The organism is Pseudomonas haemolytica (assembly GCF_009659625.1).
In the GTDB taxonomy this organism is placed as follows: Bacteria; Pseudomonadota; Gammaproteobacteria; order Pseudomonadales; family Pseudomonadaceae; genus Aquipseudomonas; species Aquipseudomonas haemolytica.
In genome coordinates this window covers 113,134-170,804 of record NZ_VOIW01000001.1, presented here as the reverse complement: position 1 = coordinate 170,804, position 57,671 = coordinate 113,134, and the positions used below count along the sequence as shown (strand labels likewise).

Here is a 57,671-nt window from a genome sequence, read left to right as displayed (position 1 = left end):
GGCAAGCTGGATAACGTAGATATCAATGCAAAAAGGACCTTTACCATTCATCACACTAATGACGTGCACAACAGCTTCGTCATCGATAAAGACGCGCCGACTAAAATTGAAGTTTCACTCACAGCCCCCAGGACGGAAATACCCACGGGCGCCTGATCTGACGGCCCACATCGCAGCCTATTCCTGAGTCAAGAAAACCGCGTTAACCTCGTTGACGCCGTTTTCGTTCGGGCCGCTTTAAGAGCGGCCATTTCAGGGGTCTCCATGGAAAGAATTGCCGTCAAGCCACTGCTCCTCGCCGCAAGCCTCCTGGCCTTTATGCCAATGGCCCAGGCTGCCGCCACCCTGGTCTACTGCTCCGAAGCCAGCCCTGCCGGCTTCGACCCCAGTCAATACACCAGCGGCACCGACTTTGATGCCTCGGCCGAAACCGTGTTCAACCGCCTGACCCAGTTCAAGCGCGGCGGCACCGAAGTCGAACCAGGCTTGGCAACAAGCTGGGATGTGTCCAAAGACGGCCTGACCTACACCTTCCACCTGCGCGATGGCGTCAAGTTTCACACCACCGCCTACTTCACCCCGACCCGCGATTTCAACGCCGATGATGTGCTGTTCACCTTCAATCGCCTGCTCGATGCCGACAGCCCGTTTCGCAAGGCCTACCCTTCGGAATCGCCGTACTTCACCGACATGGGCTTGAACACCACGATCAAGAGCGTCGATAAAGTCGATGAGCACACCGTGCGTTTCAACCTGAACAATGTCGATGCCTCGTTCGTGCAGAACCTGTCCATGAGTTTCGCCTCGGTGCAATCAGCCGAATACGCCGCCCAGCTGTTGAAAGAAGGCAAGGCCGAGGACATTAATCAGAAACCCGTCGGCACTGGGCCGTTTGTGTTCAAGCGTTACCAGAAAGACTCGCAGATCCGCTACGAGGCGAATAAACAGTATTGGAAACCCGAGGATGTGAAACTCGACAACCTGGTGTTCGCCATCACCCCGGACGCCGCCGCGCGCCTGCAGAAACTCAAGGCCGGCGAATGCCAGGTCAGCGGCTACCCGCGCCCCGCCGACATCGAAGTCATGAAGCAAGACCCGAACCTGCGTGTGCTGCAACAAGCCGGTTTCAACCTGGGCTTCCTGGCCTACAACGTGACTCACCCGCCGCTGGACCAGCTCAAGGTGCGCCAGGCCCTGGACATGGCCATCGACAAGCCAGCAATCATCAAGGCCGTGTACCAGAGCGCCGGACAATTGGCGCAGAACGCATTGCCACCGGCGCAGTGGTCTTATGACGCAAGCATCCACGATGCGCCCTACGATCCGACCAAGGCGCGGTTGCTACTAAAAGAAGCAGGGGTTGCACCAGGTACCACCATCAACCTGTGGGCGATGACCGTGCAACGCGCCTCAAACCCGAATGCGCGCATGTCCGCTCAAATGATCCAGCAGGATTGGGCCAAAGTCGGCATCAAGGCCAATATCGTCAGCTATGAGTGGGGCGAATACATCAAGCGCGCCAAAAATGGCGAACACGATGCAATGATTTATGGCTGGACCGGCGACAACGGCGACCCGGATAACTGGCTTGGCGTGCTCTACAGTTGTGCCGCGGTCAAGGGCAGTAATTATGCCAAATGGTGTAACCCAGGCTACGACAAGCTGGTGCAGCAAGCCAAGGTCAGCAATGACCGCGAGCAGCGCATCAAGTGGTATCAACAGGCGCAGAAAATCCTTAAGGAACAGGTACCTATAACGCCTATCGCAAACTCGACGGTTTTTCAGCCGTTACGCAAGGAAGTGCACGACTTCAAAATCAGCCCCTTCGGGCTCACACCCTTTTACGGCGTGAGTCTAGATAAGTAACAACCGCGCCCCAACCGAGTGCGCTAGACGCCTCGGTTGAGCTTTTCTGGTGCGCTCGCCGCACCGAAAAAACCCTCCAAACAGGCACATTTGTGTCTAAACTTTCATAATTGCGACATTCCTGTACGTTCGTACCACAGTTTGTCGCTACCGACCGCTCAGCATCTTGCATTGGGTATGGCGCCTGCATAAGTATCCGCAGGCCGACTCACGAGGTCGCCCTCACCACCAAAAATGACAACAAATCATGAGGCCAACATGCTTAAACACGCAGTCCTTCCGTTATTAGTGAGCGCTGGCCTTATGGCCGCAGCCCCCGTAGCCCTTGCGGCAACTAACCTGGTGTTCTGCTCCGAAGGGAGCCCGGCCGGTTTCGACCCAGGCCAGTACACCACCGGAACAGACTTCGATGCCTCGGCCGAAACCATGTTCAACCGCCTGAGCCAGTTCGAACGTGGCGGCACCGCCGTTGTTCCTGGCCTGGCCACCAGCTGGGACGTGTCCCCGGACGGTCTGACGTATACCTTCCACCTTCGCGAAGGCGTCAAGTTCCATACCACCCCGTACTTCAAGCCTACTCGTGAATTCTCGGCTGACGACGTACTGTTCACCTTCAACCGGATGATCAATAAAGACGATCCATTCCGTAAGGCCTACCCCACCGAGTTCCCGTACTTCACGGACATGGGGATGGACACCAACATCAAGAACATCGAGAAAGTCGATGACCATACCGTCAAGTTCACCCTTGGCACCGTGGACGCGGCTTTCATCCAGAACCTGGCCATGAGCTTCGCGTCGATCCAGTCCGCTGAATATGCTGCGCAGTTGTTGAAGGAAGGCAAACCTGCCGACATCAACCAAAAACCAGTCGGCACTGGCCCGTTCGTGTTCAAGAGCTACCAGAAAGACTCGAACATTCGCTACACCGGCAACAAGGACTACTGGAAGCCTGAAGACGTGAAGATCGACAACCTGATCTTCGCTATCACCACCGACCCGTCGGTGCGTATCCAGAAGCTCAAGAAAAACGAATGCCAGATCACCCTGTTCCCACGTCCGGCCGACCTCAAGGCGCTAGGCGAAGACAAGGATCTGAAACTGCCGCACCAGGCCGGTTTCAACCTGGGCTACATCGCCTACAACGTCATGCCGGTACTCAAGGGCCAGACCGCCGCCAACCCGCTGTCCGACCTGCGCGTACGCGAAGCCCTGGACATGTCGGTGAACAAGCAGCAAATCATCGACTCCGTGTACCAGGGTGCCGGCCAGTTGGCGGTCAACGCCATGCCGCCGACCCAGTGGTCGTATGACACCACTATCAAGGATGCCAAGTACGATCCGGCCAAGGCCAAGGAACTGCTCAAGGCAGCCGGCGTCAAGGAAGGTACCGAAATCACCCTGTGGGCCATGCCGGTTCAACGTCCGTACAACCCGAATGCCAAGCTGATGGCCGAGATGCTGCAGAACGACTGGAAACAGATCGGCCTGAAGGTCAACATCGTCAGCTACGAGTGGGGCGAGTACATCAAGCGCTCCAAAGGCGGCGAGAACCAGGCCATGATCATTGGCTGGAGCGGCGACAATGGTGACCCGGACAACTGGCTGAACGTACTGTTCGGCTGCGACTCGCTGTCGGGTAACAACTTCTCCAAATGGTGCGACAAGAAATTCGACGGTATCGTCAAAGAAGCCAAGGCCACATCGGATGTCGCCAAACGCACCGAGCTGTACAAGCAGGCGCAACATATCCTCAAAGATGCAGTCCCGATGACACCTATCGCGCACTCGACGGTGTATCAACCCATGCGTAATACCGTACAGGACTTCAAGATCAGCCCGTTTGGCTTGAACTCCTTCTACGGCGTTAGCGTCAGCGGCAAGTAATGATCAATAACGGCGACGTTTCTTAACGTCGCCGTTATTCCATCTGCCTGGGCCATAGGAAACAGACCACGCTTGCAATCGTTGCCGTCCTACAGCAACGAACTGCGCCCCGTGCCTCCGTTACCTACAAGGTTAGTCAGATTTGACGCATTTACTGCAAGGTCAACGACCAATAACGTCGTAGGACAGCAGAGGCATCATTCTGGGAAGGGCACTTGCTGTGTGTGGGATCAGTGACATCTCCCTGGCCGGACGCCAGAGGGATGGCTCGCTGTTGATAACTACAAACAAGGATCGGGATTGTCATGCGCCATACCACCGTTCTATCCGCGATGTTTGCCACCAGCCTGCTGGCTGTGGCCACGATGGGCCAAGCGGCCGAGAAGAAGAGCCTGGTGTTCTGTTCCGAAGGCAGCCCGGCAGGGTTTGACACTGCGCAATACACCACCGCCACCGACAACGACGCAGCCGAGCCGCTGTACAACCGCCTGGTCGAGTTTGAAAAGGGCGAGACCAACGTCGTTCCTGGGCTAGCGACCAAGTGGGATATTTCCGAAGACGGCCTGACCTACACCTTCCACCTGCGTGAAGGGGTGAAATTCCACAGCAACAAGGAATTCAAGCCGACGCGGGACTTCAACGCCGACGACGTGCTGTTCACCTTCAACCGCATGCTTGACCCCGACCACCCGTTCCGCAAGGCCTACCCCACCGAGTTTCCGTACTTCAACGGGATGAGCCTGAACAAGAATATCGCCAAGGTCGAGAAAACAGGCCCCTATACCGTGGTGATGACCTTGAACACGGTCGACGCCGCGTTTGTACAGAATATCTCCATGAGCTTCGCCGCAATCCTCTCGGCCGAATACGCCGAGCAGTTGCTCAAGCAAGGCCGGCCCAGCGACATCAACCAGAAGCCGATCGGCACTGGCCCTTTCGTGTTCCAGCGCTACCAGAAAGACTCGCAGATCCGCTATGTGGGCAACAAACAGTACTGGGACCCGAGCCGGGTCAAGCTTGATCAACTGATCTTCGCCATCAACACCGACGCCTCGGTGCGGGTGCAGAAGCTCAAGGCCGGCGAATGCCAGGTGACCCTGCATCCGCGCCCGGCCGATGTCGAGGCCCTCAAGGCCGACCCGAACCTGCAACTGCTGACCAAGCCTGGCTTCAACCTCGGCTACATCGCCTACAACGTGCGCCACAAGCCGTTCGATCAGCTCGAAGTACGCCAGGCGCTGGACATGGCGGTGAACAAGCAGAGCATCCTCAACGCCGTGTACCAGGGCGCCGGGCAACTGGCGGTCAACGCCATGCCGCCGACGCAGTGGTCCTACGACGACAGCATCAAAGACGCCGCCTACAACCCGGAAAAAGCCAAGGAGTTGCTCAAGGCTGCCGGCGTCAAGGAAGGCACCGAGATCACCCTGTGGGCGATGCCGGTGCAACGTCCGTACAACCCCAACGCCAAGCTGATGGCCGAGATGCTGCAGAACGACTGGGCCAAAATCGGCCTCAAGGTCAAGATCGTCAGCTACGAATGGGGCGAGTACATCAAGCGCACCAAGAACGGTGAGCACGATGTCAGCCTGATCGGCTGGACCGGCGACAACGGTGACCCGGACAACTGGCTGGGCACGCTCTACAGCTGCGATGCCATCGGTGGCAACAACTACTCCATGTGGTGTGACCCGGCGTACGACAAGCTGATCAAGCAAGCCAAGGTCGTGACCGACCGTGAACAAAGGACTGTTCTGTACAAACAGGCGCAGCAACTGCTCAAGCAGCAGGTGCCGATCACGCCAGTCGCCCACTCGACGGTCAACCAACCGTTAAGCGCCAAAGTCGAAGGCTTCAAGGTGAGCCCCTTCGGCCGCAACGTGTTCTCGGGCGTTAGCATTACCCCATAAGAAAATAACCGGATTGCGGGGAGCGAAGTGGGCTCCCCGGCAAACGCGCAGCTTTTTATTAGGAAACCTCCTACGCCAAACGTTTGCAAAAGCTTGAACGAGTTCCACACCCAATAGCCGGTTCACCTAAAAAGACCGGCATTAAAAAAAGAACCAAAGGAGCTTCACCCATGAAACTGAGCAGCAAAGCGCTTCTGGCCCTGGCCATCAGCAGCATCACGGCAACCGCCTACGCGGAACCCGCCAGCCAGGACTTCGTTCCCACCACGTTGGCCGGAACCAGTGCCCAAAGCGAGGCCAAGGGCTTTATCGAAGATTTCAGCCTGGGCGGCACCACGCGTAACTGGTACTCCCATGAAAGCAAATACCGTGGGGGCACCTTCTCTTACAAGAAACATGGCCAGACCCTGACTGATCGCAACCGTACCAACTGGGTGCAGGGCACTATCCTCAACGCCAGCTCGGGTTTCACCCAGGGCACCGTAGGGGTCAAGACCGAAGTTGCGGTCTACAACGCCCTGGTACTGGATCGCAGCAAGCGTGACATCAAAGGTGGCTCCAACCGTACCCTGGCCGACTCCAATGGCGACGCCGTCGACCAGTGGAGCAAACTGGGCCTGGCCAACGTGCAGTTCCGCGTGTCCAACACCACGTTGACCGCCGGTCGCCAGAACTTCAGCAGCGGCATCATCGACACCATCGGCAACCGTGCCCTGCCGTCGAGCTTCCAGGGCGTGAGCTTCAACAGCGAAGAGTTCAGCAACCTGTCGTTCCAGGGCGGCGTGTTTGACCGCGTTTCGCCACGTAGCGAACAGAGCCTGTCGAAATTCCGTTCCGAGTACACCAGCAACGCCAAGGTCGAAACCGACAAGGTCTACACCCTGGGTGCCAACTACCAGCCGTTCAAGAGCCTGAAGACCAGCTTCTTCGGCGCCAACGTCAAGGACTTCTGGAACCAGTACTACTTCGGTGCAACCCATGAACTGGGTGACAGCCAGCAACTGGCCCTGACTACCGGCTTCAACTACTACAAGACCGTCGATGAAGGCAAAAAGCTGATGGGGGATATCGACAACGATACCTACTCCCTGTCCTTTGGACTGACTCACCAGGCCCACAGCCTGACCTTCGCCTACCAGGCCGTGAACGGTAACGAATACTTCGACTACCTGCACGAAACCAACGGCATCTACCTGGCCAACTCCCTGACGTCTGACTTCAACGGCCCGAACGAGAAATCGTTCCAGGTCGCCTACGCCATCAACATGGCCGAATACGGCGTGCCAGGCCTGAAGTTCAACGCATACTCCGCTCGCGGCTGGGGCATCGACGGCACCCACTACACCGGCAACCGCGGTGTAGTCGGCAAAGGCTACGACGGCATCCAGACCCAGGACGGCGAAAAACACCAGGAATACGGTGTAGGCGCTTCCTACGCAATCCAGAGTGGCCCACTCAAGGCCACCGCGATTCGTGCCACTTACGTCGAGCACCGCGGCAGTGAGTTCCAATCCGACGGCAGCATCAAAGAGTTCCGTCTGGTGACCACTGTTCCATTCAACATCCTTTAATTAGTGCCAGGCAGGCGGTGGGCTCAGGACGAGCTCGCCGTCTACGCTTTTCTGGCTCCAACGATTGCAGAGGGCTCTGAATGAAAATGCTCCCGCTACAAGCCACCATGGCCGCTGCGCTGTTGAGCGTGGCGATCGGCGTTTCGGCCAAACCGCTGGTAGTCTGCACCGAAGCCAGCCCGGAAGGTTTCGACCCGGTCCTGTACACCACCGCCGTGACTGCTGACGCCGCCGCTGAAACCATGTTCAACCGCCTGGTGGATTTCAAGCCCGGCACCACCGAAGTGGTTCCAGCGCTCGCCAAGTCCTGGGACATCAGTGATGACGGCCTGACGTATACGTTCCACCTGCGCGACGACGTCAAGTTCCACACCACCGATTACTTCAAACCTACGCGCAACTTGAATGCCGATGATGTGCTCTGGAGCTTCCAGCGCCAGTTGGACCCGAAACACCCTTGGCATAACAAATCCGCCACGGGCTTCCCCTATTTCGAAAGCATGGGCTTCAAGGAACTGCTCAAGAGTGTCGAGAAGACCGACGACCACACCGTCGTCTTCACGCTGACGCGCCCTGAAGCACCGTTCCTGGCCGATGTCGCGATGCCGTTTACCGCCATCCACTCCGCTGAGTACGCCGACAAGTTGCTCGCCGCCGGCAAGACCGATGAGCTTAATAGCAAGCCGATCGGCACCGGCCCGTTCATCTTCATCCGCTACCAGAAAGATGCTCAGGTACGCTTCAAGGCCAACCCGGAGTACTTCCGTGGCAAGCCGCCGGCCGATCCGTTGATCCTGGCCATTGCGGTCGACAACAACGTGCGCCTGCAAAAACTCAAGGCCAACGAATGTCAGGTCGCGCTGTACCCCAAGCCCGATGACCTTCCCAGCATCAGGAAAGACCCGAACCTGAAGGTCGATGAACTGGCCGCCATGACCACCAGCTACACCGCGCTCAACACCACGCACAAATACATGAGCGACGCGCGGGTGCGTCATGCGATCAACATCGCGTTCGACAAGAAAGGCTACAACGAGTCCCTGTACGGTAAAGGCAACGCACTCGATGCAACCGGCCCGTATCCGCCGACCCTGCTGGGGTTCAGCGACAAACTGAAAAACCCGACCCGCGACCTGGAGAAGGCCCGCGCCCTGCTCAAGGAAGCCGGCGTGCCGGAAGGTACCGAGTTCACCCTGTTTACCCGTAACGGCGGTGGCCCGACCAACCCTAACCCGATGCTCGGCGCCCAGCGTATGCAGGCGGACTTGGCCCAGATTGGCCTGAAGGTCAATATCAAGGTCATGGAATGGGGCGAAATGCTCAAGCGCGCCAAAGCCGGCGAGCACGACATGGTTTCCTCCGGCTGGGCCGGGGATAACGGGGACCCGGATAACTTCCTCACCCCCAACCTGAGTTGCGATGCAGCGAAAAACGGCGAAAACTACGCGCGCTGGTGTAACAAGGAGTTTCAAGACTTGATCGACAAGGCGCGCGCTATCGCTGAACCCGGCCAACGCGCTGCACTCTATGAACAAGCAATGGACGTTTTCGACAAGGACCAACCGTGGATTCCCATGGCCTACCCGAAAATGTTCACCGCCATGCGCAAGAACGTCGAGGGTTATACCCAAAGCCCTCTGACGAACAATAACTTCGCCACCACCCAGGTGAAGTAATAAGAAAAACGCTCGGCACCGTCGATATTGACGGTGCCGAACCTGCCTAACCGGCTGATTGAGGTACACACCAAGATGTTTAGTTTTATTGCCCGCCGATTGGGGTTATTGATCCCCACGTTTTTCGGCATCACGTTGCTGACCTTTGCGTTGATTCGCATGATTCCAGGCGACCCCGTAGAAGTCATGATGGGCGAGCGCCGGGTTGACCCCGAAATGCATGCCCAGGCAATGGAGCGCCTTGGCCTTAACAAGCCGCTGTATGCGCAATACCTGGATTACGTCGGCAAGCTCGCCCAGGGCGATCTTGGCGAATCGCTGCGTACCCGCACCAGCGTGTGGACCGAGTTCACCGCCCTCTTCCCGGCGACCCTGGAACTGTCCATGGCTGCCCTGTTGTTCGCCGGCATCCTGGGCCTGTTGGCTGGGGTAATCGCGGCCTTGAAACGAGGATCCCTGTTCGACCATGGGGTGATGGGCATCTCCCTGGCGGGATATTCGATGCCAATTTTCTGGTGGGGCCTGATCCTGATCATGTTCTTCTCGGTGAGCCTGGGCTGGACCCCGGTTTCCGGGCGTATCGACCTGCTCTACGACATCGAGCCACGCACCGGCTTCATGCTGATCGACACCCTGCTGGCCGACGAACCGGACGCCTTCTGGGACGCCCTGCACCACCTGATCCTGCCGGCCATCGTGCTGGGCACCATCCCGCTGGCGGTGATTGCGCGGATGACCCGTTCGTCGATGCTCGAAGTGCTGCGCGAGGACTACATCCGTACTGCCAAGGCCAAGGGCCTGTCGCCGGCCCGCGTGGTATTTGTGCACGGCCTGCGCAACGCGCTGATCCCGGTATTGACCGTAGTCGGCCTGCAAGTCGGCACCCTGCTGGCCGGCGCCGTACTGACCGAAACCATCTTTTCGTGGCCCGGCATCGGCAAATGGCTGATCGAAGCCATTGGTGCACGGGATTACCCGGTGGTGCAAAACGGCATCCTGCTGATCGCCTGCCTGGTGATCCTGGTGAACTTCGTGGTGGATATCCTCTACGGCTTCGCCAACCCACGCATCCGTCACCAGCGCTGAGATCATGACCATGACTACCTCTACTCCAGTGTCAGCAGTCGATCAGAGCCTGCTGTACCCGTCCCCGTACAAAGAATTCTGGCAAGCCTTCTCCAAGAACAAAGGCGCGGTTGCCGGCCTGCTGTTCATGTTGCTGATTGTGTTCTGCGCGATCTTCGCCCCGTGGGTTGCACCGCATAACCCGAGTGAGCAATACCGCGACTTCCTGCTGACCCCGCCGGCCTGGCTGGAAGGTGGGCAGATGCAGTTCCTGCTCGGGACCGACGAACTGGGCCGTGACTTGCTCTCGCGCCTGATCCAGGGTTCGCGCCTGTCCTTGCTGATCGGCTTGTCGTCGGTGGTGATGTCGCTGATCCCGGGCATCCTGCTGGGGCTGTTCGCCGGGTTCTTCCCGCGCCTGCTCGGCCCGACCATCATGCGCTTGATGGACATCATGCTGGCCCTGCCGTCGCTGCTGCTGGCTGTGGCCATTGTCGCGATCCTCGGCCCTGGCCTGATCAACACCGTGATCGCCATCGCTATCGTGTCGCTGCCGTCCTACGTACGTCTGACCCGCGCCGCAGTAATGGGCGAACTGAACCGCGACTACGTGACTGCCGCCCGCCTCGCCGGCGCCGGCCTGCCACGCCTGATGTTCATCACCGTGCTGCCTAACTGCATGGCACCGCTGATCGTCCAGGCCACCTTGAGCTTCTCTTCGGCGATCCTCGATGCCGCCGCGCTGGGCTTCCTGGGGCTTGGCGTACAACCGCCAACCCCGGAGTGGGGCACCATGCTGGCTTCGGCCCGTGACTACATCGAACGCGCCTGGTGGGTCGTGAGCCTGCCTGGTTTGACTATTTTGCTCAGCGTGCTGGCAATCAACTTGATGGGTGACGGCCTGCGCGATGCGCTGGACCCGAAACTCAAGAACGCCGCCTGAGGAGATTCCCATGTCACTGTTAGAAATCAAGAATCTCAACGTGCGCTTCGGCGACAAGACCGCCGTACCGGTGGTCGATGGCCTCGACATTTCTGTCGACAAAGGCGAAGTACTGGCGATTGTTGGCGAGTCTGGCTCGGGTAAATCCGTGACCATGATGGCGCTGATGGGCCTGATCGAGCATCCCGGTATCGTCACCGCTGACGCCCTGAACTTCGACGGCAAGGACATGCTCAAGCTGAGCAACCGCCAGCGCCGCCAGATCGTCGGCAAAGACCTGGCGATGGTGTTCCAGGATCCGATGACCGCGCTGAACCCCAGCTACACCGTAGGTTTCCAGATTGAAGAAGTGCTGCGCCTGCATTTGAAAATGTCCGGCAAGCAAGCGCGCAAACGGGCTATCGAGCTGCTGGAAAAAGTCGAAATCCCGGGCGCCGCCAGCCGGATGGATGCCTACCCGCACCAACTGTCCGGCGGTATGAGCCAACGTGTTGCGATCGCCATGGCGATTGCCGGCGAGCCGAAACTGCTGATCGCCGATGAACCGACCACGGCGCTGGACGTGACCATCCAGGCGCAGATCATGGAACTGCTGCTGGCCCTGCAGAAAGAGCAGAACATGGGCCTGGTGCTGATCACCCACGACCTCGCGGTGGTGGCTGAAACCGCCCAGCGCGTGTGTGTGATGTACGCCGGCCAGGCCGTGGAAGTCGGCCAGGTGCCGCAATTGTTCGACATTCCCGCTCACCCGTACAGCGAAGCGCTGCTCAAGGCGATCCCGGAACACAGCCTCGGCGCCACGCGCCTGGCCACACTGCCGGGCATCGTACCCGGCCGTTATGACCGCCCGCAGGGTTGCCTGCTATCGCCGCGCTGCCCGTATGTGCAGGACTCCTGCCGTGCCCAGCGCCCGGGCCTTGATCCGAAAAGCAACAGCCTCGCCCGCTGCTTCTACCCGCTGAACCAGGAGGTGGCGTAATGGCCGTCGTTCTTACCGCCCGCGACCTCACCCGTCACTATGAAGTGTCCCGTGGCCTGTTCAAGGGCCACGCCACCGTGCGTGCCCTCAATGGTGTGTCCTTCGAGCTGGAAGCCGGCAAGACCCTCGCCGTTGTGGGCGAGTCGGGTTGCGGCAAATCCACCCTGGCCCGTGCTCTGACGTTGATTGAAGAGCCATCGTCCGGCTCGTTGAAAATCGCCGGGCAAGAAGTAGCCGGCGCCGACAAGGCCCAGCGCAAGCAATTGCGCAAAGACGTGCAGATGGTGTTCCAGAGCCCGTATGCCTCATTGAACCCACGCCAGAAAGTCGGTGATCAACTCGGTGAACCGCTGCTGATCAACACTAACCTCTCCGCTGCCGAACGCCGCGAAAAGGTCCAGGCGATGATGAAGCAGGTGGGTTTGCGCCCTGAGCATTACCAGCGCTACCCGCATATGTTCTCCGGTGGCCAGCGCCAGCGCATCGCATTGGCCCGGGCCATGATGCTGCAACCCAAAGTGCTGGTGGCAGATGAACCGACCTCGGCGCTGGACGTGTCGATCCAGGCCCAGGTGCTCAACCTGTTCATGGATTTGCAGCAGGAATTCAACACGGCCTACGTGTTCATTTCCCACAACCTGGCGGTGGTGCAACACGTTGCCGACGATGTGATGGTGATGTACCTCGGCCGCCCGGTGGAAGTAGGCCCCAAGGAAGACATCTACGCTCGCCCTTTACACCCCTACACCCAGGCGCTGCTGTCGGCCACACCGACCATTCACCCGGACCCGAGCAAGCCGAAGATCAAGATCGTCGGCGAACTGCCCAACCCGCTGAACCCGCCGCCTGGCTGCGCTTTCCACAAACGCTGCCCCTATGCGACCGAACGTTGCAGCAGCGAGGAACCGTTGTTGCGGCCGCTGGATAATCGCCAGGTGGCTTGCCATTACGCGGAGCAATTCGTGGCCTGACGCAACAGAGCAGTTGAAATGAGTTCCACCGCCCTTCCCGCCAGATTGCGCATCAGTCTGGCCGGAGGGGCTTTTTTTTGCGCACATCTCGGGTCGGGAACATCAGTTTGTAACAAAAAGTACACAGAAGAATCCGCGTCTTTCAAGGCACCGCGCTTTGGAAACGTTGGGGCAAAGCGCTTTGCAAAGTGTATAGATTGTAAATGAAATTTACTTTTGTTTGAGAATCAATACCATTACGGCGCAAAGAGAGCGCTGAATATCGTCCGGTTAGCCAAGGTTTTCTGCACAAGGCGATTTAGGCGCATCTCGCTCAATCGCCCCTCCAAAGGACTTTGTGGACATGTCGTCTCAATTCAGACTCAGCCGTTTATCGCTGGCGTTTATCGCTACCCTTTCGTCTCCCGCGTTGCTGGCGGAAAGTGTCGAAAAAGAGCGCGATAAAGTGCCGATCGAAGCGACTGACCTGCCGGTAGACGGCACGCCTCAAGCCTTGGTGCTGGGAGAGACGCGTGTATTGGGCACCGCTGCCGAAGAACTCAAGCAAGCGCCTGGCGTGTCGATCATCACCGCCGAAGACATCAAGAAACGCCCACCTACCAACGACCTGTCGGAGATCATCCGCCGCGAGCCAGGCGTCAACCTGACCGGCAACAGTTCCAGCGGCAGCCGTGGCAATAACCGCCAGATCGACCTGCGCGGCATGGGCCCGGAAAACACCCTGATCCTGATCGATGGCAAACCGTCGACCTCCCGCAACGCCGTGCGTTATGGCTGGAGCGGTGACCGTGACACCCGTGGCGAAACCAACTGGGTGCCGGCCGAAGAAGTCGAGCGTATTGAAATTCTGCGCGGCCCGGCTGCCGCCCGTTACGGCTCCGGTGCCATGGGCGGGGTGATCAACATCATCACTAAACGCCCAACCGACCAATTACACGGCTCGTTGACCGCCTACACCGCCTTCCCCGAAAACGACGCCGAAGGCGCGAGCAAACGCACCAACTTCAATCTCAGCGGCCCGTTGACCGACAGCCTGGCGTTCCGCGTCTATGGCGGGCTGAGCAAGACCGACGCCGATGACGCCGACATCAACCGCTCCGCACAAGCGACCCCCGATTCGCTGGTGGCCGGCCGCGAGGGCGTGCGCAATAAAGACGTCAATGGCTTGCTGAGCTGGCAATTCACCCCCGAGCAAACCCTCGACCTGGAAGCCAGCTACAGCCGCCAGGGCAATATTTTCGCCGGCGACACCATGCTCAACGGCGGTGGCGCATTTGTTGAAAGCCTGGTGGGCAAGGAAACCAGCGTGATTCAACGCAGCAGCTTCTCTGCCACGCACCGCGGCGAATTTGACTGGGGCTCGACCCTGGCCTCGCTGAGCCACGACCTGACCCGCAACGAGCGCCTCAACGAAGGCCTGGCCGGTGCCGGCGAGGGTGCGCCGTCTGCCAGCGCCGGTCGTTTTGAATCACGCTTGCGCAATACCCGGGCCACCGCCGAGGTCAACCTGCCGCTAAGCTTCGGCACCGAGCAGGTGCTGACGCTGGGCAGCGAGTACCTCTACGAGTCGATGAACGATCCAGGCTCGTTGCGCCCGCAAAGCTATGACCCCGGCACCGGCGGCGTCCCCGCCATCCCGGGCGTCAACCGCAACAGCACCAAGACCACCGCGTCGAGCTACGCCTTGTTTGCCGAGGACAACATCGAACTGGGCAGCAAGACCATCATCACCCCCGGCCTGCGCTACGACGATCATGAAGAATACGGCGGCAACTGGAGCCCCAGCCTCAACGCCTCCCATCAGTTGACCGATGAGCTGAGCCTCAAGGGCGGTATTGCCCGGGCGTACAAGACGCCGAACCTGTATCAATCCAACCCCAACTATTTGCTGTACAGCCGTGGCAACGGTTGCAACGCCAGCGAAGCGAACATGGGCGGCTGCTACCTGGTGGGTAATCGCGACCTGAAGCCGGAAATCAGCGTCAACAAGGAAATCGGCCTGGCCTACGACAAGGGCACCTGGCGTACCAGCGCGACGTACTTCCGTAACGACTACAAGAACAAGATCAATGCCAGCAACGAGGCGGCTTTCCGTTTGGGCAATGGTCGCCGCGTATTGGAGTGGGAAAACAGCGGACCGGCACTCGTGCAAGGGGTTGAAGGCAACCTGTTCGTGAGCCTGCGCGACGATCTGGACTGGAACACCAACCTGACCTACATGATCGACTCCAAGGACAAGGACACCGGCGAGCCGTTGAGCATCATCCCCAAGTACACCGTCAACACCACGCTGGACTGGCAAGCCACCGACAAGCTTTCCTTCCAGGTTAGCGGCACCTATTACGGCAAGCAGGAAGCACCGACGCTCAACTCGCGCAGTGCCAACAGCTACGATCGCAGCGCCCAGCAGGATGTCGACCCGTACGGGTTGATGGGCGTGAGCAGCGGTTACGAGTTCAGCAAAAACCTGAGCGTACGCGTGGGTATCAACAACCTGCTGGACAAACGCCTGTCCCGCAAAGGCAATGCCGACGACGCTGGCGCGCAGACCTACAACGAACCGGGCCGCGCTTACTTCGCGTCGGTGACCACATCGTTCTGATCGGGCCGTTGTAAGTTCATGACGTACTCCGCCCGGCTAGCCGGGCGGATTTGGTTCTGGCTGGGGCTAAGTCTGGCTATCGCCTTCATCCGGACCGTCGCTGTCCGGCTCATCAGTGGTGGCGTCATCATCGTCCTTGCTACCGCCCTGGTCCTGGTCACCGGGTTCGGCCTCGGACTTGGCCAGTTGCAGATCGTGGCTATTCACCGCCGTCAGCGCAACACCGCCCTGCACCGGGTTATGCGCCCAGGCTGACGACATCCCCACTGACAACAGCACCAGCACCTTAATCAACAGCACGACTCGTTGAACAATACTCATGGTCGATTCCGTCCAGTCAGTAAATGGGACCCGCACGGCAGTCATTAATTGCCGCCAGCGTTTAAGCTAGTCGCGATGCCGGATTACCGCCAATCTCCAGCCTTTTGGAGATCACAATGTGGGAGGGGGCTTGCTCCCGATTACGGTGTGTCAGCTACAAATCAGCTGGCTGACACACTGCTATCGGGAGCAAGCCCCCTCCCACATTTGAGTGCATTTCAAGCCAATAAAAAGGGCGAAGCCATCACAGCTTCGCCCTTCTCTCGACCGCTCAGACCTTAGTGGTGCTCACGGGTCGCGCGGAATTTCACATCCGGCCAGCGCTCTTCCATCAGCGCCAGGTTGACCCGGGTCGGGGCCAGGTAGGTCAGGTGACCGCCGCCGTCGATCGCGAGGTTTTCCACGGCCTTGTTGGAGAACTCTTCCAACTTCTTCTTATCGCTGCACTCGATCCAACGCGCGGAGTACACGGTGATTGGCTCATAGGAGCATTCGACCTTGTATTCTTCTTTCAAACGGCTGGCGACCACATCGAACTGCAGCACACCAACAGCGCCGAGGATGATGTCGTTGCTGCGCTCCGGGAAGAACACCTGGGTGGCGCCCTCTTCGGCCAATTGCTGCAAGCCTTGGCGCAGTTGCTTGGACTTGAGCGGGTCACGCAGGCGCACGCGGCGGAACAGTTCCGGGGCGAAGTGCGGGATGCCGGTGAAGCCCAGCGCTTCACCTTCGGTGAAGGTGTCGCCGATCTGGATGGTGCCGTGGTTGTGCAAACCGATGATATCGCCGGCGTAGGCTTCTTCGAGCTGTTCACGCTCGGAGGAGAAGAACGTCAGGGCGTCGCCGATGCGCACGTCCTTGCCGGTGCGCACGTGGCGCATCTTCATGCCTTTTTCGTATCTGCCGGAGCAGATGCGCATGAAGGCGATACGGTCGCGGTGTTTGGGGTCCATGTTCGCCTGGATCTTGAACACAAAGCCCGTGAATTTCTCTTCAACCGGCTCTACGGTGCGCTCGTTGGCGACGCGGGCCAGCGGTTTTGGCGCCCAGTTCACTACCGCGTCGAGTACGTGGTCGACACCGAAGTTGCCCAAGGCAGTACCGAAGAACACCGGGGTCAACTGGCCGTCGAGGAACTCCTGCTGGTTGAACGCGTGGCAGGCGCCCTGCACCAGTTCCAGTTGGTCGACGAAGCGGTCGTACTCGTCACCCAAGTGGGCGCGGGCTTCGTCGGAATCAAGCTTCTCGATGATCTTGACGTCAGTGCGCTCGTGGCCGTGACCGGCGGTGTAGACAATGATGTAGTCGTCAGCCAGGTGGTACACGCCCTTGAAGTCGCGGTAGCAGCCAATCGGCCAGGTGATCGGCGCGGCTTTAATCTTCAGGACCGCTTCAATTTCATCAAGCAACTCAATCGGGTCGCGGATATCGCGGTCGAGTTTGTTGATGAAGCTGACGATTGGCGTGTCACGCAGACGGCAAACGTCCATCAGCGCAATGGTGCGTGGCTCAACGCCCTTACCACCGTCGAGGACCATCAAGGCCGAGTCCACCGCAGTCAGGGTGCGGTAAGTATCTTCGGAGAAGTCTTCGTGGCCAGGGGTGTCGAGCAGGTTGACCATGTGGTCGCGATACGGGAACTGCATGACCGACGTGGTAATGGAAATACCCCGTTGTTTTTCCATTTCCATCCAGTCGGAGGTGGCATGGCGGTCGGATTTGCGGGATTTCACCGTGCCGGCCACCGCGATTGCCTTGCCCATCAGCAGGAGCTTTTCGGTGATGGTGGTTTTACCGGCATCGGGGTGGGAAATAATGGCGAAAGTGCGGCGTTTCGCGACTTCGGCGGCCTGGTGGGTCATGGGAAATCGCCTGGCAGGTGAGTCAAAAAAGGGCGGCGAGTATAGCGCAAACCGAGGGTTACAGACCACCGTTCACCCCATTGGGGGTGGCTAAATGCTCTCAAGTGTGGAACCTTTTAAAAGGTAGAGACGTCCACTCCCCTGCTACCGCACTCGGAACAGGGGCTGAAAAATCAGCAAGTTAGCCTGACGAGGCTGCGCTCATGGCTCGAACTCACACCGCATTGCCGGTATAGACGAGCTGCATTTCGCGACCACATACGCCGACAGCCAGGAATGGCATTGCCGCTCGGAAATGTGGACGCCGACAGAAGAAAAAAGGAGTCCGCCTGTGGCTATTCGCTATGGCAAAGGGCTGATAGGAGGAGCGGTTGTCGTCGCTCTCCTGGCCCTGCTGGTCCACTGGATCGGCATCAACACGATCGAACTGTACCGCGACGATTTGTTGTTTTACCTGCAAGCTCATCTGATTCTCGTCCTAGTCTCCATGCTGGCGGCCCTGATTGTGGGCATCCCCGCTGGCATCCTGCTCAGCCGACCGAACATGGTCGGGCGCGCAGAACGTTTCATGCAAATCTTCAACATCGGCAACACCGTCCCTCCCCTGGCCGTACTGGCCATCGCCCTCGGCGTCCTCGGCATCGGCAGCGGCCCGGCCATCTTCGCGCTCTTCCTCGCCTCCTTGCTGCCCATCGTGCGCAACACCTACGAAGGCCTGAAAAACGTTCAGGGCTCCCTGAAAGAAGCCGCCACCGGCATCGGCATGACACCGCGCCAGGTGCTGTTTCGCGTGGAGTTGCCCAACGCCGTGCCGATCATCATCGGCGGTGTGCGTGTAGCCCTGGCGATCAACGTCGGCACCGCGCCGCTGGCGTTCCTGATTGGTGCCAACAGCCTGGGCAGCCTGATCTTCCCCGGCATCGCCCTGAACAACCAGCCGCAACTGCTGCTCGGCGCCGCGTGCACCGCGCTGTTGGCGTTGCTGCTCGACGGCCTGGTGACCATGGCCAGCCGCCTCTGGCTGGAACGCGGGCTGCGTCCGTCTTAAGGCTTGGCAAAGGAAATCACATGAAAAAACTGACGTTGATATTGAGCTGCGTCCTGCTGTTTGCAGGCATCGCGCAAGCCGCTGAAAAACCGGTGATCCGCATTGGCGCCCGGGTCTTCACCGAGCAGACCCTGCTCGCCGAAATCACCTCCCAATACCTGCGCACCAAGGGCTACGACACCCGCGTGACCGGTGGCCTGGGCAGCAACCTGGCGCGCAGTGCCCAGGAAAGCGGGCAACTGGACCTGATCTGGGAATACACCGGCGTATCCCTGGTGGCCTACAACCACGTGGACGAGAAACTCGACAGCGAACAGTCCTACGCCCGAGTGAAAGAACTCGACGCGAAAAAGGGTTTGGTCTGGCTCTCCCCGTCGAAATTCAGCAACACCTACGCGCTGGCACTGCCGGAAAACGTGGCCAAGGAGTTCCCGCAGATCAACAGCATCAGCGACCTGACCCAGGCCCTGGCCGAGCACACCAAGGAAAACCGCCTGGTGGCCCTGGACACCGAGTTTGCCAACCGTTCCGACGGTATGGGCGGCATGGTCAAGCTGTATGACATGAACCTGACGCGCAAAAACACCCGGCAGATGGACGCAGGCCTGGTCTACACCGCCCTGCGTAATGGTCAGGTGTTTGCCGGTTTGGTCTACACCACCGACGGTCGCCTGAACGCGTTCAAATTGAAGCTGCTGGCCGACGACAAGCACTACTTCCCGGACTACACCGCCGCGCCCGTGGTGCGCCAAGTGTATCTCGACGCGCACCCTGGACTGGCAGCCGACCTCAAGCCACTGGCCGCACTGTTCGATGATGAAACCATGCGCCAGCTGAATGCGCGGGTTGATGTCGACCATGAGAGCCCCTCCGCTGTTGCCGCAGACTTCCTGCGCCAACATCCGATCAACTAAGAAGGAGAAGACATGGAATTCCTGAACGCCTTTTCCCATCTTGATTGGGCCCAAGTGCTGCACCTGACCTGGCAGCACATCACCCTGGTCGGCATCGCGGTGATCCTGGCGATTGTCGTCGGCGTGCCCCTGGGCGTGCTGATGACACGCTTCCCGACCCTCGCCGGCCCATTGCAGGCCAGCGCCACGGTGCTGCTGACGGTGCCGTCCATCGCCCTGTTCGGCCTGCTGCTGCCGTTCTACTCCAAGTTCGGCCAGGGCCTGGGGCCTATGCCGGCAATTACTGCGGTGTTTCTCTACTCTCTGCTGCCGATCATGCGTAACACCTACCTCGCGCTGACCGGCGTCGAGCCAGGCATTCGCGAAGCCGCGCGCGGCATCGGCATGACCTTCGGCCAGCGCCTGCGCATGGTCGAGCTGCCCATCGCCGTACCGGTGATCCTCGCCGGCGTGCGCACCGCCGTGGTGATGAACATCGGCGTGATGACCATCGCCGCCACCATCGGCGCCGGTGGCCTGGGTGTACTTATTCTGGCTTCCATCAGCCGCAGCGATATGTCGATGCTGATCGTCGGCGCCGTGCTGGTCAGTCTCCTGGCCATCTTCGCCGACCTGCTCCTGCAATGGCTGCAACGCTCGCTGACTCCAAAAGGATTGCTCAAATGATCGAACTTCAAAACCTGTCCAAGACTTTTCAAAGCAACGGCAAGACCATTACTGCCGTCAACGATGTAAGCCTGACCGTCAACGAAGGCGAGATTTGCGTATTCCTCGGCCCATCGGGCTGCGGCAAGAGCACCACGCTGAAAATGATCAACCGCCTGATCAAGCCAACTTCGGGCAAGATCCTGATCAACGGCGAAGACACCACCGACCTGGACGAAGTGACCCTGCGCCGCAACATTGGCTATGTGATCCAGCAGATCGGCCTGTTCCCGAACATGACCATCGAAGAGAACATCGTGGTGGTGCCCAAGCTGCTCGGCTGGGACAAGCAGAAATGCCACGACCGCGCCCGCGAGTTGATGAGCATGATCAAGCTGGAACCCAAGCAATACTTGCATCGCTACCCGCGTGAGCTGTCTGGCGGCCAACAGCAGCGCATCGGTGTGATCCGTGCCCTGGCGGCCGATGCACCGCTGCTGCTGATGGATGAGCCGTTCGGCGCGGTCGACCCGATCAACCGCGAGATGATCCAGAACGAGTTCTTCGAGATGCAACGCGCGCTGAACAAGACCGTGATCATGGTCAGCCACGACATCGACGAAGCCATCAAGCTGGGTGACAAGATCGCCATCTTCCGCGCCGGCAAGCTGCTGCAGATTGACCACCCCGATACGCTGCTGGCGCATCCGGCCGACGAATTCGTCAGCAACTTCGTGGGCCAGGACAGCACCCTCAAGCGCCTGCTGTTGGTGAAGGCCGAAGACGCGGCGGACAATGCGCCGTCGGTCAGCCCGGAAACCCCGGTGGCCGATGCCCTGGAGCTGATGGACGAACATGACCGCCGCTACGTGGTGGTCACCTGCGCCGAGAACAAGGCGCTGGGTTATGTACGCCGTCGCGACTTGCACCGTCAGACCGGTACTTGCAGCCAGTACCTGCGTGAGTTCAACGCCACCGCAGCCTATGACGAGCATTTGCGCATCCTGCTGTCGCGCATGTACGAGTTCAACCGCTCGTGGCTGCCGGTGATGGATGCGGAGCGGGTGTTCCTCGGGGAAGTAACCCAGGAGTCGATTGCCGAGTACTTGAGCTCTGGTAAGTCGCGTGGGGGCAAGACCAGCATCGTCTCCCCTGCCGAGACGGCGCTCGCATGACCTGACGCGCCCCGTTCAACATGTGGGGCGGGCTTGCTCGCGAATGCGGAGTGTCAGTCAACCGATGCATTGGCTGATACACCGCCTTCGCGAGCAAGCCCGCTCCCACATTGGATCTTCACAGTGCCTGAAACACCTCAAATTGCCCCCTCCGGGGAACATCATTCCGTCACACCGGTCGGTTACATAAGTAGCTGCACGCGGCCGCGCGACGAACGCGTGCAAAAACGCGACATTTTTAGTTGATCCCACGCCCGTCAAGCCCTAAAGTTCGCGCCGAACGTCCATGCTGGAAACGATCCATCCGGCTCAAGTACTGACGACGAGACAGCAAGGCCAAGGGAAGCGGTTATTCCCATGGCCTTTTTGCTTTCGGCGACATGCCTTGGGAAGTAGGCGAACCAAAGTGGGGATACGGAGGACGTTCATTTGCACCCATTGATTAATACAGTTTGCCCCTAGGAGTCCCCAGCATGTCGATCAACGTCGAAGATTATTTCGCGCGCGCCACCTTTGACAAAATGAAGGCGTTCGCCGACAAGCAAGAAACCCCGTTCGTGGTGATCGACACCGCGATGATCAGCCAGGCCTACGATGACCTGCGCGCCGGTTTCGAATTCGCCAAGGTGTATTACGCGGTCAAGGCCAACCCGGCCGTCGAGATCATCGACCTGTTGAAAGACAAGGGTTCGAGCTTCGATATCGCCTCGATCTACGAGCTGGACAAGGTCATGGACCGCGGCGTCAGCGCCGACCGTATCAGCTACGGCAACACCATCAAGAAATCCAAGGACATTCGCTACTTCTATGAGAAGGGTGTGCGCCTGTTCTCCACCGACTCCGAAGCCGACTTGCGCAACATCGCCAAGGCCGCGCCGGGTTCGAAAGTGTATGTGCGTATCCTCACCGAAGGCTCGACCACGGCGGACTGGCCCCTGTCGCGCAAGTTCGGCTGCCAGACCGACATGGCCATGGACCTGCTGATCCTCGCCCGTGACCTGGGCCTGGTGCCGTACGGCATCTCGTTCCACGTTGGCTCGCAGCAGCGTGATATCAGCGTGTGGGACGCGGCCATCGCCAAGGTCAAGGTGATCTTCGAACGCCTGAAGGAAGAAGACGGCATTCATCTGAAGCTGATCAACATGGGCGGCGGCTTCCCGGCCAACTACATCACCCGCACCAACAGCCTGGAAACCTACGCCGAAGAAATCATCCGCTTCCTCAAGGAAGATTTCGGCGACGACCTGCCGGAAATCATCCTGGAGCCAGGCCGTTCGTTGATCGCCAACGCCGGTATCCTGGTCAGCGAAGTCGTACTGGTTGCACGTAAATCACGCACCGCCGTCGAGCGTTGGGTGTACACCGATGTGGGCAAGTTCTCCGGCCTGATCGAAACCATGGACGAAGCCATCAAGTTCCCGATCTGGACTGAAAAGAAAGGCGAGATGGAAGAAGTGGTCATCGCCGGCCCTACCTGCGACAGCGCCGATATCATGTACGAAAACTACAAGTACGGCCTGCCGCTGAACCTGGCGATTGGTGATCGTTTGTACTGGTTGTCGACCGGTGCGTACACCACCAGCTACAGCGCGGTTGAGTTCAATGGGTTTCCGCCGTTGAAGTCGTTCTACGTGTGAGACGGCTATAACTAAAAAGCCCATGACGTTTCATGGGCTTTTTTCTGCCTGTTTTACGGAGTTTCAGCGATCTTCGCGAACGTGCCATAACCGTAAAATATAGAGTGTCGACTGTTGAATTTCATAGCGCATTTCGTAATGGCCGACCAAAAGTCTTCTTACGTCACGCGGCGAAAACTCCTCAATTCTCTCACCGATGCGCGGATTGCTGAGCAACGTATCAGGCGCCTGGGATAGTGACTGCACGGTACGGGCGGCAGCTTGGCGGTTTACAACAGAGAGGAAGTCATACAATCGAGCTAAGTCGGATAAGGCTTTACTTGTCCACCTCAGCTCCATCAGCGCGGTACCGGTAGCGGCGAATCCGTGCTCAGGCTATCTGCCCAGGCTTTCACTGCCTGGTGATCGATCACGCGCCCCGCATCTACATCTGCCATAGCTTCAAGCGTCAAACGGCTGCGCTCTTCTTCTTGGTCGACCCAATCGGCGAGGGCTTGTTTCACCACCCATCCGCGTGAGCGATCCATTCGCGCAGCCATTTGGTCGACTTTCTGAGCGAGGGCGGTGGGAATATGAGCTGTCATTACTTTGGTTTCGGCACCCATGGAAACTCTCTTCGCGGATATCTGACACGCGCGTGATTGAATGTGATTCAAGCTTAATCATAGTGATTTACGCCTGGGCTTCAACCTCAAGTCTTGGCCGTTCATCGACTAACCGCAACACGTGAATGTATAGGAGCGAGCGCCTACAGCGTTTTTTCCAATTGATCTGCATGTTCTTGGTAAACCCCAGCCATCGCACGAACGTGTGGGTCATTGGCTGACGCCAGCGCCTTGTGTGCGGTTCGCAGGAACTTGAGATTCCCACCGGCCAGCGCCATGCGCAGCCACTCCAAAGCAGCCTCGATCTGGCCGCCGTCAGCCAACACCGCCGCATAGCTGAACTGTCCACGAAAATCCCCGGCTTCGGCGGAGCGTCGGTACCACTCAATGGCCGCTTCCAGATCCCTCGGACAATGCTGGCCGTCTTCCAGATAACGCCCCACCAGGTTCATCGACTTGGCGTGGCCCTGCTCGGCGGCCTGGCGATAAAGCGCCAGCGCTTGGGCCTGGTCATGCACAACACCGCGTCCGGTCGCCAACAGGTTGGCGTAGTTGTACTGCCCCCAATCCAACCCGGCCTCTGCTGCGAGCCGATATTCCCGCGCAGCCGCCGCTTCATCCACGGCACAGCCCCAACCATGCTCCAGGCAACGCCCGGCCATATTGCGCGCCATCGAATGCCCACCTTGCGCCGCGATGCGGAACCAACGCAGCGCCAGTGCTTCGTCCCGCGCAATGCCACGCCCTTCCAACAGGATTTGCCCAAGCAAGGCCTGGGCATCGAGCACGCCTTCCTTGGCCGCGATCAGGATCGCCTGAGCGGCGCGCACTGGGGAGTCGTCGAGCATGGACTGCAATTGTTCAACGTTGAGCACTTCTTCACGGCGCAATAAAAAGCCCATCTCAGACCTCGACCCAGCGGCGCAGCAAGTTGTGATAGGTGCCAGTGAGCTGGATCAGTGCCGGGTGGTCAGGGACATCGCGGGTCAGTTGCTGGATGGCGCCGTCCATCTCGAACAATAAGGTGCGTTGGCTGTCTTCGCGCACCAGGCTTTGGGTCCAGAAGAACGAGGCATAGCGCGTGCCACGGGTCACGGCGTTGACCTTGTGCAGGCTGGAACCGGGGTACAGCACCATGTCGCCGGCGGGCAGCTTGACCTGTTGCAGGCCGAAGGTGTCCTGGATTTCCAGTTCGCCGCCGTCGTAATCCTCCGGGTCACTGAAGAACAGCGTGGACGACAGATCGGTCCGCACACGTTCATGGCTGCCTTTGGGTTGGCGCACGGCGTTGTCGATATGAAAGTCGAAACTGCCGCCAGCGGTGTAGCAGTTGAGCAACGGCGGGAAGACTTTGTGCGGCAGCGCCGCCGACATGAACAGCGGGTTCTGCCACAAGCGTTCCAGCATCGCCGCGCCGATTTCCTTGGCCAAGGGGTGGCCTTCGGGCAATTGCAGGTTGTGCTTGGCTTTGGCGGACTGATGCCCGGCGGTGATTTTGCCGTCGGCCCACTCGGTATTTTCCAGGGCCTGGCGAATGCGCAGCACCTCCTCGCGAGAGAACAGGCCGGGAATGTGCAGCAACATGGGGCGATACCTGAAATCGGAGAGGCACCAATGGTATTGATTCTTATCCACCCTGTAAAACCCAGGGGACGAACGAGCTGGCAAAAACCGTAAACAAAAAGTGTAAAGATTGTAAATTCAGTGCGAATAGCAATATCTCGCAATTGATACCAAGTCTTGTTGGGCCTATATTCCGCGGCCTCACATCCTTGGGGAAGGGACACGTCATGTCGCGCATTCTTATAAAAACACCGGCCAGTTCACCACGCATGCTGGCCTCGGCCATTGGCGTTGCTCTCAGCGCCAGCTCCGCCGCCCACCTGGCGCAGGCGGCGGAAAACACCGAGCAAAAAGGCGAGCGCAACCCTATCTCCCTCGGCGCCACCAACATCACCGGCCAGGAGCAAGACAACACCTCCTACCAGGTGGAAAAAGCCTCTTCGCAGAAATACACCGCGCCGCTGGTGGATACGCCGCGCTCGGTCACCGTGGTGCCGCAACAAGTGCTCAAGGACACCGCTGCCACCTCGTTGCAGGATGCCTTGCGCACCGTACCGGGCATTACCTTTGGTGCCGGTGAAGGCGGCAACCCCCAGGGGGACCGTCCGTTCATCCGTGGTTTTGACGCCCAGGGCGACACGTACCTGGATGGCGTGCGCGACACCGGCGGCCAGAGCCGTGAGATCTTCGACATCGAGTCCATCGAGGTCAGCAAAGGCCCGAACTCCTCGTTCGGCGGCCGTGGCTCGGCCGGTGGCAGCCTCAACCTGGTGAGCAAGACCCCACAAGCGCGGGACTTCACCAACGGCGGCTTCACCTACGGTTCGGACCAGACCCGCCGCTATGTGCTCGACGTGAACCGCCAGTTCCTCGACAACGCCGCCTTCCGCTTGAACCTGATGAGCCACGAGCAAAACGTCGCCGGCCGCGATGCAGTGAATTACGACCGTTGGGGCGTGGCACCGTCGCTGACCTTTGGCCTGGGCACGCCGACCCGCGTCAACCTCAGCTACTACCACATGGAAAGCAACGACCTGCCGGACTCGGGAATTCCCTACAGCTACGGCAACAGCGGCGCCAAAGCCGCCCACGTGCATGACAAGCCTACCGACGGCGGCGACAGCAACAACTTCTACGGTTTGAAGCACCGCGATTTCCGCGAGACCCGCGCCGATATCAGCACCTTCTCCATCGAGCACGACCTGAACGACAACATGACGCTGAAAAACACCCTGCGCCATGGCAGCACCGGCCAGGACTACGTGTTGACCCAGCCTGACGACAGCCAGCACAACGTCAACCAGTTCGGCACCGTATGGCGTCGCGCCAACACCCGCGTGACTACCACCACGACCACCACCAACCAGACTGACCTGTTTGGTAATTTCCAGTTGGCGGGCATGAAGCACTCGTACTCCACTGGCCTGGAATTCACCGGTGAAGAAACCCGCGCCAGCGGCTACACCGTGAGCCCGAATGCCAACCCGGTCTGCACCACGGCCAAGGGCAGCCTGGGCGGCCAGTGCACCTCGCTGAGCAACCCGAACCCGGACGATGCCTGGGCCGGCAGCGTCGCGCGCAATTACAACGGCACCAATACCAAGGCCACCAGCCGCGCCGCCTACGTGTTCGATACCATTGAACTCGATCCGAAATGGCTGCTGAACGTCGGCCTGCGCTATGACACCTTCGACACCGAAGCCAACACCAACGCCGTCGCCGGGCGCACCAAGATCAAGGACGACAGCCAGTTCTTCAACTGGCAGGCCGGCCTGGTCTGGAAACCGCTGGAGAACGGCAGCATCTATGCCTCCTACGCGACCTCGGCCTCGCCAGCCGGTGGCCTGGTGGGTGAAGGCGCCGACGGCAACCCGCTGTCTGCCGGTGCCGCCACCAGCGACTTGCAGCCAGAAGAAACCGTCAACTATGAACTGGGCACCAAGTGGGACCTGTTCCACGACCGCCTGTCGCTGACCGCCGCCGTGTTCCGCACCGAGAAGAAAAACACCCGCATCCTGGTGGATGCCCTCACTTACCAGAATGGCGGTGAATCCCAGGTCGATGGCGTGGAACTGTCCGCCAGCGGCAAGCTCACCGATCAATGGCAAGTGTTCGCCGGCTACACCTACCTGGACAGCGAGCTGGTCAAATCCGGCCTCAACGGGCGTAACGGTGTGGTGAGTGCCGGCTCCAACAAAGGCAACCAGATGCCCAACACGCCGAAGAATTCCTTCAGCCTGTGGACCACCTACGACATCACACCGAAGCTGACCGTCGGCGGCGGCGCCTTCTACGTCGACGAGGTTTACGGCGACGCCGGCAACACCGTATACGTGCCGTCCTACACCCGCTACGACGCCATGGCCAGCTACAAACTGACCAAGAACGTCGACCTGCAATTGAACGTGCAGAACCTCACCGACAAGACCTACTACGACAAGGCCTACTCGGCGCACTTCGCCAACCAGGCGGCCGGTCGTACCGCACTGTTGACCACCAGCTTCCACTTCTAAAAGCGGTCAATGCCCGACCCAAGGCCCCACGCATGGGATGCGTGGGGCTTTTGTGTGTAAAACAGAATTTTTCTCGATAACCCACGGCATAATGCGCGCCGTGACATAGATATCCAGCTGAGCGAGGCGGTCCGACGTGTTGAAGAAAACCCTGTTCCAGTTGCACTGGTTTTTCGGCATCACTGCCGGCCTGGTACTGGCCTTGATGGGGATCACCGGGGCTGCGTACTCGTTCCAGGATGAAATCCTGCGGGCGCTCAACCCCTCGGTCTTGAGCGTGCAGAAACGCGAAGCCGGTGTGCTGCCGCCTGCCGAGTTGGTGCGCAAGCTGGAGGCCACCGAAGGCAAGACCGTCTCCATGCTGTGGGTGGAAAGCGAAAGCGGCAACGCCGCCCGCGTGTTCTTCACTCCGCCAGCGGGCGAACGCCGCGGGCAGATGCGTTACTTCGATCCCTACACCGGCGACTACATGGGCGACGCCGTTGGCCAGGATGTATTCGGCTTTATCCTGCAACTGCACCGCTTCCTGGCCATGGGCGACACCGGGCGCAACATTACCGGCGCCTGCACCCTGATCCTTCTGTTTTTCTGCCTCTCCGGCCTGTACCTGCGCTGGCCGCGCCAGGTAGCGAGCTGGCGCGCCTGGCTGACGTTGGACTGGCGCAAAAAAGGCCGCAGCTTCAACTGGGATCTGCACTCGGTATTCGGCACCTGGTGCCTGCTGTTTTATCTGCTGGCGGCGCTGACCGGGCTGTATTGGTCCTACGACTGGTACAACCAGGGCGTGACCAAGCTGCTGTCCGACGCGCCGCAAAACGAGCGCATGCGCAAGCGCGGCCCACCGCCCGCAGGCCCTGCGCCGGTGGCCAACTACGAGGCGATCTGGAGCAGCATCTACAGCAACGCCGGCCCCGACTTGAGCGCCTACAACATCCGTATGCCGGCCGTCGCCGGGCAACCGGCCACCGTGTATTACCTGCTGAAAGATTCGCCCCATGACCGGGCGCTCAACCAGATCAACCTCGACCCGGCCACCGGCGAGGTTAAAACCCATGATCGCTACGCCAGCAAGAGCCTCAAGGCTCAACTGCTGACCAGCGTCTATGCGCTGCACACCGGCAGTTATTTCGGCCTGATCGGGCGCATCGTGCTCACCGTCAGCTCGCTGCTCATGCCGTTGTTCTTTATCACCGGCTGGCTGCTGTACCTCGACCGACGCCGCAAAAAGCGCCAGGTGCGGGATGCCCGCAAGGGCCTGACGGCCAATCACAGCGATGCGTCGGCCTGGCTGATCGGCTTTGCCAGCCAGAGCGGCTTTGCCGAACAGCTTGCATGGCAAACGGCTGGGCAATTGCAGGCGGCAGGCTTGCCGGTGAAGGTGCAGCCCCTGGGCAGCGTCAGCCAGGACGACCTGAGCCAGGCGCAACATGCGCTGTTTGTGGTCAGCACCTTCGGCGACGGCGAAGCCCCCGACAACGCCCGCGGGTTTGAGCGCAGCGTGCTCGGCCAGGATGTGCCCCTCAATGGCTTGAACTACTCGGTACTGGCCCTGGGTGATCGCCAATACGAACACTTCTGCGGCTTTGCAAGACGCCTGCATTTCTGGCTGACCAACCAGGGCGGCAACCCATTGTTCGCTCCAGTGGAAGTCGACAGTGGCGACACCGAGGCCTTGCTGACCTGGCAACAACAATTGGGCCAACTCACCGGTCACGCGCCAGCGGCAGCTTGGCAGCCAGCCCAGTATGAAACCTGGACCCTACGCCAGCGCACCCTGCTCAACCCCGGCAGCGTGGGTGAAGATGTCTACCTGCTCGGCCTCACACCGCCCTCGCCGCACAGCTGGCTGGCCGGCGACCTGGTGGAAATCCTGCCGCGCAATTGCCCGTGGGCCATTGAGCATTTCCTCAATGGCCTGGGCCTGGCCGGCAGCGATGGCGTGCTGATCGACGGCCTGGCACACACCCTCGATCAAGCCCTGGCCACGCGGCAATTGCCGGACAACCGCACGCACCTGGTCGGCCTGCATGCCCAAGCCCTGGTGAACGCACTGGTGCCCCTGGGCATGCGCGAATACTCCATCGCCTCGATTGCCAGCGACGGCGTGCTGGAGCTGATAGTGCGCCAGGAACGCCACCCCGACGGCAGCCTGGGGCTTGGCTCCGGCTGGCTCACGGAACACGCGGCCATCGGGTCGGGCATCAGCCTGCGCCTGCGCCGCAACAGCGGCTTCCACCTGCCGGATGCGCCAGTGCCGCTGATCCTGCTGGGCAACGGCACCGGCCTTGCAGGCCTGCGCAGCTTGCTCAAGGCGCGCATTGCCGAGGGCCAACAGCGTAACTGGCTGCTGTTTGGCGAACGCAATATCGCCCATGACTACTTGTGCCAGGACGAACTGCAAGGCTGGCTCGCCAGTGGTGACCTGGCCCTGCTCGACCTGGCGTTTTCCCGCGATCAGCAAGAGAAGGTCTACGTACAGGACCGCCTGCGCGAATCGGCGGATGTGTTGCGTAAATGGCTGGCGGACGGTGCCGCGATTTATGTGTGCGGCAGTTTGCAGGGAATGGCGACGGGGGTGGATCAGGCGTTGGTGGATATCCTGGGCAATGAGGCAGTGGAGCGCTTGATTGAACAAGGCCGCTATCGCCGGGATGTCTACTGAAGACCTGAAGGAACACACATCAAACTGTGGGAGGGGGCTTGCTCCCGATAGCGGTAGATCAGCCAACTGATGAAGTGACTGTCACACCGCTATCGGGAGCAAGCCCCCTCCCACAGTTTTGATCGCATTCCAAGTCAAGCCGGTTGCAGTTTTTGTTCGAACACCGAGACCCCATCCAGGTCTCGCAAAATCACGGTCAACTCCGCCGTCTGCCCATCAATCTGCACCTCACCAAAAAACTGGAAGCCAGCAAGCGGCGAGGTGTTTTGCGCGGGCGGTGCTTTCTCGAACACCACCTGCGGGCCAAAGGTTTTATCCAGCGGATTAGGCCCGAAGCTCCCGGCATTCAACGGCCCGGCGACAAACTCCCAGAACGGCTCGAAATCCTGGAACGCCGCCCGATCCGGATGATAGTGATGCGCCGCGCAATAGTGCACATCGGCCGTCAGCCACACATGGTTGCGTACCTGTTGCGCTCTTAAAAAGCCCAGCAGCTCGGCGATTTCCAGCTCACGTCCTTGCGCCGGGCCGGGGTCGCCGTTGGCGATGGCTTCCCAACGCGGCACACCAGGGCTCACCTCACCATCGGGCACACCCAGGCCGATGGGCATGTCGGCGGCGATCACCTTCCACTGCGCCTTGGACGCCTTGAGTTCGCGCTTGAGCCAGTCCAATTGTTCGCGGCCGAGGAAGGGTTTCTCGCCGCCCAGGTTGTCGTCATTCGGCCCGCGATAGCTGCGCATATCCAGCACAAACACGTCCAGCAGCGGCCCATAACTGAGCTTGCGATAAATGCGCCCGCCGCCATCGGCGCTTTGCCGGCGCATAGGTGAATATTCCAGCCAGGCTTGGCGTGCTCGGCCAACCAGCGTGTTGATATCCCTGGTCTGGTAGCGCTCATCCAATTGCTTGCTGGGCGACCAGTTGTTCACCACTTCGTGGTCATCCCACTGCCAGATCTGCGGCACCTCGGCGTTGAAGCGGCGCACGTTTTCATCCAGCAGGTTATAGCGGTAATTGCCGCGATACTCATCGAGGGTTTCAGCCACTTTGCTCTTGGCTTCGGTGGTGATATTGCGCCAGATTCGCCCGCCTTCGACGGTCAGCTGCGCCGGCACCGGGCCATCAGCGTAGATGGTGTCGCCACTGTGGATAAAAAAGTCCGGCAGGCGCTGTCGCATGGCTTCGTAGATGCGCATGCCGCCGATATCCGGGTTGATGCCGAAGCCTTGGCCGACGGTGTCGCCGCTCCACACAAAGCGAATGTCGCGACGTGCCTGTGGCACGCTGCGCAAGTGGCCGAACCAGGGTTCGCTGGCGACGCCGGTCTGGGCGTCCTCGAAGTGCACGCGGTAGAAAATTGCCTGATCCACCGGCAGCCCGGTGAGTTCGACACGGGCGGTAAAGTCGGTGCGGATGTCGGCCAACGGCGAGATGAATTTACGCGGGTTGCTGAACACACTGCGCGTGTCCCACTCCACCACCATTTTGGCGGGGCGATCGCTACGGCTCCAGATCATCGCGCGGTCGCCCAGAAGGTCGCCGGACTGCAAACCGTCAGTGAGTTGCGGCCGGTCCTTGACTGAAGCGATCACCGCCGGCGCCAGGCCCGGTAACAACAGGCCGGCGCCCACGGCTTGCATCACGCGGCGGCGGCCGAGATCGAAGTGGCTCATGCAGGTGCCCTCTTGAGTATCAAAAGGGCCACTTAAGCATGCAGTTATGACACCGGTGCGACAGCCAGCTCGACAGCTTCCGGCCGCTTGATCAACGCATACACCAACCCGGTCAAGACACTGCCCGCCACAATCGCCAGCAAATACAACAACGCATGGTTCATGGCATTCGGAATCACCAGCACAAACAAGCCGCCATGGGGCGCGGCGAGTTTGCAGCCGAAGTACATCGACAGCGCACCGGTCAGGGCACCACCGGCAATGCTGGCCGGGATCACCCGCAACGGGTCTTTGGCCGCGAACGGGATCGCGCCTTCAGAGATAAAGCACAGGCCCAGCACCATTGCGGCCTTGCCGGCTTCGCGCTCGGTCTGGGCGAACTTGCGCCGGGCCAGCAAGGTGGCGATACCCATGCCAATCGGCGGCACCATGCCGGCGGCCATGGTCGCGGCCATCGGTGCACCGCTTGAGGCGGCCAGCAGGCCGACCGAAAACGCATACGCCGCCTTGTTGATCGGCCCGCCCAAGTCCACGCACATCATGCCGCCAAGCAAAATGCCCAGCAGCACCGCGTTGGTGGTGCCCATGGTGCTGAGAAACTCCGTCAGGCCGCTGAGCAGCCGCGCCACAGGCGGGCCGACCAGGTAGATCATCACCAGGCCGGTGAACAGGCTCGCCAGCAACGGGATGATCAGGATCGGCTTGAGTGCTTCCAGGCTCTGGGGCAATTGCACCGCACGGCTGATCAACTTGACGCAGTACCCCGCGACAAAGCCGGCGAGGATACCGCCGATAAATCCGGCCCCCAGCGTACCCGCCAGCAACCCGCCGATCATGCCCGGCGCCAGGCCAGGACGGTCGGCAATCGAATACGCGATATAGCCCGCGAGCAGCGGCACCATCAGCATGAATGCCTGGTCACCGACGGTTTTCAAGGCCGCCGCCAAGGTGCCTGGTTCTTCAAAGGCATGAATGCCGAACACGAATGACAAGGCGATCAACAAGCCCCCCGCCACCACCATCGGCAACATGTACGACACGCCAGTGAGCAGGTGTTTATAGACGCCGGTCTTCTCCGATTTGGCCGGCGCGCCATTGGCTGCGCTTTCCACCGCGCCTTCGGCCAGGGCCTTGTTGAGGATGGCTTCGGATTGCTTGAGGGCAATGCCGGTGCCACAGCGGTAGATCTTCTTGCCGGCAAAACGCTCGGTGGCGACTTCGATATCGGCCGCCAGCAACACCACGTCGGCCTGGGCGATGGCCTCGGGGCTCAAAGGTGTGCGGGCACCCACCGAGCCTTGGGTCTCGACCTGCAAGTCGTAGCCCAGGCGTTTGGCGGTCTGCTGCAAGGCTTCGGCGGCCATGAAGGTGTGGGCCACACCGGTCGGGCACGCGGTAATCGCGACAATACGCGGCGCATTTTTCGCCGCCACCGGGGCGTCGGCGGCGACATACACCTGGGCCTCTTCGGCGCCGCGGCGCAATACCGCCTCGACATCCGCCAAGGCCTGGGCCGGCGTGGTCTGGAACACGCGCTTGCCGACAAAACGCTGCATATCCACTGGTGTGCTGCTGACCAGAAGCACCCATTCGGCGTCGTCGAGGGTGGCCTGGGACAATTGGCGTTCGGGGCGCTGCACATCCACGACTTCAACACTGGTGCTCCACCCCTGGCGCTGGGCGGCGGCGTCCAACAAGCGGGCGCACAGCACACTGGTGACCATGCCATTCGGGCAGGCGGTAACAATGGCTAACTTCATCACAAACCCTCTTATTGTTCTGTCAACGCGCGCACTACGACGCCGTTTTCGAGCTGCGCCAATTGCGCGTCATCGCTGATGCCGAAACCGATCTGCGTCACCGCCATCGCGGCAATCGCCGTGGCGCGGCGCAGTGTCTGCTCGGGTGCTTCGTCGCTGAGCAAACCGTGGAGCATGCCGGCCAACAACGAATCGCCCGCGCCCACGGTACTGGCCACCGCCACCTTGGGCGGCGTGGCGTGCAGCGCCGCACCCGGGCAGTACCAGGTCACGCCTGCGGCACCGTCGGAAACCACCACATGTTCAACGCCGTGCTGATGCAGTCGGCTGATTGCATCGGTGGAACCCTCCAAGGCTTCGGCCAACTCTTCGGTATTGGGTTTGACCAGCCAGGGGCCCGCCTGCAAACCGGCACGCAGCGCTTCACCGCTGGTGTCCAGGGCGACTTTCAAACCGAGGTCTTTCAACTGTTGCAACAGCCCTTGAAACCACTGCGGGCTGACACCACGCGGCAAGCTGCCGGCCACCACCACCGCATCGAATTGCGGGCCGATCATCGCGATTCGCTTGAGCAGTGCTTTCTGCGCCTCGTCACTCACCAGCGGCCCCGGCGCATTGATGTCGGTGACACGCCCATCCTGCTCGGCAATCTTGATATTGCTGCGGGTTTCGCCGGGCACGCGAACGAACGCATCGCCAAACCCACGGTGGGCGATCAGTGCATCGAAAGCCTGGGGGTTCGCGTCACCGAGAAAGCCGCCAACGCTGACGTCATGGCCCAGGTCCGCCAGCACTTGCGCCACATTCACGCCCTTGCCCGCCGCATGGGTGAGCATCGTTTCACTGCGATTGACGGCACCCGGTTCCAGGCGCGCCAGGCGTACCGTGAGGTCCAACGCCGGGTTCAGCGTCAGGGTCAGAATCTTCGCCATCTACACGGCCTCCACAAGGGCACGCACTTGCGCGGGAGAACCCACCGCCAGTGCTTTTTGAGCCAGGCCCTGGGCCTCGCTCAGACTGAATTCACGCACCCGCGCCTTCACTTCAGGAATGCTGCGGGCCGATACACTCAACTCATCCACACCCAGGCCGACCAGCACCGGCACCGCCAGTGGGTCCGCCGCCAACTCGCCGCAGACGCCCACCCATTTGCCGTGGGCATGGGCAGCACGCACGGTGATGTCGATCAGTTGCAAGACCGCCGGGTGCAAGCCATCGGCCTGGGCCGACAAGGTCGGATGGCCGCGGTCGATCGCCAGGGTGTACTGGGTCAGGTCATTGGTGCCGATGCTGAAGAAGTCGACTTCCTTGGCCAGTACCGGCGCCAGCAAAGCGGCCGATGGCACTTCGATCATGATGCCCAGTTGCAAATCGGCGACCGGGATTTCCAGGCGCAGGCGCTCGGTCATGTCGCGGGCTGCGCGCCATTCATCCACGCTGCCGACCATCGGGAACATGATGCGCAGCGGCCGGTTATCCGCCGAACGCAGCAGCGCACGCAGTTGCGCTTCCATGATCTGCGGGCGTTGCAGTGTGAGCCGGATGCCGCGCACGCCGAGGAAGGGGTTTTCTTCCTGGGCGATGGGCCAATAGGGCAAGGGTTTATCGCCGCCCACATCGAGGGTACGCACCACCAACGGGCGGCCGTTGAGGCCGTCAAGTACGCGACGGTATTCGGCTTCCTGGGTGGCTTCGTCTGGCGCTTGGGGGTGCGCCATGAAAATCAGTTCGGTGCGCAGCAGGCCAATGCCTTCGGCGCCCTGCTCCACCGCACTGGCCACCCCGGCGCTTTCGCCGATATTGGCGAACACTTCCACGGCGTGACCGTCACGGGTCAGCGCCGGTTCGTGGCGCTGGGCCGACGCGGCTTGCAGGCGTTGTTCGCGGGTGTCGCGCTCGACGGTGGCGCGTTGCAGCGTGGCGGCGTCCGGATCGACATGCAGGCGACCGCGCTGGCCGTCGAGCAACAGCGGCGTGCCGGCGTTCAGCAGCAACACCGCCGCGCCTGCGCCGACCAAGGCGGGAATGCCCAGGGCGCGGGCGACGATGGCGCTGTGAGCGGTGGCACCGCCCCTGGCGGTGAGGATGCCGGCCACGCGGGCCGGGTCCAGGCGCGCCACGTCCGAAGGGCCGACTTCATCCATCACCAAAATGTAGGGTTCGCTGGGCTCCTGCACGGTTTCAACGCCGCACAGTTGCGCCAGCACACGGCGGCCGATATCGCGCAGGTCGGCGGCGCGTTCGGCCAGCAAGACGTCCTGCAACGCTTCCTGCTGCTTGGCGGCAGCTTCGATCACGCTCATCCAGGCAGCTTCGGCACTTTCGCCTTGCTTGAGGCGGGTGTCGACTTCATCGGTGAGTTCCGGGTCGTCGAGCATTTCCTGGTGGGTGATGAAAATCTCGCGGATGGCCTTGGCCTGGCTGCGCTCGATCAGGCCCTGGATATCTTGGCGCACATCGCTCAAAGCCGTGTGCAGGCGCTGGCGCTCAAGCCCGGCGGACTCACCGCGCAGCGGGTAATCAAACAGCTGTAGAACCTGGATATGTGCAGGCCCAATGGCGATACCCGGCGCGGCGGCGATAGCCTGGAGCTGGCTGCCACTCAATGGCGCACTGAGCACGGGCTCGATATCGACCTGGGCGGGTTGCGCGCTCACGCTCGGCAGCGGCTCGACGTCTTCGCCAAGGCCCTCTTCGACAGCGGCCAGCAGCGCGGGCAATGCATCGCCGGCAACTGTCGGCTCGGCAACAAACTCCAGCACCTGGCCGCGACGAGCGCCGAGGCTGAGCAACTTGCTCAGGCTTTTGACCGACACTGCGCCCACTGGCCCATCGACGATGCGCACGCGGATATCGCCGTCAAAACCTTTCGCCAACTGCGCGAGGATCTTGGCCGGGCGCGCATGCAGGCCGTGGGCGTTGGCCAGGGTGATGCGGGCGCTGGGCCAGTCCGGCGGCAATTCGCCGCCCAGCACTTCCAACACTGCACGGCGGCTGGTGGCACGCCCCAGTTCCTGGCCGCGCCCTTCAATCAGTAAGGCGCACAAGCGTTCAAGCAGGGTCTGGTGGGCTTCACCGAGGCTCGCCAGGCAGAACAGACCGTGCAAGGGCTGGCCGAGGTAACGCATGGGTTTATCCGGTGTGACAAACGCCAGGCCCGGGCGCTTGACCGTCTGTTCACTGTGCAACCACCACAGGCCATCGCCCAGGGGCAGCGCGTCGACCTGTTGCAGCACCGCAGCAAAACCATTACTCACGCAGTCGGCCTGGCGCAGCAGGCGTGCGCCGCGCCACACCAACTCTTCAAAATCATCGGCAGACACGCCCAGGCTGATCATCTGCGCATCCAGCGCCAATTCCTGGGGGGCGCCTTGCAACAGCTTCAACAAGGCTTCGGCGCTGCCGGCCCGACGCAGTGCCTGGCCCAGGTCGGTTTCACCGAGGGCGCGGGTCAGCAGTTGCAGCAGCCGCAAGTGTTCATCGGATTTAGCCGCGATGCCAATCGCCAGGTAGACCACCTGACCGTCGCCCCAGTCCACCCCTTCGGGGAACTGCAACAGACGCACCCCGGTGGAAAACACTTGGTCGCGGGTTTCTGGAGTGCCGTGGGGAATGGCAATGCCTTGGCCGAGAAAGGTCGAGCCTTGGGCTTCACGGGCTTGCAAGCCACTGAGATAACCCTCGGCGACCAGGCCATCGGCCACCAACTTGTCAGCGAGCAGGTGCAAGGCAGCAGATTTATCCACAGCCACCTGGCCCATGGATATCTGCTCTACAGTGAGCTCAAGCATGCCGTTCTCCTAGTTAGTGCGGCGTGCGCACTAGGTATTGTTTTGAATAAATCAGCGCGAGACGTTCAAAAATAACTGAGTGGTCAATTGGCAGTAGTCACTCAGTGGCGAACATCGTAAAAATACGCCTGCTGAAACGTTTAATCTAGAATTTATGGCAGATTACGCGTTAATTACGCAAGCTTGAAGGACCACTCGGCGCTTGCCTTGGGACATTGGTCGTATGCTGGAATCGGTTACGATTGGACAAAATGTCGGGGCACGCTCTAAAAAACAAGGAAATCCCGGTTTGAAACTCAGTGATATCGCACGTCTGGCCGGTGTGTCCGTAACCACCGCCAGCTACGTCATCAATGGCAAGGCCGCACAGCAACGCATCAGCAACGCAACCGTTGAGCGTGTACGTGCCGTGGTCCAAGCCCATGGTTTTACTCCCAACCCCCAAGCCGCCGGGCTGCGCAGCCGGCATACACGTACGTTGGGTTTCATCCTGCCAGACCTGGAAAACCCCAGTTACGCACGCATCGCCAAGTTGTTGGAGCAAGGTGCGCGGGCGCGGGGCTATCAGTTGCTGATTGCCAGCTCCGATGACGAAGCCGACAGCGAACGCCAACTGCTGCAACTGTTCCGTGCGCGGCGTTGTGATGCGCTGTTCGTCGCCAGTTGCCTGCCGGCCAGCGATGACAGCTATCGCGAGCTAAAAGCCAAGGGCTTGCCGGTGATCGCCATCGACCGGGTCATGGAGCCGAGCCAATTCTGCTCGGTGGTCAGCGATGACCGCCAGGCCTGCCAGCAACTCACCAGTAGCCTGCTGCAACCGCTGCCCAAGCAAATCGCGCTGATCGGCGCACACCCCGAGCTGAGCATCAGCCAGGAACGCGCCGCAGGTTTTCGTGAAGCGTTGCAAGGCTTCACTGGCGAAGTGATCGTCGAACAGGGCGAAGCCTTCAGCCGTGATTGCGGCCGACAGTTGATGGAGCAACTGCTGCAACGCCTGGGGCATTTGCCGGACGCGCTGGTGACGACTTCCTACGTGCTGCTGCAAGGCGTGTTCGACGCACTGCATGACTTCCCCCTCAGGTCGCGACCGCTGCGCCTGGGCACCTTCGGCGATACCCAACTGCTGGATTTCCTGCCGCTGCCGGTCAACGCCATGGCCCAGCAACATCAACTGATCGCCGAGACTGCCCTGCGCCTGGCCCTGGCCGCCATTGAGGAGGAGCAGTACCAACCTGGTGTCCATGCGATTGGCCGGACCTTCAAGCAGCGTATTCACGAGGCCTGAGCGTGGAGCTGATCGACACCCACACCCATTTGGACTTCGCGGATTTCGACCACGACCGCCAGCAAGTCCTCGCCCACAGCCGTCAACTCGGCGTGCGGCGCATGGTGGTGTTGGGGGTATATCAGAACAATTGGCAGCGGCTATGGGATCTGGTGCAGGAGGACGAAGACTTGTTCGCCGCCTTCGGCTTGCACCCGGTGTATCTCGATGAGCACCGCCCTGCCGACCTGCTGGAGCTGGGTGATTGGTTGACACGCCTGCACGGCCATCGGCAACTGTGTGCCGTAGGCGAAGTCGGCCTGGATTATTTTCTTGAGCACCTGGACCGCGAGCGCCAGCAAAGCCTGTTTGAAGCCCAACTGAAACTTGCAGTGGATTTCCAGCTGCCTGCCTTGCTACATGTGCGCCGCAGCCACGCCGCTGTGATTGCCACCCTCAAGCGCATCCGTCTGCCGCGGGGCGGCATCATCCATGCGTTCGCCGGCAGCGTCGAGGAGGCCCGCGAGTACATCAAGCTCGGTTTCAAACTTGGCCTGGGCGGCGCCGCCACCTGGCCCCAGGCACTGCGAATGCACAAGGTGCTGGCCCAGCTACCCCTTGACGCCGTGGTGCTGGAAACCGATTCGCCGGATATGGCCCCGGTCATGTACCCGAACCAGCGCAACAGCCCGCAGCACTTGCCGGACATCTGCACCGCGCTGGCCGAGCGGATGGGTATCAGCCCTTCATTGCTGGCAGAGGCGAGCACACGCAATGCGTGCGAGCTGTTCAAGTGGTAGCGGGTGGATGACCTGCAAGTTCAAGGTCATTTTTTGTCGATGACGGGCGTAGCGCACGACCAGGCAATGGATAAACACCGCGACCAGCGAAATGTTGAACTGCCCGATCACACTGAGCAGCCCCACCCACTCCGCGACCAACGCCACCAGCAAGGTCGCGCACGTCAGTATGATCATGCTCGGCCGCACCAGCGCCCATTGGTCCAAGGCGCGAAATTGACGCAACTGTTTGTGGCAAAGCAACTGCAAGCCTGAGTGGCAGTACGTACAGTCAAAAGGTACATCGATGGCAATGGCGTTCAGTTGCCAAGGCTTGAGTACAAACGTCATGTCGCACTGGGCGCAATGCCCTCTGATGCTGCCGATTACAGCGGTCATCGCCGTGCCTCCTCGAGACCGTGACTGAGTGAAACAAAGTCTCACCCATTCACGCCGCGATAAAACATAGCCTGGTAAATCAAGACATGCGCTACGCCGCCCGAAGCCCAATCCTATAGAAAATTCCTACACACGAAACGCACCAATCAATTGCTTCAACTCAATAACCTGCGCCGACAATTGCCGGCTGGCCGCTTCAGTCTGCTGGGCGCCGTGCGCTGCATGCTCGCCGGCGCGATTGATTTCAACAATATTCTGGTCGATGTCTTGGGCGACCGCCGTTTGCTGCTCCACGGCAGCGGCGATCTGCTGGTTCTGGTCGACGATCATCCCGACGGCGCCGAGGATATTTTCCAAGGCCTGCTGGACTTTCTCCGACTGCCCCACCGTGCCACTCGCCATTTCATGGCTGCTGCCCATGGCCTTCACCGCCGCGCCAACGCCGCTATGCAAGCGGCTGATCATCTGTTCGATTTCTTCGGTGGAATGCTGGGTGCGCCGGGCCAGGGTGCGTACCTCATCGGCCACAACCGCAAAACCGCGCCCCTGTTCACCCGCGCGTGCGGCTTCGATGGCCGCGTTGAGCGCCAACAAGTTGGTCTGCTCGGCAATGCTCTTGATCACGTCCAATACGCGGCTGATGGATTGGCTGTCGACGGCTAACTGGTTGATAACCCGCACCGACTCATCGATCTCCAAAGCCAGGCGCACGATGCCGCCTTGCTGGGATTGCACCAGCGCACGCCCGCTGACGGTTTCATCGTTAACGCTCTGGGCGCTGCTGACCGCAGCCGCGGCGCTGCGCGCCACTTCCTGGGCAGTGGCGGACATCTGATTCATCGCCGTCGCCACTTGTTCGATCTGGCTGCGCTGGCCGGACACCGCCTGGTTACTCTGGGACGAAACCGCCTGCACCTGGCCGGCCTGCAATTCGACCTGGCTGACCGTATGCCCGACACGCTCGATCAAGTCATGGATCTTGGCCACGGTGCCATTGAACACTTGGCCCAAGTCCCCAAGCTCATCGCGGCTTTGGGCAACGAAGGTAACCGTCATGTCACCTGCCGCCACTTTGTCCATCATCGCCCCCAAGCGATGCAAAGTGGTGCGTGTGGAAACAAAGAAGCCCGCATACAGATAGAAAATCAGCGCGAACATCGCCGCCAGGGCCGTGATCAGCAGCACCATGTGCATGCGGTTTTGTGCCAGCCGTTGCTGCAATTGCTGCTCGAGGAACGTCAGAGTGGCGTCATCCAATTGATACGTCTTGGCCATCAGTTGGCTGACGCTGTCGTAAAAGCCTTGCCACGCCATGTCGAGGGTCTCTGCCATCACCACCTGTTCTTCGAACAACTCACTGCCTTGCTTCAGGCTGGCCTGGCTGGCTTGGGCCAACGTGTCGAGTGCTGCGTGCGCGGCGTTGCTGATGCCCAGCGCATCCTGCAACTTCAAGCCATATTCGCCCTGAAGCTTTTCCAATTGCTGCAACAGCTCATCAAAGCGTGTGCTGGAAGACGAATTGATGAAACCTTGGCCCAACGAATACGCGCCCATCGCCCGGCCCTCTCCCAGCGCCTGGGTGACTTGCGGAGTGACGGTGGTGACCAGATTGGAGAGCTGGCGCAGCTCACTTTGCGCGTCACGGCTCAAGCCGGCTTGGCTGGCAATGATTTGGCTCAGCATCTGGGCTTGGTTGAGTAATTTGCCGATCAGCGCGGTTTTGTTGAGCAACGAGGTTTCCTGTTGCTGGGCCTTGAACGCGGCGATCAACTCGTCGCGCTTGTTTTCGAAAACTGCGACTTGCTCAGGTTGATTCGCCATGGCGCTAAGGCCCTGCAGACGGTCCAGCACACTTTGCTCCAAGGCGCCGATCCTGGTCTCAAGGTCAGCGGCCTTGCCGGACTGACCAAGGGTGGCGTTGATCTGCACCTGGTTGTTGAGCGACTCCAGGTCACGACGCAACACCAGGCTGCTGCCGAGCAGGTCAAGGCTTTGCAGTTCGATGCGGGTGCCCTGGAATTCGCGCCAGGAATCACGCACCAGGAAATAGTTGGTCGCCAGCATCGGCAGCAGGAACAGCACGCTGATCAGGCTGAACTTCATGCCGAAGCTCAGGCGGTTCATCAGCGCGACGGCTGGATAGAGCAAGCTCTTCACAGGTGACCTCCCTTTCTATTATTTTTATTGAGGCGCAGGGCGGCGGCAGATAGCCACTATTTGGCGCTCTGTCTGTATAGCTCAATTCGAAAGGAAGTTTTGTAACGTAAGGTTAACGGCGTGGGTAATGGATCCCCACGCCGCTATGACTCAGGGCAAAACGGTCCAGATAGCAAACCCGGCATACCACAGCACCGCCGCACGCAGCAGCAGTTCCCACAGGCGATCCAGGCTTTTGATGCCATCGGCGCCCACCACCGGCGGCGGGATTTCGGCGGCGGCCAGGCCAACTTTTTCCATCAGTTGTGCCGCGCTGATGTCCCAGCTCAGCAGTTCGTGGAGCATCACACGGCTGACCCCGACGAAGTTGCCCACCAAAGCAAAGCTCGCCGCCAGCAGTCGTACCGGTAGCCAGTCAAACGCGTGACGCAACTGCGTGGCGCGTTCGGCCACCAACGGGTTCTGGCTGTGTTCGCTGGCCAGCGCCAACAGGCGATAGGCCAAAGCGGCCACCGGGCCTAACAGGAAATACCAGAAAATTACTGCGAAAAAGCTCTGATAGGCCTGCCATAACAGATGGCCCTGGACGCGCTCCAACAATTGCTCGCCACTGTCGGCGCCAAGCTTCAGGTCGCGCTCGGCCACATGTTCGGCAGCTTGCAGGTCACCGCGCCGCCAGGCATCACGAAACGGGCCCAGCCCTGCCAGCAGATCGCCACGGCCCAGGCTATAGATCACCACCAGCAAATGCACCGGCAATGCCAACAGGCCATAGGCCACCGGCTCCAGTACCAACAACAATAGTGCCAGTAATGCCACGGGCAGCAGCACCAGCACCAGCAAGATCAGCCAGGGTCGCTTGCCCATGCGTGGGCTCGATTCCAGCTTGGCCAACTCCCGCAGCCATCCACCGTCGCGCTGCAACCGCAGGCGCAAGGCCGAGAACTTCTCGATCCAGACCGCCAGCACCAACACCAGGAAACTCATTGTTTGTGTCCTCCATTCTGCAGGGCGCTGCGAAAGCGCCTCCAATCAAAAGCGGGGCCCGGGTCAGTCTTGCGCCCCGGTGCGATGTCGCTGTGACCACAAATACGTTGGTGGGTTATCGCTGGGTAAGCCAACAGCAACTGGCGCGCCAAGTCGATCAGCGCCGCATACTGGGCATCGGTAAACGGCAGTTCGTCGGTGCCCTCCAACTCGATGCCCAGGGAGAAATCGTTGCACACCTCGCGCCCCTCGAAGCTGGAAATGCCGGCATGCCAAGCCCGGTCCCGGCAAGAAACAAATTGCGTCACAGTGCCGTCACGCTCAATCAGAAAATGCGCAGACACACGTAGGTGGGCAATCCCTTCAAAGTAGGGATGTTCCGATACATCCAGGCGGTTCTGGAAGAACTCCTGCACCTTGCCAGTGGCGAACTGCGCCGGAGGCAAGCTGATGTTGTGCACCACCAACAGCGAGATTTCACCTTCAGGGCGCTCGTTGAAGTTGGGCGACGGGCAATGACGAATGCCTTGGCACCAACCGCTGGCGGGGTCCAACTGCATACAGGCTCCTTGAATGAGACGAGGTGTTACCAGTATGCCGCGTTCCGCCCTGTGGTTGCGATCACTTGCCGCGATTGAGTTGACGCAGGTTGGCCATCACCGCAGCCAGCGCACGGTCGAACAGCAAGCCATCGTCCAAGACGCGCAGCGCGCCACACTTGAACGCCACGGCCAATTGCTCGGCGCTTTTCTCCAAGGCTTTGAGCCCCGTACGGCTGACAAAAACGTAGGTGTTGGCGGGGGGCATGATTGCCGTCAGCTTGCAGCGCAGGGTGGTTACTTGATCTTGCTGAAACGCCACCCAGACGCCGATCCGCAATTGCTGAGCCTTGAGCAAGTCGGCGTCATCACCGGGCAAGGACTCAACAGCGACCCGCAAGCCCGGGCCGAGGGTAATGGGCTCGTGGACTTCGACCAACGCGTCGGCGCCCTCGCCTTCGAACGGCTGAACATGCACGGCCTGCAACCGCAGGAAAAACTCACGGGTGCTGAAAGGATCGAACGCCGCACCGGCCAAACCGTCACGCAATGCCTTGAGCAGCCCTGGCAATTGCTCAAGCAAATACCGGCCCGCCTCGGTGCCTTCCCGCAAACCAACGCTGCAGATCAACTCATCCATGGTGCGCAGCGCCGCTTGCCATTGCAGCGATTGTTCGCCGTGCTTGAGAGTGGTCACCACCAGCACCTGGCTCCACGCCTGTTGCAGGAATTGCACCACAAACTGCGGCAGGACTTGGCCCAAAAGCCGTCGATTGAGCACTTGCGCCACACGCTCGCGCGCAGCTTCCAGTTGCAGGCGCTCGCGTGCGGCGTCACGGGTATGCCGTTCCAGCAACTCGCTGCGCCTGCGCTCATCAGCGGCAAACGCGCTGAACTGCGTCAGCATCTGGAAAAAAATCTCCGGGTCTTCGACATACTCGTTCAGCAAGCGCTGTACCACCTGCTCGATACGCACGTACAGGGTGTCGCGTGGATCGTCCTGCGGGCCCCACCCTATGACGGCGCTCGCGATTTCATTGAGCAAGCGCCGCGCCGGATGGTTCGCGCAGCTGAACAGGCTCTTGTCCAGCACGGCGACTTTCAGCAGTGGGATCTGCAAGCGGGCGATCAGGCCCTTGAAAGCGTCCGGCACACTGCCGTCATCGAGCATGAATTCGAACAGCAAGGCCACCAGGTTGATCACATCTTCGTCAGCATCTTCCACCACCCGCGACTTGCCACTCTTGACACTGACCCGGGTCAGCAACTGTTCAAGATGGTTTCGCAGGTCGAAATCGTCCTCGGCCTCGGGCTCCGGGACGTATTGTTGCAAATGCGAAAGCAGGCGAAGCAGGTCGCGAGTGTCAATGGGTTGTGGCTCGGCACTGGCTTCGAGGGTCGGCGCCACGCTACCACGCACGGCGACCAACAATTTTTGCAAGGCACTGAAGGCTTGCTGACCGCTTTCATCGAGTGGCAGTTCGGCAATCGGCTGGTTGGCGTGGTGCTGTTCACGGTTCGCACGCTCGCCGAGACGACGGGACGGAACGGCCTTGAGTTCGGGCAGCACCCCAGTGGCGACCAATAGTTGATTGGCTTCCGCGTACAGCAGGTCAGCGTCACTAAGCACGTATTTTTCAAAGAGCTTGAGCATGATCAGCTTGACGCGGATCTCGACTCCCAGGCTGCGCCCCGCCTGCAGGAAAAACCCACAGAGCAGTGCCGGGCCCAGAGGGTTCTCATGATCATCCAGGCGCCTGCCGAGCAATTCACTGAGCCTCGCGCTCAGTTGCCCCAATGCCAAGCCATCACGGTGCCGCACTCGACTGAGCATCGCTTCCAGGGCCACGGCTCTTTCCAGATCATCGGCGCTTGTACCACGTACCGATTCGTAGGACACCACCGGCACCAGGTGCAAGTCGCCGCGCCCGGCCTGACCCAGATTGGCGAAGGCCGCAAACAGCTGTTCCATGAACACGCGCTCGAAATTCTTGCGCTTGAGGCGCAGGTCGCGCATGGCCTCGAAAAAAATATGATGATCGACGGTGCTACGGGCTTTGTCAGCCATTTCGAACAGGGTGTCATCGGCGTTATCGAACAGCTCCTGTAAACCCTGTTGCAGCTGTTGCGCGGCCTTGTCACGCACCTGCAGCACCACCACCGGCAGGCGTGCGAGCGGCGATGGCGTGGCCTGTGCCCTGTTGATAGGCACCACCTTTCCGTCATTGTGCATCCTGGCCTCCTGAAACGGCGGTGTTGAGGGGGAAAGAACGGGGGCAGGCCTGAAAGGCACGGCAAATACCCGTCTACCACCCGGACGTCAAAGCTATGACGCCAATTGCAAGGCGCGCGATTATCTTGCAAATGAGGGCCGTTGCGCCAGCAAACTCTGCCGTCGCGCTGTAATTGAGTGGCGAGCCTGGGTTCAAACGCACGCAGCCCCTATAATCGAGGCACTTTGTTTGTGGAGCCTGTTATGCCGAACCTCCGTCTTGCCGACCTCACTGCCGAAATCGAAGCCAACGTGCGCCGCGCACTGCTGGAAGACATCGGCAGTGGCGACATCACCGCACAGTTGATCCCGGCCGAACGGCTGGCCAAGGCCACGATCATTACCCGCGAGGCGGCCGTTATCGCCGGTACGGCCTGGGTGGATGCGGTATTTCGCCAACTGGACCCGCGGGTCGCCGTGCATTGGCAGGTGGCCGATGGTGAGCGTGTCAGCCCCAACCAGGCGCTGTTCCACCTTGAAGGCCCGGCACGTTCGCTGCTCAGTGGTGAACGCTGTGCGCTGAATTTTCTGCAGATGCTGTCAGGGGTAGCTACCCGTGCGCAGTTCCTGGCGGACTTTGTTGCCAGCACCCAGGTCAAGCTACTGGACACCCGCAAGACATTGCCGGGCCTGCGCCTGGCGCAGAAGTACGCGGTCACCTGCGGCGGTTGCCATAATCATCGCATCGGGCTGTATGACGCGTTTCTGATCAAGGAAAACCATATTGCCGCCTGCGGGGGCATTGCGCAGGCGATCACGGCCGCGCACAAGATCGCCCCGGGCAAGCCGGTGGAAGTCGAAGTGGAAAGTCTGGAGGAATTGCGTGAAGCCCTGGCCGCAGGGGCTGACATCATCATGCTGGATGAGCTGAGCCTGGAAGACATGCGCGAAGCCGTGCGCTTGAACGCCGGCAAGGCCAAGCTGGAAGCCAGCGGCGGCATCAATGAAACCACCCTGCTGCCCATCGCCGAAACCGGCGTGGACTATATCTCCATTGGCGCGATGACCAAGGATGTGAAAGCGGTGGATCTGTCGATGCGCCTCAGTATCTGAGTAGTTGCCAGCGGTAAGCTTCAAGCTGCAAGAAGGCTGCGAGACAACTTGCAGCTTGCAGCTTGAAACCCGCGGCTGCTTTTAAACTACAAGGTTATTCATCTCGCAGTACTCTTGCCATTCGACACCCAGCACGTCGGCCGCCTCTTTGTGCAAGACCAACCGCGCAGCTTCGAACTCTTGCGGTGTCGAAGTGTACTTGAGGGTCAGCTCCCAAGGCTGGTAGCCCTGGCTCTCGGCCTCGTCCTCGAATGCCCACTGAATCTGGTCACGCTGGTCGTCAGCGCTCAGGTCCTTGATCTCGTCTTTAAGCTGCGGCGTGTCCTCAAGGTATTTCTTGAGTGCTTCTTCGTGCCGAACTTCCTGGGTCATCTCAGTCGTGGTCATGTTGTTCTCTTAGATCGAGGAATGGGGATGCATCTGGGTCATCAAGGTTGCGCAGATACAAAAGAGCAGGCAGGAATGCCGACTCGTCTGGCCTTCAGAACCATTCTGGGATCATCTGAAAACATTGCCTTTGAAGCAGTGGTGCCTTTGTGCCCGAGACAGGAATCGAACCTGCGACCTTCGCGTTACGAGTGCGCTGCTCTACCAACTGAGCTACACGGGCGGTGGGCTAAAGCTAGCACTGCATTGGGCATGCAGCAACTGACACGCTCACCGCCCGGCGCCCGTTACGCTCCGTGGGCGCTGCAACCCTTGGCAACGTACTGAGCCTCCGCCGTGGTGGCACAGGTCCAGCCGGTGGTGGCGCTGCGGGTCAAGGTGATGGTCTTGCCCAGCACGGGCGCAGGCGCGTCGAGGATTTCACAACTGATGGAACCGGCACCCGAGGCCACATCGCCTGCCACGTCGATCTTGCAGTTGGCTGTAGGGCTGGTGCCACCGATCAGGGCCAAGGTCGGCACAGTGCCCTGGTTGATTGTGTCCTCGTAGCCAGCCTTCAACGCGCTGATTTCAGCCAGCCCCGCCGTGAACTTGGCCTTGGCCTGGTGCTTGGTGTACATGGGCAAACCGATGGTGGCCAAAATGCCGATAATTGCCACGACGATCAACAATTCGATCAAGGTAAAGCCTTTTTGACGCATCTCTTTCACTCTCCAGTATAGAACCATGACAGGGCACATCCTGCGCCCCGTTTTGTGCAACGGCGCCAGTGTACTCATGCTCACTCGGCCAATCGCGTACAAGACGTACATTCTGACATTTTATTCCTGAACGCCAGCCTGCCCGGACACGCTCCCTGACTAAGCTATAAATTCTTCACCACCTGCGTGCGCAAACCTGACATGAATGACACTTCAACGATCTACGCCTGGGAAGGCATCAACCGCAAAGGGCGCAGGGTGTCCGGGCAAATGGCTGGCCATAACCTTGCGCTGATCAAGGCACAACTGCGCCAGCAAGGAATCTGCCCCGAGCATGTGCGCAAGAAGCCTGCCTCACGAGGTACTTTCGCTCCACGAATATTACCCGCGGATATCGCCCTGCTCACCCGCCAGTTGGCTACCTTGCTCAAGGCCGGTATCCCGCTGCTGCAAGCGTTCGACATCATCAGAGAAGGTGTTGAAAACCGGCAAGTCAGCGAACTGGTCAAAACGTTGAAACAGCAGATCGCCAGCGGCAACAGCTTGGCCGATGCGCTGCGCCAGCACCCGCGTTATTTCGATGACCTGTATTGCAGCCTGGTAGCCGCCGGGGAACAGGCAGGTGCCCTGGAAACCCTGCTGGAGCGCGTGGCGATCCACCTGGAAAAAAGCCAGCAGCTCAAAGCCAGGATCAAGAAAGCCATGACCTACCCTGTCGTGGTACTGGTGGTTGCCGCACTGGTCAGCACAGTGCTGTTGATACACGTAGTGCCGCAATTCCAGAACCTGTTCGCCGGGGTCAATGGTCAATTACCCGGGTTTACCCTGGGGGTCATTGCCTTGTCCGAATTCCTGCAACAAGCGTGGTGGATGCTGGCATTGGGCTTGGGCGCAACCGTATGGGGGCTTCGCTACGCCTACCGTGTTTACCCGAGCTTTCGCCACTGGCTTGAAGCCGGTTTGTTGAAAGCCCCGCTGGCAGGCAAACTGCTGCAAAAATCAGCCGTCGCACGCTACGCACGCACGCTTTCAACCACGTTTTCGGCGGGTGTCCCCTTGGTGCAGGCATTGAGCTCGGTGGCCGGTGCCGTCGGTAATGGACCTTTCAGACAGGCAATCGAACGTATGCGCCACGATGTATCCACAGGCATGCAGTTGAATCAGTCAATGGCCAGCAGCGGCCTGTTCCCAGGCATGGCGATCCAGATGACGGCAATCGGTGAGGAGTCCGGCACTTTGGACCGCATGCTGGAAAAGGTCGCGAACCACTACGAGTCAGACGTAGACACCTTGGTCGATAACCTCACCAGCCTGATGGAGCCGCTGATCATGGTCGTATTGGGGGGCATTGTCGGGGCGCTGGTGATCGCGATGTACCTGCCAGTCTTTCAGTTGGGTACGGCATTTTGAGCCTGCTGTTGCGCGAGTATCCCTGGGCGTTTGTCGGCCTGGCGCTGGTATTGGGCCTGATCGTCGGCAGTTTCCTCAACGTGCTGGCGTGGCGCCTGCCAAAAATGCTCGAGCGCGAATGGCGTGCCCAGGCCCATGAGATCCTCGGCTTGCCGGCGGCTCCCACAGGCCCGGTCTATAACCTGATGCGCCCGAACTCCTGTTGCCCGCACTGTGACCAGCCGATTCGACCTTGGGAAAATATCCCGGTGCTCAGTTACCTGCTGCTCAGAGGGCGCTGTGCCCACTGTCGTGAGCCCATCAGCATTCGCTACCCCCTCACCGAACTGGCATGCGCACTGCTCTCAGCCGCTGTTGCCTGGCACTTCGGCTTTGGCTGGCAAACCGGCGCGGTACTGCTGCTGAGCTGGGGCTTGCTCGGCATGAGCCTGATTGACCTCGACCATCAATTGCTGCCGGACGCGCTGGTGCTGCCGCTGCTCTGGCTGGGGCTCATCCTCAACAGCGCCGGCCTGCTGACGACCCTGCCCGATGCGCTGTGGGGCGCAGTCATTGGCTACATGAGCCTGTGGAGCGTGTTCTGGCTGTTCAAGCTCGTCACCGGCAAAGATGGCATGGGCCATGGCGACTTCAAGTTGCTGGCATTGCTGGGCGCCTGGGGCGGCTGGCAAATACTGCCGATGACACTGCTGCTGGCCTCACTTCTGGGCGTGATCGCCGGGCTTGTTCTGTTGCGTGTGCGCAAGGTCCAAGCCTCGGCACCGATGCCGTTTGGCCCCTGCCTGGCAATTGCCGGCTGGATTGCATTGCTCTGGGGTGGTCAAATAACCGACTTCTATTTGCAGTCTGTCGGTTTCAGATGACCACTTCTGTCGTAACACCCTGGATTCTTGGCCTCACAGGCGGCATTGGCAGCGGCAAAAGCGCTGCGGCCGAGCACTTTATCAACCTGGGTATTGACCTGGTGGATGCCGATCATGCTGCCCGCTGGGTCGTCGAACCTGGTCGGCCGGCACTGGCGCGCATTGCCGAGCACTTCGGCAACGGCGTGTTGCAGCCCGACGGCCAGTTGGACCGCGCCGCACTGCGTAAACTGATTTTTGAAGTACCTGAAGAACGCCGGTGGCTGGAGGCCTTGCTGCACCCGCTGATTGCCGAGGAAATTCGCAGCCACCTGGCGCGCGCGCGATCGCCTTACGCGATCCTGGTGTCACCGCTGCTGATCGAGTCCGGCCAGTACAGCATGACCCAGCGCATCCTGGTGATCGACGTGCCGCAATCGCTGCAGATTCAGCGTACCCTGCAGCGCGACGGCATCAGCGAACAACAGGTGCAGGCGATTCTCAAGGCCCAGTCCAGCCGAGAAGACCGCCTGAACCATGCCGATGACGTACTGGTCAATGACCAGGACCTTGCCTGGCTGCACGGCGAGGTCGAGCGACTGCACCACTTTTACCTTACTTTGCGTGGAGGCCGACCATGAGCCAACCCTTGACCGTCGACTGCCCAACCTGCGGTGCACCCGTGGAATGGAAAGCGACCAACCTCAACCGGCCGTTCTGCTCGGACCGTTGCAAACTCATCGACCTGGGCGCCTGGGCCGCAGAGGAACACAAGATCCCCGTGGCCCCGGATGCAGAAGACGAACTGTTTTCCGAAGACCTGCCGCCGCGCCACTAAGGCCGCATAAAGGCATATTCCTGCTGGTCGTCGAGGTTTTCTGCGAGGTATTGCAACTCGTCGGCCAGGTCTTCAAAACTGCGCACACCCTTGCTTTGCTGCACCACGGCGCTGAGCATGGCGCGCAATGTCAGGCCTGGGTCAAAACCGATTTCCTGCGCTGCATCCTGGCTTCTGCGCAACTCCTGCCGTGCCCACTCATACACACTCATGATCCGTGCTCCTGAAAATTTTGCAGAGCATGGACCTGCACCGTTGCCTGGGATTTGACCTGGATCAACGCCGCGAATCGTCGTCCTTCCAGGGTGCCGAGAGATAGCGGGTGCGGTTGAAGGTCTCCAGCCATTCAGGGGAAAACACGACCAACGCACTGATGACCATGCCGTTGATAAAAGCTTCGGGAAAGATGATCAGCCACAGGTAGCCTACAAAGTCTTCCAGCCACTCCGGCATCGCAAAGCGGCCATCGAACCACAACAGACCCAGGCCGGCCAACAGGCATAACAAGGCCGATAGCGCAGCGGCAAAAAAACCGGAACAGAAGATATACACAAAGGGGTTACGTGGTTGCGCCCGCTCCACCAACAGCGCGCAACTTTCGGTGACCAGCACCGGCAACACGATCAGGAGCAGGCCATTGACGCCGAGCGCAGCCAGGTCCTGGCGCCCCAACAGCATCAAGCCGAGCTGAGCGGCAAACCCACCAACGATTGCCAGCGGCCAATCGAGCAGCAAGGTGACGGCGGTCATGCCGATAAAATGATAGGAAACCCCGGTATCGAAATCCCGCCGCACCAGCCACAGCATGAACAGCGCGAATACCGTGCCGAACAGCAAATGCTGGCGCCGTCGGTCGGCGAACAGTTCGACCCAAGGCGAACGCAGGATCGCCCAGACCACCGCCGGCGCGTACAACAGCCAGCCGATGCTCAGGGTCAGTGGTGCCAGAACAGCCGCACTGATCACGGATGCAATACCTCTACAAAAAGCCTCACCACACACCTCATCCTTGGGCTTACTGCCAAGTCAACAGTCTACACCCGCGTTTTAAAGCAAGACTTCCTGTGGTCATCATTTGAACGCTAAGCTGCGAATATGGATGACTCAGATTATTTGCGTCTGCTCACCGTAGCAGCCGAACAAGCCAATGCGTTCCTGTCCAATGCCCGCAAGTGGGAGCGTGAGCGTTGGGTCTGCCAGCGCCTGCTGCAAGGCCTGAACGTGCCCTACCGTGTCGAAGAGTTTCACGCTGCGGGCCAGGAACCGCCGGATGTATTGTTTCGCGACGCCAGCTTCGAGGTGTTTTTCGTGCTGGACGAAGGCCGCCGCCTGAATGATGAATGGCGCGACGAATTGCTGCGCAGGCGCAGCGCTTTCTCCTTGAGCCAATTGGTGCGGCGCGAGGCCAAGCCACGGCGCATCCCTGCCCATGAGTTCCTGCTGCGCCTGGCGCCGACATTGCGTAAAAAAGCCCACAACTACAAAGAACGCGGTATGGACCTGGGAGAGCTGGACCTCATCGCCTTCACCAGCCTCAAGCGCGAAGTGCTGGACCTCAACAGCCACTTTCCGCCACCGACCGAATACCTGCGCCAGGGCTGGCGTTCGTTGTCACTGGTAGGCCCGACTTTCGCCCGGGTGCTGTTCGCCCACCCGGATGCACCGGATTTCTTGCGCAACAACCTGGGGCGCAGCATAGTATTCGACGTTGGCATCAGCTTGTGACACGGGCACCGGCTACGCTTATGGCGATAGCGCCAACTCCATGACTGTAACGTGGCGCCCTTTTGCAACGTCTACCTGACGAGGCCTTTATGACCAGCCGCCTGAACCCCGATGACCAACAGCATGTCGAAGAGTACCTGCAACTCTCCCAGAACAGAGTCGAGCGCAAGCCTTTCCGGCCATGGCTGCTCCTCTGTGTGGTGCTGGTAGTGGTGGTCGGGCTCGGCGTGCTGAGCCGCCTATTGAGTTACCTGACGCTATGAGCTGCCTGGCGCTCGCGGGGGTAACTGCTCCGATTTCTTTTAGCCTTGCGAGATATCCCCATGACCCATCGTATTATTATCGTCGGCGGCGGTGCCGGCGGCCTGGAGTTGGCTACCCGCCTGGGTAAGACCCTGGGCAAGCGCGGCAAGGCCAGCATCACGCTGGTGGACGCCAACCTGACCCACATCTGGAAGCCCCTGCTGCACGAAGTGGCTGCAGGCTCACTGAATTCTTCTGAAGACGAACTCAATTATGTCGCCCAGGCAAAATGGAACCACTTCGAGTTCCAGCTGGGGCGCATGAGCGGGCTTGACCGTGAACAGAAGAAAATCCAGCTGGCCGCCACCCTCGACGAAGAAGGCCGCGAACTGGTGCCCGCACGTGTACTGGGCTATGACAGCCTGGTGATTGCCGTGGGCAGCACCACCAACGATTTCGGTACCGAGGGCGCGGCGCAGCATTGCCTGTTCCTCGACACGCGCAAACAGGCCGAGCGCTTCCACCAGCAGTTGCTCAACCACTATCTGCGCGCCCATGCCGGGCAGACCGATGCCGTTGAACAGATCAGCGTTGCCATCGTTGGCGCCGGTGCCACCGGCGTCGAACTGGCCGCCGAGCTGCATAACGCCGCCCATGAGCTGGCCGCGTATGGCCTTGACCGCATCAAGCCGGAAAACATGCACATCACCCTGATCGAAGCCGGGCCGCGGGTATTGCCTGCGCTGCCGGAGCGCATCGGCGGGCCTGTGCATAAAACCCTGGAGAAACTCGGGGTGACCGTACTGACCAATTCGGCGGTCAGTGAAGTGACTGCCGACGCCCTGATCACCAGCAGCGGCCAAGTGATTCCGGCCAGTCTCAAGGTGTGGGCAGCCGGGATCCGCGCACCGGGTTTCCTCAAGGACATCGATGGCCTGGAAACCAACCGCATCAATCAGCTGCAAGTACTGCAAACCCTGCAAACCACTCGCGACGAAAACATCTTCGCCTTTGGTGATTGCGCCGCCTGCCCGCAACCCGGCACTGACCGCAACGTACCTCCACGGGCACAGGCTGCGCATCAGCAGGCTTCGCTGCTGGCAAAATCGCTTAAATTGCGCATCGAAGGCAAGGACCTGCCGACCTATAAGTACACCGACTACGGCTCGTTGATTTCGCTGTCGCGGTTCTCGGCAGTGGGTAATCTGATGGGCAACCTGACCGGCAGTGTGATGCTGGAGGGTTGGCTGGCGCGGATGTTCTATGTGTCGCTGTACCGCATGCACCAGATGGCGCTGTACGGTTTCTTCCGCACGGCGATGCTGATGCTGGGGAGCAAGATTGGCCGAGGCACCGAACCGCGCCTCAAACTCCACTAACAACGCATAATACCTGTGGGAGGGGGCTTGCTCCCGATAGCGGTAGATCAGCTAAGTATTCATTAACTGACACACCGCTATCGGGAGCAAGCCCCCTCCCACATTTGATTTGCGGTGAACTCAGGATTCGCGCGCGCAAAAAAAATCCCCGTATCTTTCGATACGAGGATTTTTAATATGGTCGGGGTAAGGGGATTCGAACTCCTGACATCCTGCTCCCAAAGCAGGCGCGCTACCGGACTGCGCTATACCCCGGTAAAAAAAAGGCGACCTTTCAGTCGCCTTCTTCGATCAGTGCTTTTGGCCTCTGATCTTAAGATTCGATTCCAGCCTTAACTGGTCTCAAAAATGGTGGGTCGTGTGGGATTCGAACCTACGACCAATTGGTTAAAAGCCAACTGCTCTACCAACTGAGCTAACGACCCAAAAATGGTCGGGGTAAGGGGATTCGAACTCCTGACATCCTGCTCCCAAAGCAGGCGCGCTACCGGACTGCGCTATACCCCGGTTTGAAATTGGCTCCGTGACCAGGACTCGAACCTGGGACCCAATGATTAACAGTCATTTGCTCTACCGACTGAGCTATCACGGAACTACATATTTCAAAGTACAACTTCTACTGCGTATTACCTTCTCATCGACTTGCCCGTATCGCTACGTTCATGTGTCTGAGGCGCGCTATTCTACAATCTTAAAAACCCCTGTCAACCCTTTAAATTGCTTTTAAGACAATGATTTGCGCTTGTTTCTGATTTCTTCTTGGGGAGAAGAAACCCGTGGGCTGACGTTGCTGCGGGGCGCACTTTACAAGCCTTTGCCTTACAGTTCAACGCCCTAGCGAAAAAAAAGGCCCCGCAACGCGGGGCCTCTTCTTTTTACGCCGGATGCTGGACTTAATGGAAGACGATTTCGTCGTCTTTCACTGTTGCCGTGACGCGGGTGCCCGGTATGAAGCTGCCCGACAGGATCAATTGCGCCAACGGGTTTTCGATCCAGCGCTGGATCGCACGCTTGAGTGGTCGTGCGCCATACACCGGGTCGTAACCGACCGCGATCAGCTTGTCCAACGCCTCGCTGCTCAGCTCCAGGTCCAGCTCGCGTTCAGCCAGGCGGCTACGCAGGCGACCCAGTTGGATCTCAGTGATACCTGCGATCTGATCCCGTGCCAGAGGCTCGAAGATCACCACCTCATCGACCCGGTTGATAAATTCCGGGCGAAAGTGCGTAGTCAACGCATCCATCACCGCTGCGCGCTGGCCTTCACGATCACCCACCAGTTCCTGGATCTGCGCCGAGCCCAGGTTGGAAGTCATCACGATCACCGTATTGCGGAAGTCCACAGTACGCCCGTGACTGTCGGTCAGGCGACCATCCTCCAGCACCTGCAGCAAGATGTTGAAGACATCCGGGTGGGCCTTCTCGACCTCATCCAGCAGGATTACCGAGTAAGGCTTACGCCGCACGGCTTCGGTCAGGTAACCGCCCTCTTCGTAGCCCACATAGCCTGGTGGTGCACCAATCAGGCGAGCCACCGAGTGTTTCTCCATGAATTCGGACATATCGATCCGCACCATGGCCTCTTCGGTATCAAAGAGGAACTCGGCCAGGGCCTTGCACAGCTCAGTCTTACCCACACCGGTCGGGCCGAGGAACATGAACGAGCCGCTTGGGCGGTTCGGGTCGGACAAACCGGCCCGGGAACGCCGTACCGCGTTGGACACCGCGACAACTGCCTCTTCCTGACCGATGACGCGCTGGTGCAACAGGCTTTCCATTTTCAGCAGCTTGTCGCGCTCGCCCTCAAGCATTTTCGACACGGGAATGCCGGTCCACTTCGAGACAACTTCGGCAATTTCTTCCTCAGTCACCTTGCTACGCAGCAACTGGTTTTCAGGCTTGCCATGCTGGTCGACCATCTGCAGGCTACGCTCCAGGTCCGGAATCACCCCGTACTGCAACTCGGCCATGCGGTTAAGGTCGCCTTTACGACGCGCGGCTTCCAGCTCCTGGCGGGACTGCTCGATCTTTTGCTGGATCTGCGCCGACCCCTGTACTTCGGCTTTTTCCGAGGTCCAGATTTCTTCGAGGTCCGAATACTCACGCTCCAGGCGCACGATTTCTTCCTGGAGTTTTTCCAGGCGTTTCTTCGCCGCCTCGTCCTCTTCTTTCTTCAACGCCTGGGATTCGACTTTCAGTTGAATCAGGCGCCGATCCAGACGGTCGAGCACTTCCGGCTTGGAGTCGATTTCCATGCGGATACGGCTGGCCGCTTCGTCGATCAGGTCGATGGCCTTGTCCGGCAACTGGCGATCAGTGATATAGCGATGGCTCAACTTGGCCGCCGCAATGATCGCGCCGTCAGTGATCGCCACCTTATGGTGGACCTCATAGCGTTCTTTCAGGCCACGCAGGATCGCGATGGTGTCTTCTTCACTCGGCTCTTCCACCAGCACTTTCTGGAAACGCCGCTCAAGGGCCGCATCCTTTTCGATGTACTGACGGTATTCGTTGAGCGTGGTCGCACCGACGCAGTGCAATTCGCCCCGCGCCAAGGCTGGCTTGAGCATGTTGCCGGCATCCATGGAGCCTTCGCCTTTACCGGCGCCGACCATGGTGTGCAGTTCGTCGATAAACAGAATGATCTGCCCTTCCTGCTTCGACAATTCGTTAAGCAAGGATTTCAGGCGCTCTTCGAACTCGCCACGGAACTTGGCACCGGCGATCAGCGAGCCCATGTCCAGGGACAACAGGCGCTTGCCTTTCAGCCCGTCCGGCACTTCACCATTAATGATGCGCTGGGCCAGGCCCTCGGCTATCGCAGTTTTACCCACGCCTGGCTCACCGATCAGCACCGGGTTGTTCTTGGTGCGACGTTGCAGGACCTGAATAGTGCGACGGATTTCATCGTCACGACCGATTACAGGGTCCAGCTTGCCTTCTTCGGCGCGCTTGGTCAGGTCGACCGTGTATTTGTCCAGGGCCTGGCGCGACTCCTCGTGGTTGGGGTCGTTCACCGCCTCGCCGCCACGCAGGTTGTTGATGGCGTTCTCCAGG

The 57,671-nt window shown here is 60.0% G+C and carries 47 protein-coding genes and 5 tRNA genes (1 of these 52 running past the window's edge); 27 read left to right on the top strand and 25 right to left on the bottom strand.

Annotation, left to right across the window (positions count from 1 at the left end; translation table 11 throughout):
• Nucleotides 1–264: 264 nt before the first annotated feature.
• The 10 genes from FRT59_RS00830 to FRT59_RS00785 all read left to right on the top strand — a co-directional run bounded on the left by FRT59_RS00830 (nt 265) and on the right by FRT59_RS00785 (nt 15,470).
• Entirely contained in the window at nt 265–1,866 is a 1,602-nt protein-coding gene (locus FRT59_RS00830) for an ABC transporter substrate-binding protein (protein ID WP_153870168.1), read from the top strand.
• A 258-nt stretch (nt 1,867–2,124) separates the two neighbouring features.
• Nucleotides 2,125–3,753: an ABC transporter substrate-binding protein gene (locus FRT59_RS00825; protein WP_034118078.1), complete on the top strand. Its 1,629-nt coding sequence runs from the start codon at nt 2,125–2,127 to the stop codon at nt 3,751–3,753.
• A 305-nt stretch (nt 3,754–4,058) separates the two neighbouring features.
• Nucleotides 4,059–5,663: an ABC transporter substrate-binding protein gene (locus tag FRT59_RS00820; protein ID WP_034118077.1), complete on the top strand. Its 1,605-nt coding sequence runs from the start codon at nt 4,059–4,061 to the stop codon at nt 5,661–5,663.
• A gap of 170 nt (nt 5,664–5,833) precedes the next feature.
• Nucleotides 5,834–7,234 (top strand): OprD family outer membrane porin, encoded by a 1,401-nt coding sequence (locus tag FRT59_RS00815; protein WP_034118076.1) that lies wholly within the window; start codon nt 5,834–5,836, stop codon nt 7,232–7,234.
• 80 nt (nt 7,235–7,314) lie between these two features.
• Nucleotides 7,315–8,910: an ABC transporter substrate-binding protein gene (locus tag FRT59_RS00810; protein ID WP_153870167.1), complete on the top strand. Its 1,596-nt coding sequence runs from the start codon at nt 7,315–7,317 to the stop codon at nt 8,908–8,910.
• A gap of 75 nt (nt 8,911–8,985) precedes the next feature.
• Nucleotides 8,986–9,996 (top strand): ABC transporter permease subunit, encoded by a 1,011-nt coding sequence (locus tag FRT59_RS00805; protein WP_003171721.1) that lies wholly within the window; start codon nt 8,986–8,988, stop codon nt 9,994–9,996.
• Between the two features lie 10 nt (nt 9,997–10,006).
• Nucleotides 10,007–10,918: an ABC transporter permease subunit gene (locus FRT59_RS00800; RefSeq protein WP_005784738.1), complete on the top strand. Its 912-nt coding sequence runs from the start codon at nt 10,007–10,009 to the stop codon at nt 10,916–10,918.
• Between the two features lie 10 nt (nt 10,919–10,928).
• A complete protein-coding gene (locus FRT59_RS00795) occupies nt 10,929–11,897 on the top strand; it encodes an ABC transporter ATP-binding protein (RefSeq protein ID WP_014716896.1) in 969 nt (322 codons plus the stop codon).
• Nucleotides 11,897–12,868 carry a peptide ABC transporter ATP-binding protein gene (locus FRT59_RS00790; RefSeq protein ID WP_034118074.1) on the top strand — a complete coding sequence of 324 codons (972 nt, stop codon included), beginning with the start codon at nt 11,897–11,899 and terminating at the stop codon, nt 12,866–12,868. The genes FRT59_RS00795 and FRT59_RS00790 overlap by 1 nt, the downstream gene beginning before the upstream one ends.
• A gap of 343 nt (nt 12,869–13,211) precedes the next feature.
• Nucleotides 13,212–15,470 (top strand): TonB-dependent siderophore receptor, encoded by a 2,259-nt coding sequence (locus FRT59_RS00785; RefSeq protein WP_153838910.1) that lies wholly within the window; start codon nt 13,212–13,214, stop codon nt 15,468–15,470.
• Between the two features lie 66 nt (nt 15,471–15,536).
• Here FRT59_RS00785 and FRT59_RS00780 read toward each other — a convergent pair whose 3' ends face one another.
• The gene (locus tag FRT59_RS00780) at nt 15,537–15,791 is read right to left on the bottom strand and encodes a hypothetical protein (protein ID WP_153870166.1); all 255 of its coding nucleotides are present in this window, start codon (nt 15,789–15,791) and stop codon (nt 15,537–15,539) included.
• 278 nt (nt 15,792–16,069) lie between these two features.
• The gene (locus FRT59_RS00775) at nt 16,070–17,653 is read right to left on the bottom strand and encodes a peptide chain release factor 3 (RefSeq protein WP_034118071.1); all 1,584 of its coding nucleotides are present in this window, start codon (nt 17,651–17,653) and stop codon (nt 16,070–16,072) included.
• A gap of 331 nt (nt 17,654–17,984) precedes the next feature.
• Between FRT59_RS00775 and FRT59_RS00770 the strand changes: the two genes are divergently transcribed.
• The 5 genes from FRT59_RS00770 (at nt 17,985) to FRT59_RS00750 (ending at nt 23,072) form a co-directional block, all read left to right on the top strand.
• On the top strand, nt 17,985–18,701 hold the full coding sequence (locus FRT59_RS00770; RefSeq protein WP_004372306.1) for an ABC transporter permease: 717 nt from the start codon (nt 17,985–17,987) through the stop codon (nt 18,699–18,701).
• Between the two features lie 20 nt (nt 18,702–18,721).
• A complete protein-coding gene (locus tag FRT59_RS00765) occupies nt 18,722–19,615 on the top strand; it encodes a glycine betaine ABC transporter substrate-binding protein (RefSeq protein ID WP_034118070.1) in 894 nt (297 codons plus the stop codon).
• 12 nt (nt 19,616–19,627) lie between these two features.
• Nucleotides 19,628–20,281, top strand: a complete 654-nt coding sequence (locus FRT59_RS00760; RefSeq protein WP_034118069.1) for an ABC transporter permease — start codon at nt 19,628–19,630, stop codon at nt 20,279–20,281.
• Nucleotides 20,278–21,435 (top strand): osmoprotectant ABC transporter ATP-binding protein OsmV, encoded by a 1,158-nt coding sequence (locus FRT59_RS00755; protein WP_034118068.1) that lies wholly within the window; start codon nt 20,278–20,280, stop codon nt 21,433–21,435. Before FRT59_RS00760 ends, FRT59_RS00755 begins: the two co-directional genes overlap by 4 nt.
• 473 nt (nt 21,436–21,908) lie before the next feature.
• Entirely contained in the window at nt 21,909–23,072 is a 1,164-nt protein-coding gene (locus tag FRT59_RS00750; protein WP_014716890.1) for a type III PLP-dependent enzyme, read from the top strand.
• Nucleotides 23,073–23,135: 63 nt separating this feature from the next.
• Here FRT59_RS00750 and FRT59_RS00745 read toward each other — a convergent pair whose 3' ends face one another.
• The 4 genes from FRT59_RS00745 to FRT59_RS00730 form a co-directional block, all read right to left on the bottom strand.
• Entirely contained in the window at nt 23,136–23,411 is a 276-nt protein-coding gene (locus FRT59_RS00745; protein ID WP_167524242.1) for a type II toxin-antitoxin system RelE/ParE family toxin, read from the bottom strand.
• Complete coding sequence (locus FRT59_RS00740) at nt 23,411–23,677, bottom strand: CopG family ribbon-helix-helix protein (RefSeq protein WP_153870165.1); 267 nt, start codon at nt 23,675–23,677, stop codon at nt 23,411–23,413. Before FRT59_RS00740 ends, FRT59_RS00745 begins: the two co-directional genes overlap by 1 nt.
• Before the next feature lie 143 nt (nt 23,678–23,820).
• Nucleotides 23,821–24,579: a tetratricopeptide repeat protein gene (locus FRT59_RS00735; RefSeq protein ID WP_153870164.1), complete on the bottom strand. Its 759-nt coding sequence runs from the start codon at nt 24,577–24,579 to the stop codon at nt 23,821–23,823.
• Nucleotide 24,580: 1 nt separating this feature from the next.
• Nucleotides 24,581–25,261, bottom strand: a complete 681-nt coding sequence (locus FRT59_RS00730) for a Fe2+-dependent dioxygenase (RefSeq protein WP_034118066.1) — start codon at nt 25,259–25,261, stop codon at nt 24,581–24,583.
• A 206-nt stretch (nt 25,262–25,467) separates the two neighbouring features.
• Between FRT59_RS00730 and FRT59_RS00725 the strand changes: the two genes are divergently transcribed.
• Both FRT59_RS00725 and FRT59_RS00720 read left to right on the top strand, forming a co-directional pair.
• Nucleotides 25,468–27,753, top strand: coding sequence for a TonB-dependent receptor (locus FRT59_RS00725; RefSeq protein ID WP_153870163.1), 2,286 nt, complete (start codon nt 25,468–25,470; stop codon nt 27,751–27,753).
• 136 nt (nt 27,754–27,889) lie between these two features.
• On the top strand, nt 27,890–30,415 hold the full coding sequence (locus FRT59_RS00720; RefSeq protein ID WP_198809555.1) for a PepSY domain-containing protein: 2,526 nt from the start codon (nt 27,890–27,892) through the stop codon (nt 30,413–30,415).
• 134 nt (nt 30,416–30,549) lie between these two features.
• Here the strand turns inward: FRT59_RS00720 and FRT59_RS00715 are convergent, their stop codons facing one another.
• The 4 genes from FRT59_RS00715 to ptsP are packed head-to-tail and all read right to left on the bottom strand — an operon-like array spanning nt 30,550 to nt 37,642.
• On the bottom strand, nt 30,550–32,091 hold the full coding sequence (locus FRT59_RS00715; RefSeq protein WP_153870162.1) for an alkaline phosphatase D family protein: 1,542 nt from the start codon (nt 32,089–32,091) through the stop codon (nt 30,550–30,552).
• Between the two features lie 44 nt (nt 32,092–32,135).
• A complete protein-coding gene (locus FRT59_RS00710) occupies nt 32,136–33,851 on the bottom strand; it encodes a PTS fructose-like transporter subunit IIB (RefSeq protein WP_153838917.1) in 1,716 nt (571 codons plus the stop codon).
• 11 nt (nt 33,852–33,862) lie between these two features.
• On the bottom strand, nt 33,863–34,783 hold the full coding sequence (gene pfkB, locus FRT59_RS00705) for a 1-phosphofructokinase (protein WP_153870161.1): 921 nt from the start codon (nt 34,781–34,783) through the stop codon (nt 33,863–33,865).
• On the bottom strand, nt 34,784–37,642 hold the full coding sequence (gene ptsP / locus FRT59_RS00700; protein WP_153870160.1) for a phosphoenolpyruvate--protein phosphotransferase: 2,859 nt from the start codon (nt 37,640–37,642) through the stop codon (nt 34,784–34,786). It abuts the gene before it with no gap.
• Between the two features lie 289 nt (nt 37,643–37,931).
• On the opposite strand from ptsP, the gene cra reads away from it, so the two are divergent.
• Together cra and FRT59_RS00690 are read left to right on the top strand one after the other, a co-directional pair.
• Entirely contained in the window at nt 37,932–38,927 is a 996-nt protein-coding gene (cra, locus tag FRT59_RS00695; protein ID WP_153870159.1) for a catabolite repressor/activator, read from the top strand.
• Nucleotides 38,928–38,929: 2 nt separating this feature from the next.
• Entirely contained in the window at nt 38,930–39,706 is a 777-nt protein-coding gene (locus FRT59_RS00690) for a TatD family hydrolase (protein WP_034118057.1), read from the top strand.
• Here FRT59_RS00690 and FRT59_RS00685 read toward each other — a convergent pair.
• The 5 genes from FRT59_RS00685 to FRT59_RS00665 form a co-directional block, all read right to left on the bottom strand.
• Entirely contained in the window at nt 39,653–40,084 is a 432-nt protein-coding gene (locus tag FRT59_RS00685; RefSeq protein WP_153870158.1) for a hypothetical protein, read from the bottom strand. The two genes, FRT59_RS00690 and FRT59_RS00685, sit on opposite strands and share 54 nt — an antisense overlap.
• A 126-nt stretch (nt 40,085–40,210) precedes the next feature.
• A complete protein-coding gene (locus FRT59_RS27470; RefSeq protein WP_411829415.1) occupies nt 40,211–40,915 on the bottom strand; it encodes a methyl-accepting chemotaxis protein in 705 nt (234 codons plus the stop codon).
• Nucleotides 40,916–42,391: 1,476 nt separating this feature from the next.
• Entirely contained in the window at nt 42,392–43,228 is an 837-nt protein-coding gene (ampE, locus tag FRT59_RS00675) for a regulatory signaling modulator protein AmpE (protein ID WP_153870157.1), read from the bottom strand.
• Nucleotides 43,225–43,788, bottom strand: a complete 564-nt coding sequence (ampD, locus tag FRT59_RS00670) for a 1,6-anhydro-N-acetylmuramyl-L-alanine amidase AmpD (RefSeq protein ID WP_153838923.1) — start codon at nt 43,786–43,788, stop codon at nt 43,225–43,227. Before ampD ends, ampE begins: the two co-directional genes overlap by 4 nt.
• Before the next feature lie 61 nt (nt 43,789–43,849).
• The gene (locus FRT59_RS00665) at nt 43,850–46,000 is read right to left on the bottom strand and encodes a DUF1631 domain-containing protein (RefSeq protein ID WP_153870156.1); all 2,151 of its coding nucleotides are present in this window, start codon (nt 45,998–46,000) and stop codon (nt 43,850–43,852) included.
• 243 nt (nt 46,001–46,243) lie between these two features.
• Between FRT59_RS00665 and nadC the strand changes: the two genes are divergently transcribed.
• Nucleotides 46,244–47,092 (top strand): carboxylating nicotinate-nucleotide diphosphorylase, encoded by an 849-nt coding sequence (gene nadC / locus FRT59_RS00660; protein ID WP_153870155.1) that lies wholly within the window; start codon nt 46,244–46,246, stop codon nt 47,090–47,092.
• 81 nt (nt 47,093–47,173) lie between these two features.
• Here nadC and FRT59_RS00655 read toward each other — a convergent pair whose 3' ends face one another.
• From FRT59_RS00655 to FRT59_RS00645, 3 genes are all read right to left on the bottom strand, one after another.
• Nucleotides 47,174–47,479 carry a DUF6388 family protein gene (locus FRT59_RS00655; RefSeq protein ID WP_153870154.1) on the bottom strand — a complete coding sequence of 102 codons (306 nt, stop codon included), beginning with the start codon at nt 47,477–47,479 and terminating at the stop codon, nt 47,174–47,176.
• A 150-nt stretch (nt 47,480–47,629) separates the two neighbouring features.
• Nucleotides 47,630–47,702 (bottom strand) — tRNA-Thr (locus FRT59_RS00650).
• 64 nt (nt 47,703–47,766) lie between these two features.
• Nucleotides 47,767–48,180 (bottom strand): pilin, encoded by a 414-nt coding sequence (locus FRT59_RS00645; protein ID WP_153870153.1) that lies wholly within the window; start codon nt 48,178–48,180, stop codon nt 47,767–47,769.
• A 201-nt stretch (nt 48,181–48,381) separates the two neighbouring features.
• Between FRT59_RS00645 and FRT59_RS00640 the strand changes: the two genes are divergently transcribed.
• The 4 genes from FRT59_RS00640 to yacG are packed head-to-tail and all read left to right on the top strand — an operon-like array spanning nt 48,382 to nt 51,270.
• Nucleotides 48,382–49,590: a type II secretion system F family protein gene (locus FRT59_RS00640; RefSeq protein ID WP_153870152.1), complete on the top strand. Its 1,209-nt coding sequence runs from the start codon at nt 48,382–48,384 to the stop codon at nt 49,588–49,590.
• The gene (locus FRT59_RS00635; RefSeq protein ID WP_153870151.1) at nt 49,587–50,453 is read left to right on the top strand and encodes a prepilin peptidase; all 867 of its coding nucleotides are present in this window, start codon (nt 49,587–49,589) and stop codon (nt 50,451–50,453) included. Before FRT59_RS00640 ends, FRT59_RS00635 begins: the two co-directional genes overlap by 4 nt.
• Nucleotides 50,450–51,073, top strand: coding sequence for a dephospho-CoA kinase (gene coaE, locus FRT59_RS00630; RefSeq protein WP_153870150.1), 624 nt, complete (start codon nt 50,450–50,452; stop codon nt 51,071–51,073). Before FRT59_RS00635 ends, coaE begins: the two co-directional genes overlap by 4 nt.
• Complete coding sequence (yacG, locus tag FRT59_RS00625) at nt 51,070–51,270, top strand: DNA gyrase inhibitor YacG (RefSeq protein WP_003188437.1); 201 nt, start codon at nt 51,070–51,072, stop codon at nt 51,268–51,270. Before coaE ends, yacG begins: the two co-directional genes overlap by 4 nt.
• On the opposite strand, the gene FRT59_RS00620 is transcribed toward yacG, so the two are convergent.
• Together FRT59_RS00620 and FRT59_RS00615 are read right to left on the bottom strand one after the other, a co-directional pair.
• Nucleotides 51,267–51,482 carry a hypothetical protein gene (locus FRT59_RS00620; RefSeq protein WP_003171680.1) on the bottom strand — a complete coding sequence of 72 codons (216 nt, stop codon included), beginning with the start codon at nt 51,480–51,482 and terminating at the stop codon, nt 51,267–51,269. The genes yacG and FRT59_RS00620 overlap by 4 nt on opposite strands.
• A 64-nt stretch (nt 51,483–51,546) precedes the next feature.
• Nucleotides 51,547–52,236 carry an energy-coupling factor ABC transporter permease gene (locus FRT59_RS00615; protein ID WP_198809553.1) on the bottom strand — a complete coding sequence of 230 codons (690 nt, stop codon included), beginning with the start codon at nt 52,234–52,236 and terminating at the stop codon, nt 51,547–51,549.
• A 129-nt stretch (nt 52,237–52,365) separates the two neighbouring features.
• Here FRT59_RS00615 and FRT59_RS00610 point away from each other — a divergent pair, with 129 nt between their 5' ends.
• The 3 genes from FRT59_RS00610 to FRT59_RS00600 all read left to right on the top strand — a co-directional run bounded on the left by FRT59_RS00610 (nt 52,366) and on the right by FRT59_RS00600 (nt 54,617).
• Nucleotides 52,366–52,995: a DUF1780 domain-containing protein gene (locus FRT59_RS00610; protein ID WP_003188431.1), complete on the top strand. Its 630-nt coding sequence runs from the start codon at nt 52,366–52,368 to the stop codon at nt 52,993–52,995.
• Nucleotides 52,996–53,084: 89 nt separating this feature from the next.
• Complete coding sequence (locus tag FRT59_RS00605) at nt 53,085–53,258, top strand: DUF3094 family protein (RefSeq protein WP_034118042.1); 174 nt, start codon at nt 53,085–53,087, stop codon at nt 53,256–53,258.
• Nucleotides 53,259–53,318: 60 nt separating this feature from the next.
• Nucleotides 53,319–54,617 carry an NAD(P)/FAD-dependent oxidoreductase gene (locus FRT59_RS00600; protein ID WP_005784669.1) on the top strand — a complete coding sequence of 433 codons (1,299 nt, stop codon included), beginning with the start codon at nt 53,319–53,321 and terminating at the stop codon, nt 54,615–54,617.
• A 178-nt stretch (nt 54,618–54,795) separates the two neighbouring features.
• On the opposite strand, the gene FRT59_RS00595 is transcribed toward FRT59_RS00600, so the two are convergent.
• From FRT59_RS00595 to clpB, 5 genes are all read right to left on the bottom strand, one after another.
• A tRNA-Pro gene (locus tag FRT59_RS00595) sits at nt 54,796–54,872 on the bottom strand.
• A 94-nt stretch (nt 54,873–54,966) separates the two neighbouring features.
• A tRNA-Lys gene (locus FRT59_RS00590) sits at nt 54,967–55,042 on the bottom strand.
• A 5-nt stretch (nt 55,043–55,047) separates the two neighbouring features.
• Nucleotides 55,048–55,124 (bottom strand) — tRNA-Pro (locus FRT59_RS00585).
• A gap of 9 nt (nt 55,125–55,133) precedes the next feature.
• Nucleotides 55,134–55,209, bottom strand: a tRNA-Asn gene (locus FRT59_RS00580).
• A 301-nt stretch (nt 55,210–55,510) separates the two neighbouring features.
• Nucleotides 55,511–57,671, bottom strand: partial view of an ATP-dependent chaperone ClpB gene (gene clpB / locus FRT59_RS00575; RefSeq protein ID WP_034118041.1) — the 3' portion only. 404 nt of this gene lie beyond the right edge of the window; the window shows 2,161 of its 2,565 coding nt (coding positions 405–2,565); its start codon lies off the right edge, out of view; it ends in the stop codon at nt 55,511–55,513.

Excerpts from the sequence above, each read along its gene's own strand:
- FRT59_RS00830 (WP_153870168.1), top strand. The coding sequence starts at position 265 with ATGGAAAGAATTGCCGTCAAGCCACTGCTCCTCGCCGCAAGCCTCCTG.
- FRT59_RS00825 (WP_034118078.1), top strand. The coding sequence starts at position 2,125 with ATGCTTAAACACGCAGTCCTTCCGTTATTAGTGAGCGCTGGCCTTATG.
- FRT59_RS00820 (WP_034118077.1), top strand. The coding sequence starts at position 4,059 with ATGCGCCATACCACCGTTCTATCCGCGATGTTTGCCACCAGCCTGCTG.
- FRT59_RS00815 (WP_034118076.1), top strand. The coding sequence starts at position 5,834 with ATGAAACTGAGCAGCAAAGCGCTTCTGGCCCTGGCCATCAGCAGCATC.
- FRT59_RS00810 (WP_153870167.1), top strand. The coding sequence starts at position 7,315 with ATGAAAATGCTCCCGCTACAAGCCACCATGGCCGCTGCGCTGTTGAGC.
- FRT59_RS00805 (WP_003171721.1), top strand. The coding sequence starts at position 8,986 with ATGTTTAGTTTTATTGCCCGCCGATTGGGGTTATTGATCCCCACGTTT.
- FRT59_RS00800 (WP_005784738.1), top strand. The coding sequence starts at position 10,007 with ATGACTACCTCTACTCCAGTGTCAGCAGTCGATCAGAGCCTGCTGTAC.
- FRT59_RS00795 (WP_014716896.1), top strand. The coding sequence starts at position 10,929 with ATGTCACTGTTAGAAATCAAGAATCTCAACGTGCGCTTCGGCGACAAG.
- FRT59_RS00790 (WP_034118074.1), top strand. The coding sequence starts at position 11,897 with ATGGCCGTCGTTCTTACCGCCCGCGACCTCACCCGTCACTATGAAGTG.
- FRT59_RS00785 (WP_153838910.1), top strand. The coding sequence starts at position 13,212 with ATGTCGTCTCAATTCAGACTCAGCCGTTTATCGCTGGCGTTTATCGCT.
- FRT59_RS00780 (WP_153870166.1), bottom strand. The coding sequence starts at position 15,791 with ATGAGTATTGTTCAACGAGTCGTGCTGTTGATTAAGGTGCTGGTGCTG.
- FRT59_RS00775 (WP_034118071.1), bottom strand. The coding sequence starts at position 17,653 with ATGACCCACCAGGCCGCCGAAGTCGCGAAACGCCGCACTTTCGCCATT.
- FRT59_RS00765 (WP_034118070.1), top strand. The coding sequence starts at position 18,722 with ATGAAAAAACTGACGTTGATATTGAGCTGCGTCCTGCTGTTTGCAGGC.
- FRT59_RS00760 (WP_034118069.1), top strand. The coding sequence starts at position 19,628 with ATGGAATTCCTGAACGCCTTTTCCCATCTTGATTGGGCCCAAGTGCTG.
- FRT59_RS00755 (WP_034118068.1), top strand. The coding sequence starts at position 20,278 with ATGATCGAACTTCAAAACCTGTCCAAGACTTTTCAAAGCAACGGCAAG.
- FRT59_RS00750 (WP_014716890.1), top strand. The coding sequence starts at position 21,909 with ATGTCGATCAACGTCGAAGATTATTTCGCGCGCGCCACCTTTGACAAA.
- FRT59_RS00745 (WP_167524242.1), bottom strand. The coding sequence starts at position 23,411 with ATGGAGCTGAGGTGGACAAGTAAAGCCTTATCCGACTTAGCTCGATTG.
- FRT59_RS00740 (WP_153870165.1), bottom strand. The coding sequence starts at position 23,677 with ATGGGTGCCGAAACCAAAGTAATGACAGCTCATATTCCCACCGCCCTC.
- FRT59_RS00735 (WP_153870164.1), bottom strand. The coding sequence starts at position 24,579 with ATGGGCTTTTTATTGCGCCGTGAAGAAGTGCTCAACGTTGAACAATTG.
- FRT59_RS00730 (WP_034118066.1), bottom strand. The coding sequence starts at position 25,261 with ATGTTGCTGCACATTCCCGGCCTGTTCTCTCGCGAGGAGGTGCTGCGC.
- FRT59_RS00725 (WP_153870163.1), top strand. The coding sequence starts at position 25,468 with ATGTCGCGCATTCTTATAAAAACACCGGCCAGTTCACCACGCATGCTG.
- FRT59_RS00715 (WP_153870162.1), bottom strand. The coding sequence starts at position 32,091 with ATGAGCCACTTCGATCTCGGCCGCCGCCGCGTGATGCAAGCCGTGGGC.
- FRT59_RS00710 (WP_153838917.1), bottom strand. The coding sequence starts at position 33,851 with ATGAAGTTAGCCATTGTTACCGCCTGCCCGAATGGCATGGTCACCAGT.
- pfkB (WP_153870161.1), bottom strand. The coding sequence starts at position 34,783 with ATGGCGAAGATTCTGACCCTGACGCTGAACCCGGCGTTGGACCTCACG.
- ptsP (WP_153870160.1), bottom strand. The coding sequence starts at position 37,642 with ATGCTTGAGCTCACTGTAGAGCAGATATCCATGGGCCAGGTGGCTGTG.
- FRT59_RS00685 (WP_153870158.1), bottom strand. The coding sequence starts at position 40,084 with ATGACCGCTGTAATCGGCAGCATCAGAGGGCATTGCGCCCAGTGCGAC.
- FRT59_RS27470 (WP_411829415.1), bottom strand. The coding sequence starts at position 40,915 with ATGTCCGCCACTGCCCAGGAAGTGGCGCGCAGCGCCGCGGCTGCGGTC.
- ampE (WP_153870157.1), bottom strand. The coding sequence starts at position 43,228 with ATGAGTTTCCTGGTGTTGGTGCTGGCGGTCTGGATCGAGAAGTTCTCG.
- ampD (WP_153838923.1), bottom strand. The coding sequence starts at position 43,788 with ATGCAGTTGGACCCCGCCAGCGGTTGGTGCCAAGGCATTCGTCATTGC.
- FRT59_RS00665 (WP_153870156.1), bottom strand. The coding sequence starts at position 46,000 with ATGCACAATGACGGAAAGGTGGTGCCTATCAACAGGGCACAGGCCACG.
- nadC (WP_153870155.1), top strand. The coding sequence starts at position 46,244 with ATGCCGAACCTCCGTCTTGCCGACCTCACTGCCGAAATCGAAGCCAAC.
- FRT59_RS00655 (WP_153870154.1), bottom strand. The coding sequence starts at position 47,479 with ATGACCACGACTGAGATGACCCAGGAAGTTCGGCACGAAGAAGCACTC.
- FRT59_RS00645 (WP_153870153.1), bottom strand. The coding sequence starts at position 48,180 with ATGCGTCAAAAAGGCTTTACCTTGATCGAATTGTTGATCGTCGTGGCA.
- FRT59_RS00640 (WP_153870152.1), top strand. The coding sequence starts at position 48,382 with ATGAATGACACTTCAACGATCTACGCCTGGGAAGGCATCAACCGCAAA.
- coaE (WP_153870150.1), top strand. The coding sequence starts at position 50,450 with ATGACCACTTCTGTCGTAACACCCTGGATTCTTGGCCTCACAGGCGGC.
- yacG (WP_003188437.1), top strand. The coding sequence starts at position 51,070 with ATGAGCCAACCCTTGACCGTCGACTGCCCAACCTGCGGTGCACCCGTG.
- FRT59_RS00620 (WP_003171680.1), bottom strand. The coding sequence starts at position 51,482 with ATGAGTGTGTATGAGTGGGCACGGCAGGAGTTGCGCAGAAGCCAGGAT.
- FRT59_RS00610 (WP_003188431.1), top strand. The coding sequence starts at position 52,366 with ATGGATGACTCAGATTATTTGCGTCTGCTCACCGTAGCAGCCGAACAA.
- FRT59_RS00605 (WP_034118042.1), top strand. The coding sequence starts at position 53,085 with ATGACCAGCCGCCTGAACCCCGATGACCAACAGCATGTCGAAGAGTAC.
- FRT59_RS00600 (WP_005784669.1), top strand. The coding sequence starts at position 53,319 with ATGACCCATCGTATTATTATCGTCGGCGGCGGTGCCGGCGGCCTGGAG.